Annotated in this window: 56 protein-coding genes, 4 pseudogenes and 1 riboswitch; of the genes and pseudogenes, 39 read left to right on the top strand and 21 right to left on the bottom strand. The window is 36.8% G+C overall.

The features are described 5' to 3' along the window. Positions 1-289 precede the first annotated feature (289 nt). The 5 genes from CRI88_RS21825 to CRI88_RS21805 all read left to right on the top strand — a co-directional run bounded on the left by CRI88_RS21825 (position 290) and on the right by CRI88_RS21805 (position 6,951). Positions 290-1,288 carry an ABC transporter substrate-binding protein gene (locus CRI88_RS21825; protein ID WP_170829870.1) on the top strand — a complete coding sequence of 333 codons (999 nt, stop codon included), beginning with the start codon at positions 290-292 and terminating at the stop codon, positions 1,286-1,288. Positions 1,289-1,425: 137 nt separating this feature from the next. Further along, positions 1,426-3,087 carry an AraC family transcriptional regulator gene (locus tag CRI88_RS21820; protein ID WP_051891779.1) on the top strand — a complete coding sequence of 554 codons (1,662 nt, stop codon included), beginning with the start codon at positions 1,426-1,428 and terminating at the stop codon, positions 3,085-3,087. Positions 3,088-3,297: 210 nt separating this feature from the next. Further along, positions 3,298-3,990 carry a stalk domain-containing protein gene (locus CRI88_RS21815; protein ID WP_089933677.1) on the top strand — a complete coding sequence of 231 codons (693 nt, stop codon included), beginning with the start codon at positions 3,298-3,300 and terminating at the stop codon, positions 3,988-3,990. 232 nt (positions 3,991-4,222) lie between these two features. After that, positions 4,223-5,584 carry a TraB/GumN family protein gene (locus CRI88_RS21810; protein WP_082673780.1) on the top strand — a complete coding sequence of 454 codons (1,362 nt, stop codon included), beginning with the start codon at positions 4,223-4,225 and terminating at the stop codon, positions 5,582-5,584. 155 nt (positions 5,585-5,739) lie between these two features. Beyond that, the gene (locus CRI88_RS21805) at positions 5,740-6,951 is read left to right on the top strand and encodes an MFS transporter (protein ID WP_089933680.1); all 1,212 of its coding nucleotides are present in this window, start codon (positions 5,740-5,742) and stop codon (positions 6,949-6,951) included. A gap of 101 nt (positions 6,952-7,052) precedes the next feature. Here the strand turns inward: CRI88_RS21805 and CRI88_RS21800 are convergent, their stop codons facing one another. After that, positions 7,053-7,970, bottom strand: a complete 918-nt coding sequence (locus CRI88_RS21800; RefSeq protein WP_036128823.1) for an alpha/beta hydrolase — start codon at positions 7,968-7,970, stop codon at positions 7,053-7,055. A 164-nt stretch (positions 7,971-8,134) separates the two neighbouring features. On the opposite strand from CRI88_RS21800, the gene CRI88_RS21795 reads away from it, so the two are divergent. From CRI88_RS21795 to CRI88_RS21760, 8 genes are all read left to right on the top strand, one after another. Then, on the top strand, positions 8,135-8,680 hold the full coding sequence (locus tag CRI88_RS21795; protein ID WP_036128821.1) for a TetR/AcrR family transcriptional regulator: 546 nt from the start codon (positions 8,135-8,137) through the stop codon (positions 8,678-8,680). A gap of 178 nt (positions 8,681-8,858) precedes the next feature. Beyond that, positions 8,859-9,392, top strand: a complete 534-nt coding sequence (locus CRI88_RS21790) for an RNA polymerase sigma factor (protein ID WP_036128819.1) — start codon at positions 8,859-8,861, stop codon at positions 9,390-9,392. Continuing rightward, complete coding sequence (locus CRI88_RS21785) at positions 9,379-11,022, top strand: DUF4179 domain-containing protein (protein WP_058845231.1); 1,644 nt, start codon at positions 9,379-9,381, stop codon at positions 11,020-11,022. Before CRI88_RS21790 ends, CRI88_RS21785 begins: the two co-directional genes overlap by 14 nt. A 163-nt stretch (positions 11,023-11,185) precedes the next feature. Then, the gene (locus tag CRI88_RS21780) at positions 11,186-11,467 is read left to right on the top strand and encodes a transporter suffix domain-containing protein (RefSeq protein WP_036128815.1); all 282 of its coding nucleotides are present in this window, start codon (positions 11,186-11,188) and stop codon (positions 11,465-11,467) included. Next, complete coding sequence (locus CRI88_RS21775) at positions 11,457-11,888, top strand: MarR family winged helix-turn-helix transcriptional regulator (RefSeq protein WP_036128813.1); 432 nt, start codon at positions 11,457-11,459, stop codon at positions 11,886-11,888. Before CRI88_RS21780 ends, CRI88_RS21775 begins: the two co-directional genes overlap by 11 nt. 299 nt (positions 11,889-12,187) lie before the next feature. After that, positions 12,188-12,565 (top strand): GntR family transcriptional regulator, encoded by a 378-nt coding sequence (locus CRI88_RS21770; RefSeq protein WP_036128812.1) that lies wholly within the window; start codon positions 12,188-12,190, stop codon positions 12,563-12,565. Beyond that, positions 12,565-13,422, top strand: a complete 858-nt coding sequence (locus tag CRI88_RS21765; protein WP_058845232.1) for an ABC transporter ATP-binding protein — start codon at positions 12,565-12,567, stop codon at positions 13,420-13,422. Before CRI88_RS21770 ends, CRI88_RS21765 begins: the two co-directional genes overlap by 1 nt. A gap of 4 nt (positions 13,423-13,426) precedes the next feature. Beyond that, positions 13,427-14,041: an ABC-2 transporter permease gene (locus CRI88_RS21760; protein ID WP_036128808.1), complete on the top strand. Its 615-nt coding sequence runs from the start codon at positions 13,427-13,429 to the stop codon at positions 14,039-14,041. A gap of 46 nt (positions 14,042-14,087) precedes the next feature. On the opposite strand, the gene CRI88_RS21755 is transcribed toward CRI88_RS21760, so the two are convergent. Together CRI88_RS21755 and CRI88_RS21750 are read right to left on the bottom strand one after the other, a co-directional pair. Then, positions 14,088-15,710 carry a hypothetical protein gene (locus CRI88_RS21755; RefSeq protein ID WP_058845233.1) on the bottom strand — a complete coding sequence of 541 codons (1,623 nt, stop codon included), beginning with the start codon at positions 15,708-15,710 and terminating at the stop codon, positions 14,088-14,090. Next, entirely contained in the window at positions 15,707-16,489 is a 783-nt protein-coding gene (locus tag CRI88_RS21750) for an ABC transporter ATP-binding protein (protein WP_058845234.1), read from the bottom strand. The genes CRI88_RS21755 and CRI88_RS21750 overlap by 4 nt, the downstream gene beginning before the upstream one ends. A gap of 298 nt (positions 16,490-16,787) precedes the next feature. On the opposite strand from CRI88_RS21750, the gene CRI88_RS21745 reads away from it, so the two are divergent. Both CRI88_RS21745 and CRI88_RS21740 read left to right on the top strand, forming a co-directional pair. Then, entirely contained in the window at positions 16,788-18,236 is a 1,449-nt protein-coding gene (locus tag CRI88_RS21745; protein WP_036128802.1) for an aminotransferase-like domain-containing protein, read from the top strand. Positions 18,237-18,240: 4 nt separating this feature from the next. Further along, on the top strand, positions 18,241-19,149 hold the full coding sequence (locus CRI88_RS21740) for a D-alanine--D-alanine ligase (RefSeq protein ID WP_058845235.1): 909 nt from the start codon (positions 18,241-18,243) through the stop codon (positions 19,147-19,149). Between the two features lie 50 nt (positions 19,150-19,199). On the opposite strand, the gene CRI88_RS21735 is transcribed toward CRI88_RS21740, so the two are convergent. Continuing rightward, positions 19,200-20,039 carry a YitT family protein gene (locus CRI88_RS21735; protein WP_036128798.1) on the bottom strand — a complete coding sequence of 280 codons (840 nt, stop codon included), beginning with the start codon at positions 20,037-20,039 and terminating at the stop codon, positions 19,200-19,202. 537 nt (positions 20,040-20,576) lie between these two features. Here CRI88_RS21735 and CRI88_RS21730 point away from each other — a divergent pair. The 7 genes and pseudogenes from CRI88_RS21730 to CRI88_RS21700 all read left to right on the top strand — a co-directional run bounded on the left by CRI88_RS21730 (position 20,577) and on the right by CRI88_RS21700 (position 27,401). Then, on the top strand, positions 20,577-22,025 hold the full coding sequence (locus tag CRI88_RS21730) for an Msr family ABC-F type ribosomal protection protein (RefSeq protein WP_058845236.1): 1,449 nt from the start codon (positions 20,577-20,579) through the stop codon (positions 22,023-22,025). Positions 22,026-22,289: 264 nt separating this feature from the next. Continuing rightward, positions 22,290-22,607, top strand: coding sequence for a hypothetical protein (locus CRI88_RS21725; RefSeq protein ID WP_101967021.1), 318 nt, complete (start codon positions 22,290-22,292; stop codon positions 22,605-22,607). 204 nt (positions 22,608-22,811) lie between these two features. Then, entirely contained in the window at positions 22,812-23,504 is a 693-nt protein-coding gene (locus tag CRI88_RS21720) for a response regulator transcription factor (RefSeq protein ID WP_036128792.1), read from the top strand. Then, on the top strand, positions 23,497-24,645 hold the full coding sequence (locus CRI88_RS21715; protein ID WP_058845238.1) for a sensor histidine kinase: 1,149 nt from the start codon (positions 23,497-23,499) through the stop codon (positions 24,643-24,645). Before CRI88_RS21720 ends, CRI88_RS21715 begins: the two co-directional genes overlap by 8 nt. 120 nt (positions 24,646-24,765) lie before the next feature. Next, positions 24,766-25,209 carry an SRPBCC family protein gene (locus CRI88_RS21710; protein WP_080717176.1) on the top strand — a complete coding sequence of 148 codons (444 nt, stop codon included), beginning with the start codon at positions 24,766-24,768 and terminating at the stop codon, positions 25,207-25,209. Positions 25,210-25,747: 538 nt separating this feature from the next. Beyond that, a pseudogene (locus CRI88_RS21705) lies at positions 25,748-26,266 on the top strand (DUF4303 domain-containing protein). A gap of 13 nt (positions 26,267-26,279) precedes the next feature. Next, positions 26,280-27,401: a serine hydrolase gene (locus CRI88_RS21700; protein WP_036128786.1), complete on the top strand. Its 1,122-nt coding sequence runs from the start codon at positions 26,280-26,282 to the stop codon at positions 27,399-27,401. 31 nt (positions 27,402-27,432) lie between these two features. Here CRI88_RS21700 and CRI88_RS21695 read toward each other — a convergent pair whose 3' ends face one another. Beyond that, complete coding sequence (locus CRI88_RS21695) at positions 27,433-27,891, bottom strand: SMI1/KNR4 family protein (RefSeq protein WP_036128784.1); 459 nt, start codon at positions 27,889-27,891, stop codon at positions 27,433-27,435. Between the two features lie 121 nt (positions 27,892-28,012). Between CRI88_RS21695 and CRI88_RS21690 the strand changes: the two genes are divergently transcribed. After that, the gene (locus CRI88_RS21690) at positions 28,013-28,540 is read left to right on the top strand and encodes a cupin domain-containing protein (RefSeq protein ID WP_036128783.1); all 528 of its coding nucleotides are present in this window, start codon (positions 28,013-28,015) and stop codon (positions 28,538-28,540) included. A gap of 102 nt (positions 28,541-28,642) precedes the next feature. Continuing rightward, the gene (locus CRI88_RS21685; protein ID WP_036128781.1) at positions 28,643-29,062 is read left to right on the top strand and encodes an Rrf2 family transcriptional regulator; all 420 of its coding nucleotides are present in this window, start codon (positions 28,643-28,645) and stop codon (positions 29,060-29,062) included. A gap of 88 nt (positions 29,063-29,150) precedes the next feature. Here the strand turns inward: CRI88_RS21685 and CRI88_RS21680 are convergent, their stop codons facing one another. Beyond that, on the bottom strand, positions 29,151-29,555 hold the full coding sequence (locus CRI88_RS21680) for a carboxymuconolactone decarboxylase family protein (RefSeq protein ID WP_036128779.1): 405 nt from the start codon (positions 29,553-29,555) through the stop codon (positions 29,151-29,153). A gap of 106 nt (positions 29,556-29,661) precedes the next feature. On the opposite strand from CRI88_RS21680, the gene CRI88_RS21675 reads away from it, so the two are divergent. From CRI88_RS21675 to CRI88_RS21655, 6 genes are all read left to right on the top strand, one after another. Next, positions 29,662-30,081 carry an Lrp/AsnC family transcriptional regulator gene (locus CRI88_RS21675; protein ID WP_036128778.1) on the top strand — a complete coding sequence of 140 codons (420 nt, stop codon included), beginning with the start codon at positions 29,662-29,664 and terminating at the stop codon, positions 30,079-30,081. 14 nt (positions 30,082-30,095) lie between these two features. Continuing rightward, complete coding sequence (locus CRI88_RS23105) at positions 30,096-30,317, top strand: hypothetical protein (RefSeq protein ID WP_230593986.1); 222 nt, start codon at positions 30,096-30,098, stop codon at positions 30,315-30,317. Then, the gene (locus tag CRI88_RS23100) at positions 30,308-30,559 is read left to right on the top strand and encodes a GNAT family N-acetyltransferase (RefSeq protein ID WP_230593984.1); all 252 of its coding nucleotides are present in this window, start codon (positions 30,308-30,310) and stop codon (positions 30,557-30,559) included. The genes CRI88_RS23105 and CRI88_RS23100 overlap by 10 nt, the downstream gene beginning before the upstream one ends. Positions 30,560-30,581: 22 nt before the next feature. Beyond that, a complete protein-coding gene (locus CRI88_RS21665; RefSeq protein WP_058845239.1) occupies positions 30,582-30,926 on the top strand; it encodes a YunG family protein in 345 nt (114 codons plus the stop codon). Positions 30,927-31,064: 138 nt separating this feature from the next. Beyond that, complete coding sequence (locus CRI88_RS21660; RefSeq protein WP_036128773.1) at positions 31,065-31,658, top strand: NADPH-dependent FMN reductase; 594 nt, start codon at positions 31,065-31,067, stop codon at positions 31,656-31,658. Between the two features lie 73 nt (positions 31,659-31,731). Next, positions 31,732-32,670, top strand: coding sequence for a ring-cleaving dioxygenase (locus CRI88_RS21655; protein ID WP_036128771.1), 939 nt, complete (start codon positions 31,732-31,734; stop codon positions 32,668-32,670). 162 nt (positions 32,671-32,832) lie between these two features. Here the strand turns inward: CRI88_RS21655 and CRI88_RS21650 are convergent, their stop codons facing one another. Continuing rightward, complete coding sequence (locus CRI88_RS21650) at positions 32,833-33,765, bottom strand: aldo/keto reductase (protein ID WP_036128769.1); 933 nt, start codon at positions 33,763-33,765, stop codon at positions 32,833-32,835. Between the two features lie 142 nt (positions 33,766-33,907). Further along, positions 33,908-34,660, bottom strand: a complete 753-nt coding sequence (locus CRI88_RS21645; RefSeq protein ID WP_058845241.1) for an IclR family transcriptional regulator — start codon at positions 34,658-34,660, stop codon at positions 33,908-33,910. 258 nt (positions 34,661-34,918) lie between these two features. Here CRI88_RS21645 and CRI88_RS21640 point away from each other — a divergent pair, with 258 nt between their 5' ends. Next, complete coding sequence (locus tag CRI88_RS21640) at positions 34,919-36,352, top strand: alpha/beta hydrolase family protein (RefSeq protein ID WP_058845242.1); 1,434 nt, start codon at positions 34,919-34,921, stop codon at positions 36,350-36,352. Between the two features lie 37 nt (positions 36,353-36,389). Here the strand turns inward: CRI88_RS21640 and CRI88_RS21635 are convergent, their stop codons facing one another. The 4 genes from CRI88_RS21635 to CRI88_RS21620 form a co-directional block, all read right to left on the bottom strand. Next, positions 36,390-37,352 (bottom strand): MerR family transcriptional regulator, encoded by a 963-nt coding sequence (locus tag CRI88_RS21635; protein WP_244504868.1) that lies wholly within the window; start codon positions 37,350-37,352, stop codon positions 36,390-36,392. Positions 37,353-37,696: 344 nt separating this feature from the next. After that, the gene (locus CRI88_RS21630) at positions 37,697-38,638 is read right to left on the bottom strand and encodes an alpha/beta hydrolase (RefSeq protein WP_058845244.1); all 942 of its coding nucleotides are present in this window, start codon (positions 38,636-38,638) and stop codon (positions 37,697-37,699) included. Positions 38,639-38,667: 29 nt separating this feature from the next. Further along, a complete protein-coding gene (locus CRI88_RS21625; protein WP_058845245.1) occupies positions 38,668-39,741 on the bottom strand; it encodes an LLM class flavin-dependent oxidoreductase in 1,074 nt (357 codons plus the stop codon). 22 nt (positions 39,742-39,763) lie between these two features. Further along, positions 39,764-40,924: an MFS transporter gene (locus tag CRI88_RS21620; RefSeq protein WP_231745151.1), complete on the bottom strand. Its 1,161-nt coding sequence runs from the start codon at positions 40,922-40,924 to the stop codon at positions 39,764-39,766. Between the two features lie 295 nt (positions 40,925-41,219). Between CRI88_RS21620 and CRI88_RS21615 the strand changes: the two genes are divergently transcribed. Continuing rightward, the gene (locus CRI88_RS21615; RefSeq protein ID WP_036128759.1) at positions 41,220-41,801 is read left to right on the top strand and encodes a TetR/AcrR family transcriptional regulator; all 582 of its coding nucleotides are present in this window, start codon (positions 41,220-41,222) and stop codon (positions 41,799-41,801) included. A 114-nt stretch (positions 41,802-41,915) separates the two neighbouring features. On the opposite strand, the gene CRI88_RS21610 is transcribed toward CRI88_RS21615, so the two are convergent. Beyond that, positions 41,916-42,305 (bottom strand): RidA family protein, encoded by a 390-nt coding sequence (locus CRI88_RS21610; RefSeq protein ID WP_058845248.1) that lies wholly within the window; start codon positions 42,303-42,305, stop codon positions 41,916-41,918. Between the two features lie 442 nt (positions 42,306-42,747). Here CRI88_RS21610 and CRI88_RS21605 point away from each other — a divergent pair, with 442 nt between their 5' ends. Further along, entirely contained in the window at positions 42,748-43,791 is a 1,044-nt protein-coding gene (locus CRI88_RS21605; RefSeq protein WP_058845249.1) for an AI-2E family transporter, read from the top strand. Between the two features lie 73 nt (positions 43,792-43,864). Continuing rightward, positions 43,865-44,389: pseudogene (locus tag CRI88_RS23250) on the top strand (GNAT family N-acetyltransferase). 30 nt (positions 44,390-44,419) lie between these two features. Here CRI88_RS23250 and CRI88_RS21595 read toward each other — a convergent pair. Both CRI88_RS21595 and CRI88_RS21590 read right to left on the bottom strand, forming a co-directional pair. Continuing rightward, a complete protein-coding gene (locus tag CRI88_RS21595) occupies positions 44,420-45,763 on the bottom strand; it encodes an MATE family efflux transporter (RefSeq protein ID WP_058845250.1) in 1,344 nt (447 codons plus the stop codon). Then, the gene (locus CRI88_RS21590) at positions 45,750-46,217 is read right to left on the bottom strand and encodes a GNAT family N-acetyltransferase (protein WP_036128746.1); all 468 of its coding nucleotides are present in this window, start codon (positions 46,215-46,217) and stop codon (positions 45,750-45,752) included. Before CRI88_RS21590 ends, CRI88_RS21595 begins: the two co-directional genes overlap by 14 nt. Positions 46,218-46,303: 86 nt before the next feature. On the opposite strand from CRI88_RS21590, the gene CRI88_RS21585 reads away from it, so the two are divergent. The 3 genes and pseudogenes from CRI88_RS21585 to CRI88_RS21575 all read left to right on the top strand — a co-directional run bounded on the left by CRI88_RS21585 (position 46,304) and on the right by CRI88_RS21575 (position 49,796). Then, a complete protein-coding gene (locus CRI88_RS21585; protein WP_036128745.1) occupies positions 46,304-47,134 on the top strand; it encodes a MerR family transcriptional regulator in 831 nt (276 codons plus the stop codon). A 184-nt stretch (positions 47,135-47,318) separates the two neighbouring features. Then, a complete protein-coding gene (locus CRI88_RS21580; RefSeq protein WP_058845251.1) occupies positions 47,319-48,620 on the top strand; it encodes an SMI1/KNR4 family protein in 1,302 nt (433 codons plus the stop codon). 1 nt (position 48,621) lies between these two features. Then, positions 48,622-49,796: pseudogene (locus CRI88_RS21575) on the top strand (DUF4272 domain-containing protein). A gap of 49 nt (positions 49,797-49,845) precedes the next feature. Here the strand turns inward: CRI88_RS21575 and CRI88_RS21570 are convergent. The 3 genes from CRI88_RS21570 to CRI88_RS21560 form a co-directional block, all read right to left on the bottom strand. Then, complete coding sequence (locus CRI88_RS21570; RefSeq protein ID WP_058845252.1) at positions 49,846-51,264, bottom strand: erythromycin esterase family protein; 1,419 nt, start codon at positions 51,262-51,264, stop codon at positions 49,846-49,848. A 247-nt stretch (positions 51,265-51,511) separates the two neighbouring features. Continuing rightward, positions 51,512-51,865, bottom strand: a complete 354-nt coding sequence (locus CRI88_RS21565; protein WP_036128737.1) for a hypothetical protein — start codon at positions 51,863-51,865, stop codon at positions 51,512-51,514. Positions 51,866-51,887: 22 nt separating this feature from the next. Further along, a complete protein-coding gene (locus tag CRI88_RS21560) occupies positions 51,888-52,571 on the bottom strand; it encodes a DUF2225 domain-containing protein (RefSeq protein WP_036128736.1) in 684 nt (227 codons plus the stop codon). A gap of 336 nt (positions 52,572-52,907) precedes the next feature. Here CRI88_RS21560 and CRI88_RS23155 point away from each other — a divergent pair. Both CRI88_RS23155 and CRI88_RS21550 read left to right on the top strand, forming a co-directional pair. Beyond that, positions 52,908-53,658: pseudogene (locus tag CRI88_RS23155) on the top strand (Cof-type HAD-IIB family hydrolase). A gap of 100 nt (positions 53,659-53,758) precedes the next feature. Continuing rightward, positions 53,759-54,355, top strand: coding sequence for a DedA family protein (locus tag CRI88_RS21550; protein ID WP_036128732.1), 597 nt, complete (start codon positions 53,759-53,761; stop codon positions 54,353-54,355). 42 nt (positions 54,356-54,397) lie between these two features. Here CRI88_RS21550 and CRI88_RS21545 read toward each other — a convergent pair whose 3' ends face one another. The 3 genes from CRI88_RS21545 to CRI88_RS21535 all read right to left on the bottom strand — a co-directional run bounded on the left by CRI88_RS21545 (position 54,398) and on the right by CRI88_RS21535 (position 57,516). Continuing rightward, positions 54,398-55,135, bottom strand: coding sequence for a cyclase family protein (locus CRI88_RS21545; RefSeq protein WP_036128730.1), 738 nt, complete (start codon positions 55,133-55,135; stop codon positions 54,398-54,400). An 88-nt stretch (positions 55,136-55,223) separates the two neighbouring features. Continuing rightward, positions 55,224-55,330: riboswitch (SAM riboswitch) on the bottom strand. Between the two features lie 95 nt (positions 55,331-55,425). Continuing rightward, positions 55,426-55,824, bottom strand: coding sequence for a YuzC family spore coat inner layer protein (locus CRI88_RS21540; RefSeq protein ID WP_036128728.1), 399 nt, complete (start codon positions 55,822-55,824; stop codon positions 55,426-55,428). Positions 55,825-55,947: 123 nt separating this feature from the next. After that, complete coding sequence (locus CRI88_RS21535; protein ID WP_036128726.1) at positions 55,948-57,516, bottom strand: helix-turn-helix domain-containing protein; 1,569 nt, start codon at positions 57,514-57,516, stop codon at positions 55,948-55,950. Between the last annotated feature and the right edge of the window lie 155 nt (positions 57,517-57,671).

The following is a 57,671-nucleotide window of genomic DNA, read 5'->3' as shown; positions in this document are numbered from 1 at the left end:
ATTGAATAATCTTATTGCTGTTTGCGCATTAGTATCTAACTTTATTGAAACTCTTCTGGGTTATTGTCATTAAACACGGCTGTGTAGAGATAATTAAATAAATGTAAAACTTCTTTCTGTTACTTAATAAGTGAAATAAGAGAACGTGCTTATTTGGGAGAAGCTATTGACATTTATCCAAATAAATCATTGCGTTTTTTCCATTGTTTACCCTTTTCATACAAACTATAATAGTGCTGTAAATGATAATCATTTTCAATTAAAGATAAAAAGGAAAGGGGTAATAAATGTGAAAAAGCTTCTACGAAAGCAATTTATACTATGGGGAGGGAGTTTCCTTCTGTTACTGTTGATGCTATCGGCATGCAGTAATTCTAATGACAGTGCGTCTGATGCGCAGGGTAAGGAAAATGGGAAAACAGCTCAATCTGATGTGCAAGCAGAGGAAAGTGAGACAACGGTTCAATATACAACGATTACAGGCGAACAAGTTGAAATACCCGCAGATCCAAAACGAGTAGTTTATATTGGTCAGACGACGGGTGATTTCTTGGCGATGGATATTCCCCTTGTTGGTAATAATCTTCCTCAAGATCCTGCAAGTTACTATGGAGATAAACTTGAAGGCATCGTTGATATTGGAAATCCTGCTAACTTAGAGACGATTCTGACTTTAAAACCTGATCTGATTATTAATGGTTATTACAAGTCCGATCCAAATCTTAACGAGGAATTGTCAAAAATCGCAACGACTATTCCCTTTAACCCAGCTCTTCCTTATACAGAACGTGTAAAGGAGATGGGCAATATCTCGGGTAAACAGGAAGAAGTGGGTAAAATGATTGCTAAGTTTGAAACGCAATCTAAAGAAATGTTTGATAAGCTTCAATTAGCAAAAGGGGAGACCGCAACGGTATTCTACCAGTTAGGTAAAATACTTTATGTTATGGGCGATCGTAACTTTGGCGCCATTATATATGGAGAAAACGGTTTTGCCGTCCCACCAGCTGTACAGAAGAATATTATTGATGTAGAAGGGGTATCTTTCCTTGAGGTTTCCGAAGAGGTGCTTCCAGAGTTTGCTGGTGATCATTTGTTTGTCATTGTACAAGAGGATGGTGAAAGTGAAGCAGAGGCGGATCGACTACTACAAAGCCCAATATGGGGAACTTTACCTGCAGTCAAAAAGGGAAATGTTTATGTTGTTCCTAATGAATGGAATACAGATAATTTATTAGCTTTGGAGCAATTGTATAAAAAGTTACCAGAATGGATGCACAAACAGTAAAAATTGTATTTACCTAATCAATTTTTTAAACTGTTTGTATTTTAAAATAGTACATACTCGAACAATAGTTGATAGAGGGTCATTATATGTTACAATAACGATAATGAGAATCATTTTCAATGGTTGGAGAGTTGCTTATGAATCTAGCACCCCTATATATTAGGCTACAACATTATGAACGATTTCAAGTTGATCAAATAATGCTAGCTAGTAGCTACAATGAGGGAATAAAGGATAATGAAATAAATGTATGCGCATTATTAATAGCACTGAGTCATGGCATACGGCTGTATGTAGACAAAATGGCTATTGATCTACGACAAGGAAGCTGCGTTCTAATTTTACCTACACAAAGCTACACTGTAGAATCAAGTAACAAAGAGGCACAGCTGGCACACTTTACCTTTGAAACTTTTAAAGTGGAAGGGATGACGTTGAATCAGGTTGCCCATCCACCCCTACTTTGTGGTTATCCCTATAATCTGTTATTTTCTCAAGTCAAGCAAGTATTAGGAAATGAAGCATGGATAAATAATCAGTTTTGTTCCTCTCTATCCACATCAGGAATGGCGATGATGCAAGGTAGACTTCAGCAGATACTAGCTATGATGGTCCAGTTAGATGAGCAAGCTAACGAGTTGTTGAATGAAGAAAAGATACAATTGGTTCAAAAAACTGTACAGTACATAGAACAGCACTATGATGAGGACTTGACAGTAGAACAACTGGCTAACATGGCTGGAATGGTGAGATGGCAATATAGTCAAAAGTTTAAAACGTTGACTGGCAAAAAGCCGACTGATTATGTGGCTCATTTACGTATAAATCAGGCAAAAGAACTTCTACGTAATACGACCGATCCATTGAGCAAAATAGCTCGACAAATTGGTTTTAAAGATGAATACTATTTCAGTCGGTGCTTTCATAAATTAACTGGAAACACCCCACGTGAATATGCAAACATTCATCTTCATACGCCAGAAAGAACAGTTATTGATTCACTGGGTAGAAGGGTTCTTGTTCCTACAAGTGCAACACGTATTGTGACTGATGGAAAATTTACACTTGGGGAATTACTCGTTCTAGGCATACCCCCTATAGGAGCAGCCATCTCCATCATGAGAGATAACGTGGTTTATCACAATAAATTGCGAAATATTCATAGTATCGGGGATTGGGCAGATCCAGATAAAATAGCACAGCTGCAGCCAGAGTTCATATTGCTTAGCTATTATCCGCAAGACTTGCAGGAACTGGATGCGCTTGCTCCAACTGTTGTACTGGACAAGAAGTTTAGATTGTTTGAGCGGTTACGATATATCGCTAAACTAGTTGAGCGGAGTAAAGCGGCGGAGAAGTGGATTACTACATATGAGGACAAAGTAAGAATGGTACGTAGGCAATTAGTGGATGCTTATGTTGCTGGAGAGACGGCTACGGTTTATCTCAAGCTTGGTGTAAAATTTTACGTTATGTGTCAGACCGGATTGGCTGCTAGCTTGTATGAATCACTTGGCTTCCGTCCAACTCCCAAAGTAATGCACCTAATTGAGCAAGGGCAAGCATGGATAGAAATCCAGCAGCATCAAATAAATCACTATGCTGGAGAACGTAATTTTATCTTGGCTTCTCCTCAAGAACTACAAACGATTACTCAATGTCCACAGATCGTCACTTTAGCCAAGTTAACTCCTGGTAAGACTCATTTCGTAGATTTTACATGGAATCATTGTGACCCTATCACACGTGAACGGTTGTTAGATGTGCTACCATCTATTTTCAAAAAGAACATTATTTGATAAGCAGAAGAAATAAAATTGCTGTAAAACTCGATCCATTAGCTATGGTTCGAGTTTTTTCCATTAATATTCAAATAGCGTACAAATAAACTAGTACAGAGAAAATAATACTACTAGAAAAAAGTTTGTTTAAAAATATCCTGGTATAAAATTTATATGAAATTTCTGGTATAATTACATATATCTATATTAATTTTAAGGAGTGATTTTGTGAAGAAGTTATTGATAATAACAAGTTATTTAGGATTTTTTATATTAGGAGGTTTGACGTTTACGTACTTCTCAACTACGGAAGCGGCAAGCGACTTGAAAAAGATCAGCGTGTATCAGGATCCAATCAATTACTATGTCAATAAGGTTGAAAAAGTGCCGCAAAAAGGTCAATCTGGATTTAATTATCAAGGTACAATATATGTTCCAATGCGCTTTGTTGCGGAATCTTTAGGTGAAAAGGTAACATGGGACGGAAAAACAAAATCCGTTTATATTGGTGAGGTTCCCCAATTCACCTCTTTGAAAGATATAAAACCTATTGGGCGTGATGAGGACCCATTGTTCCATAATCCAAGTTCTATCGTAATTCATACGGGTGAAAAGTTTGAGCGTTCTTATCAACTTGGTGGTTACCATGGGGGCGGTGCTGTTCAAGACCATACAGCGGAATACTTAGCCAATGGAAATTACAAAGGATTCGAAACCAATTTGGCACCAATTAAAAAGTTAGCAGCTAACTCTTTCGGAGTAGGTTTCTTGAAAATTTACGCAGATGGTAAATTGATTTATGATAGTGGAGCAATCAAAGACAAGGTAAAGGTTCATGTTAATTTAGATGGAGCTTCAAAAGTGAAATTTGAACTTGAAGGTAGTGGTTTAGGTATATTAGATCCTAAATTTATTCAATAAACTATACACAAGTAAGACGATGACATAAATAGCTGTCATCGTCTTATTTATTTGCGTGAACGGCATTAACTACGTCGCATTACGTAGCTTATAGATAACTATTTCGACATAACTTTAATGGTAATACAATTTTGTTAATTTTTTCACATTTAAGTATAATATAGTTGTTATTTATATGGTATAATTTCAAGCGGTGTTGATACATAAAATAGGAGATAGGAGAGAAAAGAGTATGATGAAAAAGATGATGAAACGAACAAGTGCAGTATTGCTTGGTGCTTCGTTAATGCTGACAACGGTTGTACCTGTGATTCATGCTGAAGAGCAATTACAGCCTCAAGTTCCATCGATTAGTCCGTGGGCTATTGAAACATTAAATGAGGGAGAAAAATATGGTATTTTCCCTATGGAATGGTATTACGATGGTTTCCTTGAAGAAATTTCGGTGGATAAAGTAAATGAATTACTAGCTTTGACAGAAAAGAAAATTGCTACTCTAGGTTTAGCTGAAAATAAACAATACAAGCCAGTGAGTGTAAAGAACGATAATACACGTGGTGATATTGTGAAGCGCATGTACAATATCGTAGCACGCTATGATTTACCTGTTGGCAAAGATGCCATTCAATTTATGAAAGAACAAAATATATTACAAGGTTCTCCAAACGGACTGCATTTAGAAAAAAAAGCAACAACACAGCAGGCTGTTATACTAGCTGTTCGTTTCATTAAAAGTACATATGCCCTTGCAGAACAAGGATCGAAGGGGGTGGCCTGGGTTGTAGAGGATGAGGATACGACTGTGTACTTATTAGGATCCATCCATCTAGGCACACCAGACTTATATCCTTTCGATAAAAAATTAGTAACAGCGTTCAATGAATCGGATGCGCTATTAGTTGAGGCAAATATTTTGGATACAAAAGCACTTGAATATTATTCAGAAAAGGCACTGTATACAGAAGGTAAAACATTGAAAGATGCTGTGGCACCAGAAACATATGCAAAGCTTGAGCAAGTTGCAAAGCTTTACGATCTTCCGATGGATCAGCTGACAATGCAAAAGCCTTGGATGCTATCTAGTGCGTTATCAATGCTGGCAATGGACGATTCCTTTGGATTGACGCCACAAGAGATGACGATGCATGGTATTGATGTATACTTCTTATTGAATGCACAGTTGCAACAAAAGCCAGTCATTGAATTAGAAGGAGTAAAAGCACAAGTTGATATGTTTGATGCATTATCACCAGAAGCACAGGAGCAGTCATTAGTCGCAGTGTTGGATAGTATCATCAGTCCTTCTGATGAAAATCAATCAAAAATTCTTAAAGAGTGGTTTACAAGCTGGAATAAAGGGAATGTTGAGGAGTTCGCAAAAAGCTTCCAAGCAATGGAAGGTACATCATCAGAATTCAATAAAATGCTATTTGGTTTACGTGATGAACAAATGGCAAAGAAAATCATGAATGTACTTGAAGAAAAAGAAGGTAAGTACTTTGTTGTAGTTGGTTCTGGTCACTTCCTAGTCGATAAAAATATTCGCTATCACTTGGAGAAAAGCGGATACAATGTAAAACCATTTTATCAATAAAGAAAAACTAAAAAGGCAACCCAAAGCTATGGACCTAGCTAAGGGTTGCTATTTTTAGTTGCACCAAAATCCCTCAATAGATATGATTGTCTAAAAGAGTACTTTTATGTAAAAAATGACCAAAAATCTATTTTTGAGAGCTAGAAGGGAGACCTATGCGCATTATTAGGAAATATCGTCTCATTCTGTTTGGCTTTGGTTTTTCATATTTAGGAAATTGGGTAAATCTTGTTGCGCTCAATTTATTAGTTTGGCATTTGACAGAGTCACCTACTGCCATGGCTAGTATATTTATTGTAGGGCCAATCGCTCGTATTTTAACCAGCTTTTTTGCAGGCTCTATTATTGATCGATCCAATAAACAAAAATTAATGATCTATAGTGACATCATTCGCGGGATACTGATTTTATTGTTACCATTTACGTCTTCTATTTGGCTTATTTATGGCGTATTATTTTTATCTAATATAGCGAGTAGCTTTTTTGGACCAAGTAGTACCTATTATATTGCAAAATATGTGCCAGACAAAGATAAACAATCCTTTAATGCCATTCTAGGAATGTTTAGCTCAGGTTCATTTTTAATTGGGCCTGCACTGGCTGGGTTTATCATTGCTTTATCAGATGTATCCGTAGCAATTTGGTTTAATGCTTTAACGTTCTTTGTATGTGCATTGGCCATTTTCAAGCTTCCAGTAGTAGACGGTCGTCAGGACATGCACCGACAACGGCTTACCTGGCAGATGCTAAAAGAGGATTATGGTATTGTCTATGCCTATATTAAAAAGGAGCGAGCCTTTGCCAAAGTTTTTCTCTATTTTCAAGGTGCTTTAATGATTGCTTTTGCATTAGATTCACAGGAAGCTACATTTATTAAACAGAACTTACAAGCCTCAGATAGTCTATATGGTGTAATGGTTAGTATTGCAGGGATTGGGGCGATTATCGGTGGAGCAATGGCTGCTCGGTATGCTAAAAGGTTTTCAACTAGACAATATATTATTTATGGTCTGCTTTTGACAACGATTTGCTACACCTTATTTTATTTATCACCGAATGTAGCAATGGGGACCATTAGTTTTATTGCCTTAGGGATATGTATGTCATTTTGTAATGCGGGATACAGTACATTTTATCAATTGAGTGTGCCATCAGCCATTATGGGTCGCTTCGGCAGTGTTTCCACAATGGGCGTAAATATGCTACAGATTGTCTTTACGTTAGCTTTAGGCATATTAGCGGACTGGCTTTCGCTACAGTTAGTATGTATTGTATTTGGTATCTTAGCTATTTTTATTTCTCTACTTTTATATGTATTTATGCATTCAAAGTCTGCCTATGAGGGTTTGAAGGAAGAGATTGTTTAGAATGTAATCCCTGCGTTTTAATGATAGATGAACCGAACATTGAATAGGAGCACTTTTGATAGTACTTACTATAGAGAGTTCGGTTCAACTAATAGCTTTAGTTAAAGATACTCATTATAGAATGTGGCTAATTTTTCAACAGCAATTTGAACAGGTTCTGGTTGATCGTATAAATCATAGTGACTTGCCCCTTCAACGACAAGTAAATCTTTATTCTGTGAAGCTGCTCTTTTATATAGCTCATGACCATCTTTATATGACCCGAATGCCCCTTGTACACTACCAATAATAATTTGTAACGGCTGAGTTAGTAATTCCTCAACTAAATGAAAAGCATCAAAACCAATGACAGATCCCATACTTGTAAAGTTTAACTTATTCGGAGAGTTTGGACTTTGACCTCTTGGGGTTGTGTAATAATCAACTGCTTCTATAATATCAATATCAGTAATCCCAGCTTGCTCTAGCGCTGCTTGGTTTTTAGGAATCCAATTTGTTATCATGGACTCGGCGCCCCGAGCTTCAGCAGTACGCTGTTGACCGATTGCCTCTAACGCTTTAATAGGATCACTTTCACGATTTAATCGACCAATATTTGCACCAACGACTGTACCAACCGCTTTAATGCGGCGTTCTGTCATTGCTGCATTCACTGCATAACCTCCTCCAGCACAAACCCCTAAGACACCAATACGGTTTTTATCTACATACGCAAGTGTAGTCAAGTAATCTACCGCACAACGAATATCTTCAACACGTGCAGCTGGTTCTTCTATATATCGAGGCTCTCCTTCACTTTCTCCTTGATAGGAGGCATCAAATGCAATTGTGACATAGCCTAACTCTGCTAGCTTCTCAGCATAGAGACCTGCTGTTTGATCTTTACAGCTACTACCTGGATGTACACAAACGATGGCAGGGTTTGATTCCTTTTCGTTAGCTTTCCCCGGTAAGTATAAAATACCAGCAAGCTTTATTCCCCTTGCATTGAATCTTACATTATTCTTTGTAACTGTCATATGAAGACCACCTTTATACGTTTTATATACACTTGTGAGTTTTATTACACTCGTGTATATTTATAATAATAAAGACAGGTAGTCACAACAATGACCATATTCAAGCAATTGTGTGTTATGACACATAAAATGAAAACTGTGTATTAAAACGTGGAGGTTTTAACGTGGAAAAAATGGATAGAAGAAAAACGAAATCTCAACAGGCGATACAATCCTCATTTTTAGCAATGTTGATAAATGAAGGTTTTGATGATATTACTGTAAAAAATATAAGTGAAAAAGCGGACATCGGAAGAAAAACATTTTATCTTCATTACACAGATAAATATGATTTATTAGACAAAATTGTTGAGGATCATTTAGCATGTCTGAGAGAAATATGTGATCAGAAGAAAGAGAAGGGATTTATAGAAGGAACCGTTATATGGTTTACCTACTTTCAGCAGCACAAGCTTTTTTTTGCATCGTTATTTAGAAGTGAAAGTACACTCTCATTTCGAAAAAAATTATTAGTCTTTATTATGGGAGAAATCGATAAGAAATTAGATGTAAATGCTCCTTCAAATCAGGGGATTGATAAACATATTATCTTAAAGTTTTTAGGAACAGCTGTCTTAGGTGTTTTAGAGTCTTATGTTTTAGAAGAGGTCGATGGTGATATCGAATTAGTAGCAAAACAAGTAGGAAGATTAGTGAAAAGAAATTTATAAATGCCTGTTTCACTGTTCAAAAAAGAAACAATGCAAGTAGATAAACCCTGCTCTTTCATTAGAGCAGGGTTATCGTGTTGGATCTTTAAAGTGAAGTAACGGCTTTTTCCAAAAAGATGAACCTTTTCTAGTAGTCATTTGTTTATAAAGTAGAACAATCAGAAAGGAGTGCCTTAGATTGACAGAACGTGAATTATTCGATGCATACAACAAAGATGTCTACCGTACCTGCTATTACATGCTACGGAACACCCAAGATGCAGAGGACCTCTGCCATGACGTATTTGTCACCGTTTTTCGTCAAGATTGGAGGGATGTTGAGCATACGCGTGCTTGGATTTTACGAATTGCAATGAATCAATGCTTAAATATGCTTAAAAGAAAACAGGCACAGTTAAAAAAACAAAGTCAGATTCTATTGCTTCATGAGCAAACTACAGAATCAGTTAAATCTGTAGACACCATTGTATTGGAAAAGGTAGCGGAGGAAGAATGGGAGGGGCTATTTAAGCAATTACCTGAAAAATTAATGGCTGTCGTCACCCTTCGCTATATCGGTGAGCTATCGTTAGCTGAAATTGCTGAAGCTCTAGGGATTCCAGTGGGTACAGTGAAATCGAGACTTCATAAGGCATTGAAAATAATGCGCAAAAAGTTGGAACAAAATCAAAACCTATCGTTGAAGGGAGAGAAACAATTTGGAACGCATTGAAAAGAAGCTTAACAATGAAATGAAGGCAGACCATAACATGTCGTATCCTGACTTTGATCAAATGTGGAATAGTATCCAGCAGGATAAGTTAAAGATTGCAGATGAACCCATCGAACTTCGACCTCGTAAAAGAAAAAGATTTGTTTTGGTTGCGGGACTAGCTGTCGCTTTAATGGCTACACCCGTCTATGCAGCACTGAATTATGATTGGTCCAATATTCTTTCTTATAGAGCTGGTATTCAGTCTGCATTAGAACAAGGCTTAGGGCAGACGATTGAACAATCTGTTACGAAGGAAGGGTTCACGCTAACTGTACATACAGCGTTTATCGATGATAACAGAACATTTCTGCTATATAGTTTGAAACCTGAAGCATCTTGGGATGGAAAGAATGTGAGCTTTGATCAAATTGGACTTCAAGATTCTAATGGCGATTTTATTAAAGGGAATTACTCACATCGATGGAATGAAGATCTTGGTCTTTTCCAAGGGTATTTTGAGACAGACTGGGTAGCAGATGATCAGAAATCGGACATTAAATTTTTAATGAAGAACATTCATTCCATAGGTGATGAAGAACTGCCTATTCCTTACAACCCTAATGACTCTCATACGCAGAATTTCGCTATTCAAAAGGATGGAATCGGCAATGTAATTCTACAAACCTTTGAACAATCAGAAGGGAAAGTAATGCTTCAGTCAGCGGTTAAATTTACAGATTCTGAAATGAAGAACAAATGGGTACGTATCAAGGCTATTGATGATAAAAATCAGCCTATTAAAGAAGAGGAAACACCTGTATTTGGAACTCCTGGTGCAACAGGTGAATACTTTAGTCAGCAAATTTTCACATCACACAACTTACGAGCGAAAGGTACAAAGTTCCAACTAACTTATGAACATACATTAAATATTGCAAAGGATAGTTGGAATATAGAGATGAAGTTATCCAAAGAAGAATTGAAGAAGGGGTCATTTAAAAAAGTAGTCAATATTCCTTTAGAAAATGCATCTGAGGGGATAAAAATTCATGAAATGAAAGTTACTCCAACACAAGTACGTTTAATACTGACACATAAGGAGAAATATGCATATATTCCTTACATTGATTATCAGCTGGATATTGGAGGAGTATTTTTGGATGGAGGGAGATGGGATATAGAAAAAGATCCGTATAAAACAGAGCTTCGTTTTGAATTGACGGGAGTGGATGTGTCCTCGTTGTCGAATCAATCTGTGACATTGGTAGCTAAACATCGTGTTGATGTAAAAGACGGTGATCAACAACCGATTCGGTTAACTGACATATCAGAGAAACCTCAAAGTAAGACATCTACGATTGGAGAGTATTCAATAACGTGGACTTACTATAAGAAAGATAGCAACCTCTACGTTGAATCCTTTAGCACTGATCCTACATTTGGTGGTGTCTCTCAAACCTATTATCTAGATCATAAAGATCGTAACTATGGAATGCCTCTGATTGCTAAAATACTTGGTAATGGGAATAATAAGCACGTGGATGAGTATAAGAACTTCAAGGATAAAGAGCTCGATATTTATATTTGGAAATATACTACGAATGATCCAGATGCAGAGCTACGTGTGCCGCTTACATCTGGGAAATAATAAATACTTAAAGTATGATAGTCTAACCCCATCTATTTGGCTCATCAGTATTCAAATAGATAGGGGTTTTTATTTTCTTGTAAAGATAAAACGGCTTTACATAAAAATAAATTTATCATATAGTTTAGTTAACTTAAATAAATTATTGTACAGGAGAAGACATATGACCTCTAATGAAAAAACACAAAAATCCTTTGCTTATAAGCTTGGAATAGGCATTATTATTTTTTCCCTTTCACTGTGGTTAATCCCAATCATTACACCATTCACACCGATACCTACAAAAGTAAAAGCAGGTATAATACCAGGAAGTATTATAGTTGCTGAAATCATGTTTTGGCTGGGTGCTTTACTTGTTGGGAAAGAAGTAGCGAACAAATTTAAAAGCTATCTAAATCCTAAAAAATGGCGTGAAAAAGGTGATACTCAAAAAAATGAAGACTAACAATGTAGCGGAGCAAATTAATCAAACGATAGAAGATATTTGGATCATCCTTGAGAAAATGGAAAGGGCCTATACTAAATTCTCCTTAAATAATCAGCAATATGTTCTTTTAACATTAGTGATTCGACATCCATCCTGCTCACCTTCGGAACTAGCTGAAAAAATGGCAATTACGAAAAGTGCAGTGAGTCAGCAGTTAGCAAAGCTTGAAAAGGATGGCTACATTACAAAAAAGCAGCATGTTGAAGATAAGCGAGCATTTTCTATAGAATTAGGTGAAAAGGGATTACTTTATCAACAAGAAGTGGAAGCATTTAACCAACAGATTACTGAAAAATACCATGCCTATTTATCATCTGACGAGCTAGCCGAAATGTTAGACACTCTTGAAAAATTAAACATAATACTGCATAAATTTTAGTGAAATGTTACATTTTAACACCCGTGTTTATAGTAACCCTTAATATTAAAGGGGGAATAAACATGACCATTAGTCTTCATGAAATCTTTTTAGCAGATGAGAAGACGAGGAAGAAATGAAAGCATTTATATTTTAAGTTTTAGGGCATATAGTCATTCATTAGGCTATATGCTTTTTTGGTGTTTGCAGGTAACTATCTTCTCAGGTTAACTAAAAGGAAATTTTTACTTGCAAATAACTGTAAATGTGTATATATTGTATATAAAGTATATATACAATATTTCAAAAGAGGTATTTGCATGCAAATTATTATTTCTAACAGTTCAAAAGAGCCTATTTATGAACAAATATATGCACAAATCAAAAAACGAATCTTAACGGGTGAATTACAAGAGGGCCAACCATTACCCTCCATGCGTCAACTAGCAAAAGATTTGGAAATTAGTGTCATCACAACAAAGCGTGCTTATGAAGAACTTGAAAAAAACGGCTTTATTTACTCTATTGTTGGGAAAGGCTCGTTCATCTCTGAACAAAATACAGAAATGATGAAGGAAAGAAAAATGAAGGCCATTGAGGAAAAGTTGTTGGTGGCGATTCAAAATGCGAAGGAAATGAATATTAGCTTAATAGAGTTAAAGGAAATGCTTACTTTATTGTATACGGAGGATGAGTGATGGAAAATGTTATTGAATTACAGCATATACAAAAATCCTTTAATGGGTTTGAAATAAAGGATCTTTCGATCAAAGTTAAAAAGGGTTTTGTGACAGGGTTTATTGGTGGAAATGGGGCAGGAAAATCGACGACGATTAAAATGATTATGAATTTAATGCAGCAGGATAGCGGGACTATCTCTATTTTTGGTAAGCCCTATAAGGGAAACGAAAAGGAAATAAAAGAACGCATCGGTTTTGTCTATGATGACAATATTTTTTATGAAAATATTACGCTAAAGGATATGAAAAGGATCATTAAACCAGCTTATAAAAACTGGGATGAAAAAACATTTCAACATTATATTAATCAGTTTGAACTGCCATTGAACAAAAATATGAAGACATTCTCAAAGGGGATGAAGATGAAGGCATCATTAGCCATGGCTTTAGCTCATCATGCTGAATTAATCATTATGGATGAGCCAACATCAGGTCTTGATCCTATATTTCGTAGAGAGCTTCTAAATATTTTACATGAGTTAATGCAAGATGAACACAAAACTATATTTTTCTCTACACATATTACAACAGATTTAGATCGTATTGCAGATTATATTACCTTTATTCATAATGGCGAGCATATCTTCACGAAGGAGTTTTATAAAATTGAAGAGGATTACGCTATCGTCAAGGGAACGCTTGAGCTATTAGATCGTGAAACAGAGCAGGAGTTCTTGGCCATTCGCAAAACAAACAGAGGTTTTGAAGCACTGACAGCTCATAAACATAGAGTGGCCACAATATTTGGAGATGCCGTTGTCGTCGAAAAACCTACGCTTGAAGACATTATGTATTATACAAAAAAGGGGAGATAAGGATATGGTGAACCTTATTCTGAAGGATATTTTAATTCAAAAAAACATGCTTATCATCTACATAGCTACTATTATACTTTACTTATTGGTCAGTGTTTCTCCAGTATTTATCGTATTTGTTTATAGTATTGTTTTTATTATGAATGCATTTTCCAGTGATGAAAAAGATAATGCTAATATTTTACTGAATTCATTACCCTATACAAGGAAGGAAATTGTTAGTTCAAAATATATTGGGGCATTCATTTTTACAGGGTTATTTATGTGCTATACGTATCTGCTCGACTTTCTTTTGAACGGGCAAGAAGTATTAGTACTGTGGAAAGAAATACTACTAATTATGGGATTAGTCATGATTGCGATGTCATTTATTCTGCCGATATCCTATCAATTTAAAACAAAGCACTTAGCTATTGTTAGTGTAACTTTATTTGGAATTTATATGGTGATGGTAAATTATTTTGTTCCGGACTTTAATAATCAAGTAAGAGCCCTTGTACAAAAATTTATGGCGGTACAGGAACTACAACTATATCTCATTGCAACAGTCATCATTATTATCTTATATACGGGGTCATGGTTACTGTCTATACGTATTTATGAGCGAAAGGCTTTTTAATGAAAAAACGGCTGAATCCTATTAAGGGACTCAAGCCGTTTTGTAGTTATTTTTCCGATTTAAAAACCAGCTTCCATATCACGATATTGATGAGGAGAAGCACAATGAAATATACAGTAGAGCCGAATGGTACCTGACTAGCAATTAAATAATGTAGACCTGCCAGCATACCTAAAGGGATGAATAACAACATAGTTTTCCAGCCTTGAGCATCTCCAACTTCATCATATGGTTTAGTAAAAGGTATTTTATTGCTCATCGTGACGAAACAAATAATAGTATACAACCAGCTTGTTACTAAAACTACTAGTAAATCTGGGATAATTCGAATGCCGTAAATATAGCTAAAGATTACACTTAGTACTAAAAATAACGGAATATACAATTTGATTAAAAATGCCTTCAAGCTACCTTTTTGTAAGTCTGTATAATCTTTAAGCGGGAGTGTTTTATAAATCCACGCCGCTTTATATTTAGCAGAGTGACCAAGAAAAAGCACAGCAGAAGGAATAATGAGCATACTAAAGTAAATATTTAAGTAACTCATACTAAGAGCATAATCAACTTCTTCGGACCTATTAAACGTAAACATGAAAATAAAAGGAATAATAAATGAAAAACCTAAAGACGGATAGACCTTTAGCTTAAACTCTCGCTCCTGCTTCATCATAAGAGTGGCAAAGCGATAGAAAGCTCGTTCTTCATGTGTGCTACACACGAGTGTTAATAGAAGGGACTTAAGTCGGTTGTTCTTCTCTTTTTTTGATTTACTTGTACTAAGTAGCTTTTGAAGATTGCGTTCAAAGGTTGGAATGAGCTTGATGTAGATTCCTATTGAGATTATAGGAATAATCAGTGCTAAAATACTGTAGATGACTGTTAATAAGGATGTATCACCATGTAGTATTAATTCATATGGAGCGGCAAACCACATCGGTACAAGGAAGAGGCTCCACCAATGAAATGTTACGGTCATATTTAAATCGACGAATTCAAAGGATCGAATAAGAACCTGATAGCCAATCATCAGCATGAGTGACAAAGCAATTTGTACATAGTTAATCATATCCTTCAGTTTTTCGCCATCAAAGAAGCGTAAAATAGCAATATACAAAATGGCTGTGAATGCCACAATCAGTAAATTCATGAGTAGAATCTCAAGACCCGTTAAAATAAAAAATACAATTCCTTGAGTAAAAAGGCTGACTATCAGTGGGATAGCTGTTAAGGCAAGTGTTAAATAAGATAAGTAAATAAAAATATGCATAAATTTAGCTGCATTGATTGTTTTAGCTGAAATAGGCTTGGTTGAAAGTATGCTTTTATCCCGTACATCTAAAAGTACAGAAGAAAAATCAGAAATCAGGGATGTCATAATTAAAAATATGATCATGGCATAGGCAATACTCAGTTGAAAAAGAAAGTTTTCACCAAATCCCATAAGTGGGATGAGTACAAGTCCAAATAAAACATAAATCCACAATGATTTAATATAGCCGTATTTTTGGTTCTCTTTCTTTTTATTCTGATTAAATATTGTTGGTACTTTACGTTCATCCATCGTTAATTTAATATGAAGAATTTTTCTCATCACGTCATAATCAATGCCCATTTTTACAAAGAGCAGTCGGAATTTATCAAGCAATTGTAGCGTTTTGAAATCTGTCATGATTGAACTCCTCGGACGATGGACACAAATTTCTCTCCGATTTCCTGATGCTCATGAAATCCAGTTAACTGGTTAAAAATTCTTTCTAATGTTCCTTCGGTATTATCTGCTTGTAGTTGGGCAAATGTTCCGTCTGCTGCAATTTTTCCTTCATACAGAAGAATGATACGGCTACTGATTTTTTCAACCACATCCATAATATGAGATGAGTAAAATATGGTTTTTCCGTTGGCAGCCAGCTGCGTTAAAATTTCTTTAAAAATCATGACACTGTTTGCATCTAAGCCATTGATAGGTTCGTCTAAAAATAGTAGGTCTGGATTATGTATAAGGCTTGCAATGATGAGTAGTTTTTGGCGCATACCCTTTGAATAGGAGGAAATTCTAGAATGGTATGCTTCACCAACCCCGAATAATTCCATTAGTGATTTGGATTTGTCAGCCGCCTCTTCTAGCTCTAAACCATAAAGCTGTCCAATAAAGGTTAAATACTCATAGCCTGTTAAATTGTCATAAACATCAGCGATTTCGGGAACGTAGCCAATTTTTCGTTTATAATCAATATGATCTTGCCCTATGCTTTTTCCAAAGAGCTTAATTTCTCCGCCATAATCACCTTCTAGCCCTAGAATAAGTTTTACAGTCGTACTTTTACCAGCGCCATTAGGACCAATGTAACCGATGATTTCCCCTCTAGCTGCATGAAGGTCAATCCCCCTCAAGATTTCTTTGTTTCCATAACTCTTCGTTAAATTCGTAATCGTTAAAATTTCATCCATTTCATAGCTCCTTTCTAATTTTTGAAAAATTACCCATAAATACACTATAGCATAATAAACAGGAGGTTATTCCTCTTGTTAAAATGAAAACAGTTCGTTTCTAGCTTTGTCTAACTGTATATGATAAATTTTAAACTCCTATATTTCATGCTACATAGCGTAGGGTTTTCTTGATATACACACCATACTATTGAAATATGATAGAAAGAGGAGCAACCACTCTAACTGGAAATTACATAATAGGTGGACCTTTTAGGTTGGCAAGGGTTATGAAAAAATGAAGCAAGGGGGTTAGGAAGTGTTTAGTGATTTTAAGCTTATGGATGAACGTCCGGTTTATGTGCAATTGAAGGATTATGTTCAAGATATGATTGTCAAAGGGCATCTGTTAGAACATCAAAAGCTTCCATCTACCCGTGAACTTAGTAAGCTATTATCAATCAGTAGAAATACGGTCTTGAACGCATATGCCGAATTAGAGCTAGATGGCATCATCTATGCAAAGAAGGGAATAGGGCATTTTGTAGGGAAGGTCACGCCATTGAAAACAGCGTCTATTGAAATGGACTGGAAGCAAAGGCTGAATGCAACCACTTTATTAGCAGATGAAATTGATTTATTACGACAAGATATACAGTGGCAAAAAGGAATGATCTCCTTCACTAGTATTGCCCCGGAAGAAAAGCTTTTTGATGTTGAAAATTTCAAAAGGGCGTTTCTTACAAGAATGTCGATTGAAGGAGATGTTGTCTTAAACTATGGCTATGCAAAGGGCTATAAGCCTTTAATTGACTATCTTCTCAGTTATATGGAATTGAAGGGTGTAGACATTTCTAATAAAGATATTGTCATTACAAATGGTTTTACAGAGGGGCTAGATATTTTATTGTCCTCTTTAGCTAAAAAATCAGGGCGTGTACTATGTGAAAATCCTACACACCACGCAGCATTAAAGCTTTTCCGTTTGCATGGGTTAGAGATACATGGCATTGATATGAAAGATGATGGTATTGATATGGACCAGGTGGAAAAAGCCTTAGCAGCAAAAGAATTTGATTTTGCCTATCTCATTCCGTCTTATCATAATCCTACTGGAATTGTTACTTCCTCAGAAAAACGGAATGCTATTTTTCAGCTTTTTGCAAAATATCAAATTCCCGTCGTAGAGGATGGCTTTAATGAGGAATTAAGGTATTTAAGCGCTCATTTGGCGCCGCTGATCGCTTTTAGTGGTAAAGGTAATAACATTGTCTATATTGGCAGCTTTTCTAAAATACTTTTCCCAGGCTTACGTGTTGGCTGGATTTTAGCAGATAAGGCGTTAATCGACTGCTTAGAAAGCATGAAAAGAGCTCGAACGATTCATACGTCAACACTCGATCAGGCGGTATTATATCAATATTTGCAGGATGGCTATTTTGAAAAATATTTAAAGAAGGCAAGGTCTGTCTATAAAAAAAAATATGAGCTTGCTCGTCAAGCCTGTATGCAATTCATTCCGTTTAGTAGAATCACAGGAGATGGTGGGCTCCATCTTTTTATAGAGCTAGAAGAGGGAATTGATGCACGTCTGCTACTGGAGAAGTGCTATGACAAGGGCGTAGTGTTTTACCCAGGAGATGTATTTTTCACAAATGGGAAAGGCAGTAATACATTTCGTTTAGGTTTTTCTCGTTTAGCAGATGACGATATTGTTCGTGGTATTCAAATCATAGGTGATACATTGAAAAATGATATGAGGGGTTGAGAAAATGAAGGTTGGCGTAATTATGGGAGGTACTTCCTCTGAAAAGGAGGTTTCCATTATGACAGGTAAAGAAATGGCCGCTCAATTAGATACGCAAAAATATGAGGTTGTTGCCATTACTTTAGATGACAACAAAGAGGTAATTGATAAGGTGCGTGGCATTGATGTCGCTTTGTTAGCACTGCATGGAAAGTTTGGGGAGGATGGTACGATTCAAGGGGTACTAGAAACATTGGGTATTCCTTATACAGGAAGTGGTCTTCTAGCAAGTAGCTTGTGCATGGATAAAAATATGGCTAAAAAAATATTGCGATATGAAGGTGTCGCAACACCAGATTGGATACATCTCATCAAAGGAGAGGAGCTGCCCTTACAGGATATAGAACTTATTGGTTATCCGCTTGTAGTGAAACCAAATGCTGGTGGCTCTAGTGTAGGTGTTCAAATTGTCCATAATCAGAGTGCCTTATTGACTGCTGTAGCAGAGGTATTTAGGTGGGATAACGAAATCATTATTGAGCAGTACTTGATTGGTGACGAAATTACATGCCCAATCCTCAATGAGAAGCTTTTGCCAGTCCTTTCAATCAAACATACGGCAGTATTTTTTGACTACCAGGCGAAATATGATGATGCTTCTACAATAGAGGAGCCTGTGGAACTCCCACTTGCGATTCATGATCGTGTGGCAAAAGCTGCGATGCTAAGCTACAAGACTTTAAGATGCAGTGTTTATGCTAGAGTAGATATGTTAATTAAGGATGGCGTCCCTTATGTGTTAGAGGTTAATACATTGCCTGGGATGACGCAAAATAGCCTTCTACCAAAAAGTGCACTGGCTGCTGGCATCAGTTATCCAGCACTATTGGACAGTATTATTGAAAGCTCCTTACAGATCGATAGAAATAGGTAAATAGAAAAAACACCTTTTTGTTGTAACTTACAAAAGGTGTTTTGACTGTCTTAAGATTTTGCTAGTTCAATAAAGCCTTCTCCAAAAACGTCCCTTACATCATGAATGGCAATAAAGGCATCTTTATCGACTTCTTTGACGATTTTTTTGAGCTTCACAACTTCTTGTTTACTAATGACGATATACAGAATTTCTTTTTGTTCCTTTGTATAATAGCCATGACCTGAAAGAACAGTAACTCCACGGTTCATATAAGCAGTCACCTGTCCAGCAATGTCTTCTGGTTTCTTTGAGATAATAGTAACAGCTTTTTTAGGGTTAACGCCCTCAATCACAAATTCCATCACCTTTGTACCAACATAGAGCATAATAATCGTTAGCATTAATGCCTCTGCACCGATGATAAAATAAGATGAAAAAGCAACAATTAAATCAAAGAATAAAAGTCCATAGCTAATACTCCAGCCAAGGTATTTGTTGGTAATCCTAGCTAAAATCGTAGAACCCGCTGTTGTACCACCAACTCTAATAATTAAGCCGATACCAACCCCGGCAAATACGCCACCAAAAATCGTATTTACGATAATCTCATCTGAGGAAATAGACCAAGATTCTGTTAAATGTAAGAATAAAGAATGGAAAGAGACCGCAATGATAGTATAGATTGTTGTTTGTCTATTTAGGAATTTATAGCCAACCATTAGTAAAGCTGCATTCATGATAAAGCTGACAATACTCGGAGACCATCCGAAAAGATAATAGGCAATAATTGTTAAGCCAGTTACGCCGCCTTCACCCAAATCATTCGGAATGACAAATAAGTTAACTGCAAGGGCAAAGAGCAGTGATCCAAGCATAATCATTAAAATATCCATTACGTATTTTTTCATTCACATAACACCACCATATCAATTTAGATTTTTTCTTAAATCCATACTATATCAGGTTTTCACCAAATGATATACTTTTTGTAATGTTCATTTATGATATATCGACCTTTTTTTGTATGTCTTTAGTCTGGGAGACCTTGACTAATTGGGAAAAATATTTATAATAATCATAACACTTTTAAGGAGGATTAAAAAAATGGGCTATTCAATGAGACTACGTTTTACCGTTTTGAACCAATAACTGAATAGGGTCAATAACTCTGTTTGTGAAACCAGAGTATACGGGATAGTCTGTCCTTTTTTAATCATCTTTCATAACACAACAAAGGGAGCTCACGCCTTTATTTAGTGAGACAACTTTCCTAATATATCTCAGTTACTTAGATCACAGGCACATTGTCTGTGTTTTTTATTTACCCAATAAGGGGGAAGGTAGAATGCATATGCTATTATTCTTTTGATACGGGCTTTAACTAAAAGCTCGTATCGATACCATAGCTATCGATACGAAATGATTTATTTTCGGGAGGTAGCAATATGGAGAAAATTTGCTTTGAATTAGAGCATGTAATCGTAAATTATTTAGATAAAGAAATTTTAAACATTGAAAAATTAGCTATTCACCAATTCGATCGGATCGGCATCGTTGGGAAAAATGGTGCTGGAAAAAGTACATTAATGAAGTTACTTGCTAGCAAAATTCAGCCGACGAGTGGGATGTTAAAGAGTCATGTTCATTTTGGATATTTTGAACAAATGGAAGCACCAACGTTCGTAGAGGTAGAGGCACAGTTATTAGGAAAATTAGCTGTTCCTCCATATTCTGAAGGACTAAGTGGTGGGGAGCAAACGAGATTGAAGTTAGCACAATTACTTTCTTCTTATGAGGAAGCACTGCTCATTGATGAACCAACAACACATTTAGATCAAGAGGGTATTTCGTTTTTACTGGATGAATTGCGTTATTATTATGGAGCGCTTGTACTAATTAGCCATGATCGTGCTGTACTAGATGAATTGGTCACAACGATCTGGGAGGTTGATGGGGGCAGAATAAATATTTATTCTGGAAATTATAGTAATTATGCTCAGCAAAAGCAGGTAGAGCGAGATCAACAAAGTCAGGCGCATGACTTATACTTGAAGGAAAGAAGTCGTCTTGAACAAGCTGTTGATAAAAAAATGAGAAAAGCTGAAAAAATTACCCAAGCAGGGAGCATGTCAAAAAGAGAAGCTCATGCAAAACCGAATCGTATGTTTATGACAAAGTCCAAAGGTACGAGTCAAAAAAGCGTACAACGTGCAGCCAAAGCGATAGAACATCGCATAGAGAAGCTTCAGAAAGTAGATGCGGTACAGGTAGAGAGAAAAATAGTTTTTCGACAATCGAAAGCTTTGGAACTACACAATAAATTTCCGATTATGGCAGAGCAATTCACTTTACACGTACCAGGGAAACTACTATTGAATAAAGTGAACTTCCAAATACCATTAGGTAAAAAGATTGCGCTTGCAGGTAGTAACGGTTGTGGAAAAAGTACATTACTACAACATATTGCAAACTATGGGGATGGGTTAACCATTTCCCCTAAGGCCAAAATAGGCTATTTTCATCAGATGAGCTACCAATTTAAAAGTGAGGAAACGGTCCTCCAATTTTTAAAAAATCGCTCTGATTACGATGAGGGTTTTCTACGAAGTGTTCTAAATTCCATGCAGTTTGTAGGAAATGATATACAAAAAAGTGTGAAGTTATTAAGCGGTGGTGAAGCGATACGACTCCAGCTTTGTTATCTGTTTTTGGGGAACTTTAATATACTGTTACTGGATGAGCCAACCAACTTCTTAGATATTCAAGCATTAGAGGCGCTAGAGCAATTTATAATGGCTTATGAGGGAACAATCATCTTCGTGACACATGATAAGAATTTTATCGCAAATGTAGCAGATTTACAGTTTACTATAGAAAGTAATAAAATATTTTAAATGGGAAGGTGCGATTCTATCAGTAGGAGAATCGCACCTTTTTTTATTGAATTTATATTCATAAGAAGAGTATATAAAACGTCAATACACTATAAAAAGGAATGATGATCGATATTCAAAACAAATGTGTCAGCGAAATTTTGAACATTATAGGAATGTAAAAGAAATCATCGATTATTATAAAATCTAACCTTCCTCTAACCTAGCAATCAATATACTTGGTCTGTAACCATTGTTACAAATCATTTTCTTGGAGGGATATTTATGAAATTAAGAGCATTAGGGGTAGGAACACTAGCATTAGGTTTATTAACAGGTGGTTTTTCATTTTCTGCATTAGCTTCTTCAAATGATGAGAATGAAAAAGGGGCACAATCAATCAAGGCTGATGTGAAGATACTTAAGCCTGGAGAGAAAAAGGAGGTTCCTAAAGGCTTGTTAATGAAAAAAACAAAAGTAGATGAAAAAGAATCAGTAAAAGTGAGCGTAAAAACCTTTGAACCTGGTGAAATGCCAACTATTCCTGAGGGTGCTGTGATGATGACAACTACAATAGTTGATGGCGGGGAAAAGGAAAAGTAATGAAAGGAAGCTTGTTTTGATCTTTCAAAACAAGCTTCTTACTATGTAAAGGTAAAAGAGACAAGTGTTAGTTGACTTAAATTATTTTAAAAGCTCATTCAAGTAGGCTATTCTAGTACAAAGGGGTAGGACTTGTTTGTTAGCAAAATTTATGAAACTAACGGGTCGTTAAAAAAGTCTGATTTTTAAAGGTGGATAGAACGAATGAAACTTTTATTGGTCGAAGATGAGGCTGTCTTATCCAGGATCATCTCTAAAGGGTTAAAGAAATCTGGCTATGCCGTTGATACAGCTTTTGATGGTAAGGAAGCATTAGAATTATTCGAAATCAATGAATATGACCTTATTATATTGGACTTAAACCTACCCAAAATGGATGGCATAGAGGTGTTAGAGCAGATTCGAGTTCAGAGCGAGGATGTGAAAATACTTATCCTTTCAGCACGTTCAGCTATTCATGATAAAATATTGGGTCTTGATTGTGGAGCCAATGATTATTTAATAAAGCCCTTTGATTTTCAAGAGTTGGATGCGCGTATACGCAACTTATTAAGGCGGTCTTTTAGTCAAAAAAGCGCCATTATATCTTTTGAAAATATAACACTTGATAGCTCAAAGAAAATAGTTTTAGTGGATGGTGAGATGATACATGTTACCAAAAAGGAATATGCTATTCTAGAATATCTCATGCTACATCAAAATAAAGTCATTAGCTCAGAGGAGTTGATAGAGCATGTATGGGACAGTGAAACGGATTTATTTTCAAATTCACTCAAGTTCCATATCCATTCATTACGAAAAAAAATGGCAGATGTTTTGGGGGAAATAGAAGTGATTCAGACAATCCGAGGACAAGGTTATATCATTGCAGAAAATGATAGAGGTTCATATGAATAACTTAACATTAAGAATGAGGCTGACCCTTTTAACTGGCTGTATTTTTGTAGTGGTTACAATTTTGTTAACGTTCCTATCCATTTATAGTGCCGAGGAAAAAATTGTTCAACCTATTACGACAACGATACTCAATCAAGAAAATAGGCTTCACAAAGAAATCATAGATGAGGCGACAGTAGAAACCAAGATGAATCATGATATCGTTGCTCAAATAAAGATTACGGATGTAAGAGAAGCGAAAAAGAAATTTATCAATCAGAGTGTCATATGGATGTTAATTATTATTGTAGCAGGGATAGCTACCATTTATGTAGTGGCTGGTCGAGCTTTAAAGCCAGTTCATGATCTTAGTCAAAAAATCGGAAATATAAGCGAACATAATTTAGCTCAACGTATCGAACATATTTCTACAAAAGATGAAATAGGGGATCTTACAGCTTCATTTAATCACATGCTAGATCGACTAGAAAAATCGTTTCTGTACCAAAAGAGCTTTGCCGCAAATGCAGCACATGAATTGAAAACACCACTAACAACCATGAAGGCAGGTATCCAGGTTTTAAAACTGGAAAAATCACCAACAGTAGAAGATTATAAGGAAAATTTAGAGGTGACAGAGCAAGGCACACAAAGGCTCATCCAGGTTGTGAACGATCTGTTAACATTAGCTTATGAGCAAACGGAACATTTTTCTGATGATATTGAGCTCAAAGCAATGTTAGACACGATTACACAAGAATTACAGCCTTTATGTATAGAAAAAAATATCGCTATTTCTGTAGATATTGACGTGAAAACGATAACGGGAAATCAAACATTACTCTATAGAGTTTTTTCTAATATGATTGAAAATGCGATTAAGTACAACCACAAGAATGGAATGGTTGAAGTTCGTGGACAGGTTAAGAATGGAGCTACTCATATTACAATTACAGATTCAGGAATTGGGATACCAAATGATCAGCTACACTATATTTTTGAGCCGTTTTACCGTGTCGATCACTCCCGAGCCCGTGAGTTGGGTGGCTCTGGGTTAGGTTTATCTATTGTCAGAACCATCGTTGAAAAGCATCATGGGAAAGTAAACGTCCAAAGTACATTAAATGTCGGTACAACATTTGAGATCATTTTACCAATATAAAAGTGTGATTTTACCATTAGGGGAATCACACTTTTTTAGTTAATTTTTATTATTAGAGAGGTAAAAGGGAAAATTTGGCGAAGAATGTGTAGATAAATATTACAAAAAGGATGATGATCGATGATGAATACGGATGTGACGACGAAATTAAAAATCAGGCAGCCAGTCCATAAAGTTTTTGAAGCCATTATTTCTCCTACTGAAATTGGGCATTATTGGTTCTCTGATAGCTCTGAAAGATGGGGAGCGGGTAAAAGGATTACGCTTAGATATGATGAGTATCATGCTGAGGGTGTAATCACTGTGCTGGAAATGGAGGCTAATGAAAAAATTATGTTTGTATGGGGTGAAGAGCATGGTGAAGTGACGATGGTTACCATCACTCTTGAAGAATTACAAGGCGAAACCATTATTACTGTAGTAGAGTCAGGGTTTAATGCCCATGACCCAGAGATTATGGCAAAAATGATGGGGCAAAAAGAGGGTTGGGTTTATATGTTAACATGCCTCAAAGGATATTTAGAAAATGGCATTAGCAGTTTAAGAGCTTCGTTAATTCATTAGTGTATGTAGCTTACAATGCAATGACCTTAAACTTTATTAAATGCTGCTACCACTATAGGAGAGATGAGTCTTGGGAGTGGAGTTGCAGGAAAACTAGTGGGAGCATCTTATTCAAAAACCTATAGATACTTCTGAACAGAATTGGTAGGTGATTTTTTGGATAAGAAAATGTTTTCAAGTTGTATAATTGTTATCGCTGTTATTTCGTTATTTAGTCCAACAATTATTTCTACTTTAATGCGACAACAAAGTACAATACTTAATACTCATTATTACATTCAATACATTGCTAATTTGGTTAGTTTCCATCTAAGTTTATTCTTTTTGGCTTCATTAGCATTAGTCTTATTTCTCAAGAAGGGTCGATGACTAAATTGAAACATTTAAAACCACCTAAATGAAGATTAGAGATGGTTTTTTGTGTCTTACTATCAAATTGAAAAAGGTGCTATCCGTCGATAACACGTTCTATATACCTAAAGCAAGTTAAAGGAGATATTCATAGTTATGATGCCTACCGGAGACTTTAGTAGAGGAAATTGTTAATGCTGCAAGAAAATCATTTCTGAATTTATTTAAAAATGGTGAGCGGGACTATTACTGTACGCTATATACAACTGGCGAAGGGCATGCTCCGAACGTTTCAGCTTGGTCGTGGGAAGCATTGGGGCGGGAAGCTACTAAATAGGCAAGAAATAGCAACAACTCTCAATCTGAAAAGGCTGCTCTTATCAAATGGTCTTATGCAGATTCTCCTTATTGTTGCTTCGGTGAAGAGTATTTTACAAATGTATGTCAGTACTTGAATGACCGACCTAATATCAATGTCCTTGGGGGTGAAAAATGGCAGCAAGAATTGACATTCCGGCTAACAGCAATGGAATTAGCCATGAAAAAGCTTGATGAGGAGGGACTATTTGCCTTGAATCAAACAAGAGACGCTATTTGTATACTCGTGGAAGTGATGCCCCCAGATGAAGTAAACATAGAAATAGCGTTGCAATTAAACCAGTCGTCTACAGCATTGCAGCAATGGTTGGTGGAAGCAGACGAGTGATGGAGGGATGAAAGTGAAAAAATTATATTGGATGATGGGTGGCATTTTAATTTGTGCAGGGTTAGTAATAGGTATTGTCTTTTGGAAGTTTCAAAAAGAGATTAAGAAGGACGACCCAGAATATATTGTTCAATTTATAAAGGAACATAGAGCTGATAAAAATGTTTCCGTAGCCATTCAACGCAATCAACAATATTGGGTGGAATTAAACACTAAGGAACAGCTGCCATTAGCAAGTACAGTTAAAATCATCGTCGCTATAGCCTATGCACAGCAAGCAGCAGAGGGTCGCATTAATCCTCAGCAACAGGTCGATCTAAAGGAGTTAGAGGTATTTTATATTCCTAAAACGGATGGAGGTGCACATGAAGCATGGTTAGCGCAGTTAAACCTTCAGGGTGTGGATCATGTACCTTTAAGTGAAGTCGCAAGTGGTATGATTGCTTATAGTTCCAATGCGAATACGGAATATTTAATGCATGTATTAGGTTTTCAAGCGATTAATGATGTGCTTACACAGCTACATGTAGAGGATCATGAACCATTATATCCAATCGTCAGTGCACTCCATATCCCGGTTCAAGTCTTGAAAGAAAAAAATTTAACGAAAAAAGAAACATTAGCGGCTTTGCAAGAAATGGATATGGCTGAATATCGTGAGCGTGCATCGTCTATTCACGCCAGTTGGATAGAGCAACCTTTGACTTACGAGGAGAAAGCAGAGGCACAAAAACTGCTCAATATGGATTTTCAAAAGATATGGTCTGACCGTTTAATAAGGGCCACTACAAACGATTACATCTCTATTTTAGAAAAATTGAATAATAAAAATTTCTTCAGTGCAGAGGTACATAAATACTTAGATCCCGTAATGGAACAGTTGATGCAGAATCCTAAAAATCAAGAATGGCTAACACATGCAGGTCAAAAGGGTGGATCGACTGCATTTGTCTTAACACTAGCAGCCTATGCGGAAGATAAAGAAGGGAATCAAACGGAAATTGCCCTTTTTGCTAACGACTTAAATACAATGGAACAAATTAAACTATCTAATAGTATGAATAGTTTTCAATTGAAATTTCTGACAGATGATAAGTTTCGCAAGCGTCTTAAAAGGGAGTTTTCTGAGTTGTGAGTTGCCTCTATAGATATGGCAACTCACACTATTAGCTCCGTTCATCCATTAATTTTTCGAGAAACTTTGAGAAAGTAGAAGCATATTCATAAATCATGTCATTCAATAAGTCAAAGCACATAACTGAAAACTCACCATGTTCATCTTTTGATGATGTATTAAAAAAATATAGTTCGTCTGCGTCTGGAACAAATAAATCTAACCTATTCGGATATTGTTTACACCAATCCTTGTCAGCCAAGTTAAGACGATGTATATAAAGAATATCTGTATGATCGATGTCTCTGTATGCTGGTTGACCGATTGTGAGAATAGATCCACCATTCAGTTGCCCATTGCCATAATTTTTTAACCACCAGCAATAGGATGGTGGTAAGCTGAACCCTAATTCAACTTCAGCTTCTACAATCCAATCATCTTCAACATCATGTCCAGGAAACCATTTAATCGCCGTAGTACTTGCTAGCATTTCTGCTAATCTAGCGTACATGGCAGCTACCTCCAATCTGTTTATAAATAGCACTCCATTAATAATTCAACGTGCAAACGGAGTACCTTCTTTCATTCAACTGCATAATATAGCGTTATCATGTATGAGAGGATTGAGTTACATGTACCACCCTTATTACGGTAATTATCTACTGTATAATTACGGTTATCAACCTGTTTATTGGGCCTATCCAAATCAGGAAGAACGAGTGCCAAGAAGTAATGTCCAGAATGATTTTGGATCAGGACCATTCGTTGTCAACATTGAAGAGACTACAAAGCACAACAAAAATTATCGAACAGTACTATGGACAGGGCCACACTTACAAGTAACTGTGATGAGCCTTAACGTTGGGGAAGATATTGGCTTAGAAGTACACCCTCACGTCGATCAATTTATTTGTATTGAGGAAGGGCATGGCGTTACACAGATGGGACCAAGTAAAGATTATTTAAACTTCCAAAGACACGTGTCTGAAGATATGGCCATTATGGTGCCAGCAGGGACATGGCATAATGTTACGAATATAGGCAATAAACCGCTAAAGCTTTACACAATTTATGCACCACCAAACCATCCATTTGGAACTGTTCATACGACAAAGGCTGATGCCATGGCTGAAGAAGAAGGCTATGGGCAGCGTGAATAAGAAATCATAAAGCGTGTTTTTCTGCAAAACATGCTTTTTTCTTGATATATGGTAGAATGTGTTTTAATTACAGATAGTAATAGTCCTGAATGGAGGTGATTAATGATGAAATATTCAAAAGCAACAAATTATGCGTTACATACGATGGTGTTTTTAACGCTCAATCCTAAAGGGAAATCAATGAGCGTAGAGTCTCTAGCAGAAATGCAGAAATTATCACCAACCTATCTTTCGAAAATATTAACAAAGCTTGTGAAGGCAGGTTTAATTGAGTCGAATCCAGGTGTCAACGGTGGTTACCGTATTTCTAAGCGTCCACAAGAAATTTCTTTCTTAGATGTGATTTATGCGATTGAAGGACAAACCTCATTATTTAGTTGTGCTTCAGACCATGAAGATGTCTTTCATCATCAAGGCTGTCTCATTGAACAAGTGATGGTGGATGCTGAGAATAATATGAAAGAGGAGCTTAGTAAGCAATTTATTATAGATATAGCTAATAAAATCGATTTAGATGGATAGCATGCATAAAGCGGTGGATACAGCACTAAATGTGATGGATAGAACGTTCAAATTGGTGGATAGGAACTAGGGAAGACCCCTAGTTCCGTTATTTTAATTGCATAAGAGCACCAAAATATTGCTGTGCTGTCGCGAAGCAAATAAATGCTAGTAGCTCGCTAATCTCGGCTGCTGTTAAATAATCCTTTAATACAGCTGTGACATTGGCCGCAGTGTGACCTTTTGAAGCTAAGAATGCTTCTGCAAAACCTGTACATACGGCTGTTTTCTCATCATAGTATTGTGGATCTGGTTTGCCTTTTGCCTTACAATACTGACAGCCATTTTTTTGAGCTAATGTTTTTCGAACCTCTTCTTTTAATGAAGCGGATAGATGCCCGTCTTTTTCGAGTACCTCCCCCAACTGTTGCCAGTGCAGCTGAATTCCCTCGTTATAGCCTAATAGTTGTTGAAATGGCGTTAAGCCCTTGTCGTGTAAATGAATAAGTGTCATCAAACATCCCTCCTTTCATTAGTGTAAAATATGAATAACGAAGTTAATATGCGAATTCGAAGGAAATTATAATCGTTTCCTTTTAAAAAGAAGGGGTATTGCCATAATGGATTTCATTAATGAAAGGATACTGAAAGAATTAAAGGAGGATAGTCGTATTTCTATGAGTGAATTAGGGAGACGAGTACATTTATCGGCACCAGCTGTTCGTGAAAGAGTACGGCAATTAGAGGAACAGGAAGTCATAAAAAAATATACTTTGGCTATTAATAAAAAGGCATTAGGCTATCCAGTTGAGGCTATCATTGAGGCGACAATAAAAAACAACCGCTATGCAGATTTTAAAGATCTTATTAAGACGTATACAACGATAGATTTTTGTTATCGAATATCAGGTGAGGCATGTTTTTTATTAAAAGGGCATTTTCAAACTTTTTCTGATGTTGAGCAGTTTATTGATGTATTACAGCCATATGCACATACAAAAACCAATTTTATTTTTTCTGATATATGTGAGGACATTTAAGAAAGGAGCTATTAATGGAATTCAAATTATTTGAAGAAGAAATTGATGATTTAGTACAGTTACTCACTCAAAATAAATGGTTGTATCACACGAATCCACTGGTAAAAGAAGAGTCCATTCGAGCTGCATATGTGGAGGGTTACTATAAGAACGATCGTGAAACACATTGGCTACTTGAGGAAGGGGAAAAAGTCGGGATTCTTTTTATTCATGTGGAAGTAAGGATATGGTGTTAAAGCACTTCATTGATCTATTTGGCGAAAAAGGTAAGATTCGTATTGAGGGCTATACTAGAGCCGATAATATGGGGATGCGAAAATGCTTTAGTAAGGCTGGCTTTGTGAACGAGGGCTATTTAAGAAATGCTTGGGAAAATGAGGACGGTACCGTGACAGATAGTATTGTCTATAGTGCTATTAAAGATGATTGGATTACAGGGAACTCAACACCAATAAAAATGGATGAAGTCCCATTTTAAAGTGTTTGAGAGGAGTTATAGCATGAAAAAAGACATTTTAAACGCTTTAAGAAAATTATGGTCAAGCCAATCAAGTTCTAAATGGAGCTTGGATAACCTTGCAAAAGGGCAATGTGGCGTTACTTCATTAGTGGTGCAGGATATTCTTGGCGGAGAAATTAGAAAGACATTTCTCAAGGAGGGCTGGCACTTTTATAATGTCATTAATGGCGTAAGAATGGATTTTACGGAGGAGCAATTTTCATACATAATCGACTATCAGGATATTGATTCAAATAGGACAGAGGCTTTTCATGATACCAATGATGGGCAATATAGCTATTTAAAATCACAGGTTTATAAGCTTTTAGGGAAGGTAGAGAGTTAATTTTCTCTGCCTTTTTAAATTTAAAAACAAAGTTGTTGACGTTGATAAAAATATCGTGTTATTATTATCTCGAATTCAAGATAAACAATTTCGAGATAAATGAATTCGAACCTTTAGCTTTCGTCAGGAGGTACAATTATGGGTTTTTTGAATAAATTATTTAGTTCAAAAAAAGAGGAGGAACAAACAATGGCAGAATTAAATATCGGTATTATTATTGGATCGACACGTGAGGGACGTGTAAGCCCTCAAGTAGCACAATGGGTAAAGGAAATTGCAGATCTACGTGGTGACGCAAACTATACAGTGATCGATATTGCTGATTATAAATTGCCATTATTAGGCGAACCAGGGCAAGATGCTTCGGGTGCACAGGCTTGGTCAGAAATTATTGCTAAACAAGATGGATTTGTGTTTATCGTACAAGAATATAATCACTCTATTACAGGGGCCTTAAAAAATGCACTAGACTATTTACGTGTTGAGTGGAATAACAAGGCAGCAGGAATCGTGTCATATGGTTCTGTAGGTGGAGCTCGTGCAGCAGAACATCTACGTGGCATTATGGGAGAGCTATTAATTGCAGATGTACGTGTTCACCCAGCATTATCCTTATTCACAGATTTTGAAAATGGAACAGACTTTAAACCAAAGGAAGTACAATCAGATTCAGTGAACCAAATGTTAGATCAATTAATCCCATGGTCTAAAGCTTTATATACAATTCGCTAAGCTTATCCAGTTTGAGGTAGGACGTAGTTGGGCACAGTAAAGGTGAGAAAAATAGTCGAAAGGGCTTGTTAACATGAAAAAACATACAGCAGGTATTCACCATATCACAGCCATCGTAGGGCATCCACAAGAGAATATTGATTTTTACGCAGGTGTGTTGGGCTTACGTTTAGTGAAGCAAACTGTAAACTTTGATGATCCTGGCACATATCATTTATATTTTGGCGATAAAGGTGGAAAACCAGGCACAATCATTACCTTCTTCCCTTGGGCAGATGCTTATCAAGGACGTATTGGTGATGGCCAAGTTGGCGTTACAACGTATGTTGTACCAGAAGGGGCACTTCCATTTTGGATTAATCGCTTAGCAAAATTCTCGATTCCCTTCCAAAAAGCTGAACGCTTTGGTGAGCAAGTCATTCAATTGGACGACCCACATGGTTTGCATATTGAACTAGTTGCACGTGCGGAAGGCGAGCTCAATGAATGGACATTTGGTGAGGTAACACCCGAGGTTGCTATTAAAGGTTTTGGTGGAGCTACACTATACTCAAGTCATCCTGAAGAAACGGCAAAAGTTTTAACAGAAGTGATGGGCCTTGAACAGGTAGCGACAGAGGGTGACTATACTCGTTATAAATCAAGTGCAGCTATTGGTAATACTGTAGATTTAAAAACAGTAGCAGGTGTACGTGGTCAAATGGGTGTAGGAACGGTTCACCATATTGCGTGGAGAGCTCAAGATAATACGGATCATTTAGAATGGCAAGAGTATGTGATGAACCATGGACAGCATGTAACGGAAGTCAAAGATCGTAATTATTTCAATGCGATTTATTTCCGTGACCCTGGCGAAATTCTATTTGAAATCGCTACAGATCCTCCTGGATTTGCTCATGACGAAACACCTGAGACAATGGGTAGCCAATTAATGTTGCCACTTCAGTACGAACAGCATCGTGAACAATTAGAAAGAACATTAATCCCGATTAAAGTGCGTAAATTGGATTAAGAAGAGGAGTCGCTTAATTTCCAATAATCCAAGAAAATGACAGGCTGTTAGCAGAATTGCACAGTCAAACTACGCTAAAATTGCGATAGAGCACAAAGCTAAAATATAATAAAAATGAGAAAAGAGCGAATTTGCAAAAATCCTCTCTTTTCTCATTTTTTATTATAAAATTCCTTCTATTTTCATTAAATCTTCATTTGTTAACAGGACATCCGTTGCTTCCACATTGATAGCTACTTGGCTTTTATGCTTTCCTCCTGGGATAACGGCATCAACACCGTCTTGGGCTAATAACCAAGCAAGAGCCAGATTTGGTAATGTTGTTTGTTTTTCTGCTGCTACTTCCTTTAACGCCTCTACTTTAACTAATGTTTGTTCAAACAGTTCACCGTGGAATAAAGGGTTTGAAACTCGCCAGTCCCCTGCGCCTAGTTTAAAATCTTTTGTATACTTGCCACCAAGTAGACCATATGAGAGTGGTCCATAAGGAATAAATGAAATATCATTTTTTATACAATATGGCAGTAAATCTTGTTCGGCTGAACGGTTTAACATATTATAAGGAGATTGTAAGACTGAAATATCATTATGCATATTTGCTTCGATTAATTGATCTAATGTTACGTTAGAAATTCCTATTGCTCCGATTTTACCTTCTTCTTTTAAGCGCGATAATTCTCCAATCGATTCAACAAGAGGTGTTTCGTTATCAGGGAAGTGCAAATAGTATAGATCTACATAATCCAATTGGAGGCGATTTAAGCTATTTTCAAAAGCTTGTCGTAGATATTTTGGATGATTATCTACTGTTACTGTACCATCTTCAAACCAACGTTTAGCTGCCTTTGTTGCCAAAACGAAATCTTCCCTACGATAGTTTTTCAAAACATCCCCAACGATTTCCTCTGAACGCCCTTTACCATAAATGTCTGCTGTATCAATAAAAGTTATTCCAAGATCTAGGGCTGTTGTCACTAGCTCCTTTCCATCTTGTTCATTTAAGCTTTCAAATAAATTATGACCACCAACAGCATTTGTTCCAAGACCAATTTCTGAAATACGGATATTAGTTTTCTTTAATGTATGGAATTTCATCTTCTTACCTCCTCGTTTTTCTATAACAAGAATAGGATAAAAACCTATTTTTACAAACATCTATACTAATAGTTTCATATATAGAAACAAAAGCATTTTTATTGCAAAGGAGCATAGCTTATTAATCTTCTAAGATACAAACCTATGTTAAAAGATAATCAATTTCCGCTGTTAATTTTTTACTTGCCTCGACTAATTTTTTTACAAAAGAACGAATGGCCGCTTTCTTTATTTGCTCCGTCGAACCGTGTAGGGCAATGGCACCTATTACTTCTTTATTGACATAGATAGGTACTGCAATACAACATTTACCTAGATTGGTTTCTTCATTATCAACAGCGTATCCTTGTGCTTTAATAACCTGTAAGTGAGGAATTAATAAACCATAATCATAGAAGGTTTTTGATGTAAGTGGATGAAGTCTTATACTATTTAACATGTCATGTTGCGTTTCTATGGGTAGGTGAGCTAAGACTACTTTTCCAAGTGCACTTGAATGCATGGGTGTTCGAGTATCGATTGCTTGAAAAAAAGGTTGTTCAAATGGCTCCCTGATGACATTTTTTATCACCATTTCACAATCTTCTAAAATACCAATATAAGTAGTTATTTCTTCTTGTCGGGCTAATTGATAGGGTGCTACAAGGGAAGTCCATTCAATATCTTGATGCCAATATAGATGTTCATCTCTAAAAATATGAGGATTTAATTGATAGTATTTATTATATTTATTAACATAATTCATTTTTTCCAAAGTATAAAGCATGCGAAAAACCGATGTCTTATTCAGTGATAACTCTTCCATAATTTCAGTCAATGTAAGAGCATGCTTTTGTCGTAATACATCCAATATCAAAAGGCCCTTTTTTAATGTCGATACTTCATAGGAATCCATTTCTGTCCTCTCCTAACTTCTAAAATAATTTAACCTGTACCTGTGAAATATTCATAGTTCTTTATTGATATTATAAAGACAATTTTTTATAACTGCTCAATTTTTATTTTAATAATATACAACCTTAAATTTGTAAAATGGTGGACAATTATAAAAAATGTCAGTGTTTTTTTGTATTGATTGTTGATTCTCCTCTTACTGGAGGTAATACACTTTGATTTGAATCAGCAAGATCAAAAAAACAAGGAGGTTTTTATTATGAGGTCTATTGAATTGTTTTATGTCATCTTTAATATTGTTTTACTAGGTTGGTTAGTTTTTGGTAGAAACAAGTCACAGCGAGGAATACTGATAGCTGGTGGTATGTCTATGCTATTTCTACTTGTCCATGGAATCATTGAAGGGATGCGGTGGCAAATGATACCGACTTATTTGATGACATTATTTTTTCTCGTTGTTGTTGTGATAAGGCACTTTTTTAACCCAAAAGTTCAAAAAGAACAACAATCAAGTATGCGCCGATTACGTGTTGTTCTGAATTCAACATTAGCTGTACTTTATTCTGCCATAGCAGTTAGTCTGCCTATCGTTCTTCCGGTATTTACCTTTGAAAAGCCAGCGGGTCCGTACCAAATTGGAACAGTCACCTACGATTGGGAAGATACTAAGAGGGAAGAGACTCTCACACCAGAGCTTGGCGACAAACGCGAATTAATGGTACAGATCTGGTATCCTGCTGATACGAATGCTAAAGGTAATACGGCTCCTTATATTTCCGATTCTGCTGTTTTTGCAGAGGGGTATAGTAAAATTCTAAATTTACCGAAGTTTTTATTCACAAATTTTGGTTATGTCAAGACACATGCTATTGAGAACGCTGAGATTTCTAATCAGGAAACAACCTATCCAGTACTCCTTTTCTCTCATGGCTTTAGTGGGCATAAAAATCAGAACACTTTTCAAATTGAGCAACTAGTCAGTCAAGGCTACATTGTGGTAGGTATAGATCATACTTATAGTAGCACTACTTCCGTTTTTTCTGATGGTCGTATAGCAAATTACGTCCCACAAAAAACGGAATCAATCGCATATTTAGATAAAGCAAATGAGGGTTGGGTTGAAGATGCTAAATTTGTGCTGGATCAAGTAGAGCAGTTGGCTCAAAACGATCCTGAAAACCGCTTTACAGGTCGAATGGATATGGAGAATATAGGTATGTTTGGCCATTCCTTTGGTGGGGCAACGAGCACCCAAATGCTAATGACAGATTCAAGAATAAAAGCAGCTCTTAATATGGACGGCGTTCTATATGGAAAACTCCGAGTTCCTGCAGATGGGCTGAAGAAGCCATTTATGATGATGAGTGCTGATGACTCAATCAGAGAAGCGAAGGAAACGGATGGTAAGGAGTTCATTGAGTTTGTAAACGAAACTCTACCACGGTATGAGTATGTAACTGTGGGTGGGAACTATTGGATGAAGATTAAAAATATGAAGCATATGGGCTTCTCTGATTTATATCTGTTTTCACCACTTTATGAACGGATGGAAGGGGTCGACATCCAAAAGGCTTACCGTTTGATTAACGACTATTCATTGGATTTCTTTAATCATTATTTAAAGCATCAGCCATTTAAACTATTAGAGCAAAATATTGGGGATTATCCAGAGTTTACGTTGCAGAAAGGTTGACTGCTAAAGAGAATAGTTGAGGGTGTTTAGCCCTCAATTATTCTCGTTCTGAGTTTTCCATATGTTCAAGTCGCCATTCTATTCCTTGAAATAGTAATTGATTAGCTTTTGAGAGTTGGTAGTATTGTGGGCTTAGAATGGCACATAACGTTTCACATCGTTCGAGTCGTTTGGTTTTGGTTCTTTGAATATATTTTACAAAGTAATGGAAGTAATCTTCTTTATTGTCCAAATGCTCTGAGTTCGTATACAGCCTAGCAGTATCATCGACAATGGCCTGTACAACCGGACTGCTGGCAGGCGATTTTTGTTTCAACGCCTTATTCAATCGATCATGGATGTTTTCGAGCTTTCTGACCAATGTTGTAGCATTGTATTTTGGCTGATGAACAATATTCATGTACAGAAATTCAGTATTTTTCAGGTCTTTTATAAACTGCGGATCATTTATGAGCTCCTGCAACTCATGCCAAGCAGCGGTTTGTTTGGCGGAGCCTTTCACCTGATTAATAATGTATTTGTCAAAATAATAAAAAAACGAATCTTTCCACTCTTTTGGAATGCCATTTAAGAATTGTATTTCTTGCACTTTTTTATCGATAAATTGTTTTTTATTTTCAGCTTTAATTGTTCGTGCATTCACTAAATCATGAATACACTGCAATGAATCCCCATTATGTTCCTTTGCTTGACGCAAAATTGATATCATATCCATAAGCGTATTAACCTGTGTTTCCATCGATTCAATCTGCCAATCAAGTATTCTAGTGACTGATAGCTCCTCAGATATCATTTTGCTTATATCATCAATTCCAAAATCCAAATAACGCAGGTTTGTAATCATTTCAAGACGCCATATATCTTTCACTGTGTATAATCGATGTCCACCATCAGTATAACTTGTAGGTTTTAGCAACCCAATTTCATCATAGTAACGAACTGTTTTTATAGTAGAACCTATTATTTTAGCTGTTTCACCTATAGTATATTTTTCTTCCAAATGATTACACCTCCTGATTGGATCACTTTATAGTAATTTTAACATCATAGTTCATTTGATGATAAAAAAAGTCATTATTTTATTTTACGATAAACTTGCCATAAATTGAGGAATTGGACTTGCATAGCTGTGAAGTTTTTATCAACAAAGTCATCATAACTAAATTGTTATAATTATAAAATGCGAAAATACCGTCAAAGCATTTTCGCATTTTAAATTTTCATATTCAAACATTCCAAGAGCAGCAACTTTCATTTAGAAAATTATGCTCCTGCCAATTATGATTGCAACTGAACTACTTAACGACTATGATAAGGGCTATTTCACATTCTCAGTAAGGTAGATTAAGGGTGAAGAGCACGAGCCATTGCATCTAAATAGTTCTGACTTGCACGCTGACTTACCTCGGCTTCAGGTACAAAGACTTCAAAGCAATGAAAGCTACCAGGGTAGAGATTTATTTCAACATCTACTCCTGCTTGGGCAAGACGTGTTACATAATCAAAGGTTTCATCTCGAAATAAATCAAGTTGACCTATACATGTATAGGTTGGTGGTAATCCTGCTAAATTATCTGCTCTTGAAGGAACCGCATACGGAGAAAGTTCGTTGGTGTCCTTTTCTTCTCCTAAGTACATACGCCAAGCGGTCAAATTATTTGATCTACTCCATGTTGCATGAGCATCGGTAATCTCATAGCTAGATGGCGTTTCATTTCGGTTATCAAGCATTGGATATAATGGCATTTGAAATATAATTGAAGGCCCTCCCTTATCGCGAGCCATTAATGCTAGTGCTGCTGTTAGCCCTCCGCCACCACTTGCACCAGCAATTGCCACTCGTTTAACATCAATGCCTAGTGATGGAGCCTCAGCTGTCATCCATACTAACCCTGCATAACAATCTTCAATCGCGGCTGGATAAGGATGCTCAGGAGCAAGTCGATAATCAACAGAAACGACAACGCAGTTAGCGGTCTGAACAAAACGTTCACATAGAAGATCATCCATATCGGGGTGTCCCATAACGAAACCACCACCATGAATCCAAAGCATAGCTGGAAGTTTATCGTTGCTCCGTTTAACGGGTTCATATATTTTAACTAGCATTTCACCTCCATCACCTCTAGGAATTGTACGATTAGTTGTAAATACAAGTTCTGACTCCTCTAATGGTGATTGGGCTAAGAGACGACGACTCCACTCTAAATCTTCGTCTAGGCGAAAGCCTGGAAATTGCGAGTAAGCCTGCCTTAATTCGGGTAAGATTCGGTCATTGATTGTCATATAAATTCTCCCTGTAAAGTAATGAATTTTTAAATAAATGGATGTCCTTCTACTGCCATTTTCGCCTCCCATTGGGCAATTTCTTCGCGCACACGAGGAGCCACTTCGGTTCCTAGAAGTTCTATCGCTTGCATGACTTGATCATGTGGCATTGTACTTAAAGGTACGTATAACATAAATCGTGTGATCCCTACATGTTTACGAAGATGAATGATTTTCTGAGCAACTGTCTCTGAATCACCGACATATAATGCCCCTTCAAAACTACGTGCAGCATCATAGCTAGAACGATCATAATACGACCAACCCCGTTCTTTGCCCAGTTTATTCATGCCCGCCTGTGTAGATGGGAAAAATGTATCTGCTGCCCACTCGTTATTCGGGCCAACGAAACCTATCGAATGGGAGCCTACCCGAAGCTTAGATAAATCATGACCTGCATGAGCAGCAGCTTTTTTATAAAGTTGTACGATTGGAGCAAACTGCATAGGACTGCCACCAATGATTGCTAGCATAAGGGGTAATCCTAAAATTCCTGCCCGAATGGCTGATTGTTGATTTCCTCCACTACCAACCCAAATGGGTAAAGACTTTTGAACAGGTCTTGGATACACACCTAAATTATTGATCGCTGGTCGATGCTTCCCTTCCCATACTACTTTTTCTGACTCGCGAATTTTGAGTAATAAGTCCAAATGTTCTTCAAACAGTTCATCATAATCATTTAAATTGTAGCCAAATAGGGGGAAAGATTCGATAAAGGATCCACGGCCAGCCATAATCTCCGCACGCCCATTTGATAGTCCGTCTAAAGTAGAAAAATCCTGAAAGACACGTACGGGATCGGCAGAAGAAAGAACTGTCACGGCACTTGTTAATCGAATTTTTTTCGTTTGTGGAGCGGCAGCTGATAACACCATTGCTGGGGAGGAAGCAGCATAATCTTCTCGATGGTGCTCGCCAACGCCAAACACATCCAATCCTACTTGATCTGCAAGAATGATTTCCTCCACTACTTCACGTAAACGCTGTGCATGACTAATTACCTCGCCACTATGAACATCTGGTTTTGTTTCTACGAAAGAAGTAATTCCTATTTCCATTTGTTATCTCTCCTAAGTTAAATCAATATTTTGTGAATCGTCTAGTCATTACCCAAAAAATAAGGGCAATTGTACTGATAGAAGCTCCAAGTAAGCAAACCCCTTCCCAGCCAAAGTGTGCATATGTCTGTGTAGAAGCGATTGAACCGCCAGCGCTGCCGATGGAGTAGAACACCATGTAACCAGCGGTAAGTCGACTTCGCGCTTCTGCACGCAATGGAAGAATCATCGTCTGATTAGTGACATGAATTGCCTGTACGGCCAAATCCAGCAAGATAATACCAACAACTAATGCAAATAACGACTTTTCTAGATAATTTATAAACAACCATGAAATGAGTAGTAGCACTAAAGCAATCCCTGTTGTTTTTTGTCCATAACCCCGGTCAGCAAATTTTCCTGCCTGTGCGGCAGCTAATGCACCAGCCACTCCAATAAGACCAAAAGCACCAATGACACTGTGTGACAGTGTTAACGGTGGGGCACTAAGTGGCAGAACAATTGGCGTCCATAAAATACTGAAATCAGCAAAAATTAGCATGGCTAAAACCGAGCGGATACGTAAAGTTCTTTCTTGAATGAACAACATAAATACGGATTTAATTAGCTGAAAGTAGGATAGGGCTTTTACTTCACGCTCCACTTTAGGTAACACTTTTAGAAATATACAGACCATTAAAAACATAAGAGTGGCAGAGACTAGATAAACGGACCGCCAGCCAGCCAGATCAGTTAAGAGACCAGCGAAGGTCCGAGCGAGCAGTATGCCAATGACGATTCCGCTCGTGACAATACCAACAACACGACCTCGTTCTGTAGGGGAAGCCATAGTAGCCGCAAATGCCACAAGTGTCTGCGTCACAACTGCAAGTAGACCTACCAAAGCCATACCTGTGAAAAGTACTGCGCTATAGGACGCAGTGCCTACTATAACCAAAGCCGTTATGGACAGTAGCATCTGTCCAATAATCAATCGGCGCTGATTGAGTAAATCTCCTAGAGGCACTAAGAGTAATAAACCTAAGCCATAAAAGATTTGCGTGATGGTAATAACAACACCAATAATCGAGTGATCAATAGTAAACTCATTTGACAATTGATCGAGCAGCGGCTGTGCAAAATAAATATTGGCTACAGACATTCCACAGGCTGTTGCGAATAATAATGTTATAGCTCGAGACATGGAAGACTGTTGATTTATAGTAGGCACATCGTTTTCTCGCTTCAGATCATTGTCCACACGGTATCCTCCATTCATAATTGAATTGTCATCATAACTTACCGTTCGGTATGAAATAATTATTGGTAAATATATCTTAGTTTTATTTGCTGTGTCAATGTATTTTTTGAATTTATTTTTATAAATAAAACGGAAATTGACAATATAAAGAGCAGGTTGTACAATTATTACATACTGTTTGGTATTTAAATTGTAGTGACCAGCTTATTAATCCTTACATAAAGGAGGTGGGTTTTTTATGGCAAGAACCCGTGAATTTGATGAAGAAAAAGTATTAGAGGCTGCCATGCAGTTATTTTGGGAGAAGGGATATGAAGCTACTTCTTTAAGTGATCTCACTGCTAGAATGGGCATTCAACGTCCTAGTATTTATTCAACCTTTGGTGACAAAAAAGAGCTTTTCGAAGCAGCACTTCGAAGATATACGACATCTCGTGCAGCTGATATACGAGCAAGACTCCAAAGCCATACGTCTGTAAAGCAGGCATTTGCTACTTTTTTTGAAGAAGTGATTGCAGCTGAATATACGAAAGATCTTAGTAACGGCTGTTTTTGTATCAATACAATGGTTGAATTAGCTCCTCATGACGAGAGATTTGAAATTTTAACGAGAGAGCATCAACTTTATTTAGCTGTTATTTTTCAGGAGACGATTGAGCGAGGAATCCAATCAGGCGAGTTAGATGCTGACACGGATGCGAAATCTTTAGCACAAGCACTACTTGTGGCACTAATCGGATTAACGGTCATGCTGAAATCACAGCCGCAACAAGCCTTTGTTGATAATGCAATTGCAACAACGCTCACATTACTTAAATAATACTTTACTATCTATGTAAAAGTAGATGAAACTGTACCCCTTTAGAAGGGTTAAAGGGGTACTAGAAAAATACATAATTACAGCACATCTTGATTATATATAACATAGTATGATTTATAATTTCTTACAAGCCCATGCGTCTATCTCAACCTTTAAGGCAGGAGTAGCGAGTGCAACCACATATATCAATGTTGTGCATGGAAGATGTCCCCCAAAAAAGTTATGGATGATTTGCTGTCGTTGACTTGCATCCATTTCTCCTACCAAATAGAAAACGATCTTCGTCAGATCTTGAACCTCCATATTGGCGCTTTCTAAATTTTTTTTTATATTTTCTAGTGCTACATTCAATTGTACTGCTGCATCTTCAGGGATAGTCCCATCTGCCATCATACCGATTTGACCTGATAGGGTTAACCACCTATGGGGGCCAGTGACTTCAATTTGATGTACATAAGGAGCAACAGGTGGGTGAATGTTCTCAGGATTCCTCGCAATTTTCATAGAATCAGTCCTTGTCTATTTTTAATTTGTTTCTGTAATCAAAATAGCATAATGTACCATCTGATAAAAGTTCTATGCAAATACCATTATAAAAGAACTTTCAAATTGGATATGCTGGTTTTATAGGGTTATAATAGATTCATAGAATTTAGGCTTATACGCTGATAAAGCTTTCAAAAAGGATAAAAGTATTGATTTTTTAATTTGACAAAACATACAATTCACTTCACCCACGCCTAAGGTTTTATACAGACACTTCTAAAGAAACATGAATTTCGTCTTATTTTGAAGGTAGATGGCTATACTCATTAAATGAGAGGGAAATTTTTACATAAGAATGATGCGTATTGTTGTAAATCAATTTTATACTGCTTATGTTTAGTTGATAGTGTAGCCCTAGGTAGCAGAGGCAGCGAGGCCGTTTTGTAGAAGGAGTGAATAAATGAGTAATTTCTTTCGGAGTAATGGATTTAAACGTATTATTCTTCTAGTTGGGATTGCAGTTGCATTGTATTTAATGCGTAGTATGATCAACTTAATTTTGCTGACGTTTATTATTACCTATTTGATGAATCAGCTTACTACGAAGACAACGAAAAGCATAAGAAAATATACACCGATGAATGAAAAGGCTGTTACAGTAACATTGTACCTTTTACTTGTCGCAGGTATTGTTGCGGTAATTTACAAGTATTTGCCGATTGTAACCCAGCAAATTACCCAGCTTTTCGATCTTATTGCCAGCTTTAATCTCGATCCAGATGACAATGAGATTGCCAGATATTTAGCGCCAACTTTTGAGAAAATCGAACTTGGAAAATATTTAGAGCAGGGTGTGGATTTAACTCTTAAAAATATTACGAATATTGGTAAAATCATTATGCAAATTCTGATTTCTCTAATATTGAGCTTGTTCATCTTGTTGGAAAAGAAACGCATTATTGAGTTTACAGCCAAGTTTAAGGATAGTAAAGTTGGACCACTTTATGATGAACTTCATTATTTTTCAAGAATTTTCATCCGCTCATTTGGTAAAGTAATTGAGGCTCAATTTATTATTGCTGCTGTCAACTGTGTGTTATCAGTGATTGCCCTTTCTATAATGGGCTTTCCACATCTGATTGCTCTTGGGATTATGCTCTTTATTTTAGGTTTAGTGCCAGTCGCAGGAGTTATTATTTCACTAATTCCACTAAGTATTATCGCATATAGTATCGGTGGCTTAATGTACATTGTCTATATTTTAGTCATTGTCATGGTATTACATGCCATTGAAGCTTATTTCTTAAATCCAAAGCTGATGTCCGCAAAGACAGATTTACCGATTTTCTATACGTTTATGGTCATCCTCTTCTCAGAGCATTTCCTTGGTGTATGGGGATTAATCATTGGTATTCCGCTGTTTATGTTCCTGCTCGATATTCTAGGTGTAACCTCCTCGGAAGAGCCTGTAAAGAAATCAGTACCAATACCCAATGAAAAGTAAATGGAATAGTTTTGACAAAGGAATCATCTACGTACAAGATGGTTCCTTATTTCATGTGAAAGAGGAGTCTATCATGATAAAAGGTCAAAGAGTCTATTTAAGAGCCATTCGTGAGGATGATATCGATCGTATTGCAAGGTGCTTTCAAAATGAAGAAATCATGTATATGACAGGAACGCGTAACATATTTACAAAAGAACACATTAAAGAGGCGATTCAACGTTTTAAAGAAGATGCCTCGCGCTATGATTTTGCTATTTGTTCAATTGACAACGATCAAGTAATTGGCGATTATCGAGATCGACTTAACTAATAAAAAAGCAATGTTTCGTATAGCCTTACATTGTATCGAGAAGTGCGGTAGAGGGATATGGCTCTGAAGCCGTACAACTTGCTCAAAAATTTATATTTGAGGAGCTAAACCTGAACCGCTTAGAATTACAGGTGTATTTCCATAATAGTAGAGCCATTAAATCCTATGAGAAGGTCGGTTTCAAATACAGAAGTTATTTTAAGACAGGCTTTGTTTATGAACAATGCATTTTCGGATGGGATTATTATGAGTATGTTGCGTGATGAATATTTGAATAAAAAGTAAGAAAGGGGCCATGATGAGGCCCCTTTCTATTTAAGCATTTTTTAGAGAGGAAATGGTTCTTGGATTTTTTTTAATATACAAGTAAATGAGCAATGCTGTAATGCCCTCTGCTACCGGGAAGGTCCACCAAATGGCCTGAGAGCCAAGTAGTTTGGGTAGTACGATGAGGGTAGGGATAAATAAAATAATACTGCGTAGTAACATAATGGTTGTGGCAATACGAATTTTTTCAATGGATTGAAAAAATTCTGCGAACACCATATTGATTCCTAAAAATACATAGCCAATGGCAAAGTGAACAAAGCCCTGTGCTGCCAAACTACGAATTTCAAAGGAGCTATCTCCAAATAATGCCATTAATTGAGAAGGGAAAAGCATTGCGATAAGTGCCGTCGTTAACCCTAAAATAAATGCAGTAGCTAGCCCTATTTTTAATAATGCTGTTAATCGTTCTAGTAATCTCGCCCCATGGTGATAGCTCACTAATGGTTGTAGTGCCATACCGATGCCAAGGAAAATCGTTAACAATACAGTATGGATATAGTTGACCATTGCATAGGCTGTTACGCCATTTGCCCCTAAGTAGTGCAAGAAGGTAACATTATACAAAATAACGATAACTGCTACGGAAGCTTCAACGATAAAGCTAGGTAGTCCAATAGCAAATATTTTTCTGAGATCTGATAGATTAAAAAATGAAGAGACAAACTTTAACTCAGATTGTGGACGGAAAAAATGAAGACAAAGTACAGACGTACCTATAATAGTGGCGATTGCTGTTGCTAAGGCACAGCCAGTCACACCATAATCTAGTACGAAGATAAAGATATAATTTAAGAGTATATTCAATACTGATGTTGTAATTAAGCCCAGCATAGCAAGCTTTGGGTTACCATCATTTCGAATAAAAATACTTAGTAGATTTTCTAGTGTGTAAAACACGCCAAACAGTAAAATAACATGTAGGTATTCCTGTACATAGGGATACGTATCATCGCTTGCCCCAAATATATAAGAAATATCTTTTAAATTGAATGCAAGGAATCCGATAATCGTTAGCACGACTAGTAACATCATTATAAATGCTAATGTAAAGAGCTGATGGGCTCGTTGCCTATTGCCCTCCCCAAGAGAAATTGAGAAAAGCGTAGCTCCTCCCATACCAATCCATAGAGAAATAGAAAGCAAAATAGAGAAAATGGGAACGGCTATATTAACCCCAGCTAACGCTGTAGGACCCACGCCATGACTAACGAAAATACCATCTACCAAAATATTGACGGACATCAAAAGCATACCGATCATTGCGGGGAATAAGTATGAAAGAAATAATGGTTTCAGTGGTCTTGTTTCAATAGGATTAATGGTTGTCATGTCCATGCACCTCCAACACCATTACTTTTTCCCCTTTGTCATCTAGTTCACCATTAAATATAAAACCAAATCGTTTATACAGCTGAATAGCTACTGCGTTATTGTCATAAACACTTAAATATATTTGTGAACAGTTGAACTTTACTGTTAAGTAATGAATAAGTTGCTGTAAAAAATGTTTACCTAAACCTTGCCCTTGGTATTGTTCATCAATTAGATAGCGATCGAGCCAAACGCGTTGACTGTAATCTTCATGAGGGAATAATCCATACATAGCGAAGCCTATAACGGTGTTATCTTTATACAGACCTAAAGGAGTAAAGCGTCGATCCATTTCTGCCTCTGTTAAGCATTGGTCTGTCGTTTCAATAAAATGTTGCTGATTGTCTGCGATGCGTAAAGCTAAAATTTCTTTCTTGTTGAAAGCTGTAATGTCACGAATCTCCGTGAACATAATGTCAAAACCTTTCTATTTTTATTGTGAATAGGTACAATTTAAAGTATATAGTTACTATATAGTCAAGGGAGGAAGCTCAAAAAATGCTTAATAAAAATGTAAAATATTTTACAACTGGGGAATTCGCTAAAATTTGTAAGGTTAATAAGCAAACACTCATTTATTACGATCAAATTGGATTATTATCTCCCATCATGAAGGATAGTAAAGATTATCGGTATTATTCACTTGCTCAATATGATTTTTTTAGTGTTATTGAGTTATTAAAAGCAGTTGGAATGTCCTTGAAGGATATTCAGCAGTATATGGCAGAGAAATCACCAGAGAATTTTTTAGAATTGATGCATCAACAAAAAGAAATTGTTGCGAAGAAACGTCGAGAGCTCGAAATGATTGAAAATATTATTGATGTCAAAATCAAAACGACTGAGGAAGCTCTACATCTACATTTTGATGACATCACGATTGAGTACTTTCCTGAAGATACATTATACCTAAGTAAAAATATCGAAGATTCTACTGAAGAGCAGTTTGTGAAGGCTGTATCGGATTTTATCGAGGAATTAGATCGCTCTCAATTAGATACAGGTTATCCAATCGGAGGGATTACGAGGAGAGAACAAGTATTAGCTGGCAATTACGATAATTACAGCTATTTATATATTGAGCAGCCTAATCCAAGAGAAGGTCATCCTTACTTTAAAGCAATAGAGGGGGAATTCGTTATTGGTTATCATGTTGGGCCCTCTGCGAAGCTTGGAGAGACCTATACACGTTTATTTAATGTCATGCATGAAAAAGGCTATGAGCTTGGTCAATACGTTTATGAGGAATACGTTTATGATGCTGTTATAAAAAATCGAGAAGAAGAGTATGTGACAAAAATTATGATGGAAGTAAAGAAAGTCAAATAATTCACTGTTACTTACTAAAAAAGACCGTATAGAGTTAAGTAATTTAGCATATTTGAAGGCTTATATATCAGTAAAATAATAGCATTTTTTATTGTGTTGGAAATGAACCTAATCAGTAGATGATTTTCTGACGATAAAAATAAGATGAAAGAAATCATTTTAGCCTATGTGGAGGTGAGCTGCAATGTGGATTGAGCGTTGGCAACATTTAATAAAGCGATTGAAGTGGCAAGGAGCTTATGTACATCCGATTGAAATACGAGCAGTCACTACTGAACATGATTTACAGCAGGTAGAGGCACGACTTGGCGTACAAATCCCTAATGAGTTCCGTCATCTCTTACTAAATTGCTCGCAGCAAGTAACTATTTATTGGTCTCTCCCTGACGAAGCTATCTTGCCTACAGAATTGCTGGATACGCCTTCTGGAGATTTTGGCTGGAGCTTAAATGATTTGGATTTCCCCTATTTTGGAGGGGATGATGAATTGCATGAACAGCAATACTTACAATTTTTTACGGCAGGTAACGGAGATGCCCTTCTCCTCAAGCTTGAGGATGAATCGATTTGGTATTGGAGTCATGAAGATGATGAATTTAATTTGCTTGCCTTAAGCTTTCCTGCGTATGTCGACAGTGCGACCACTCTAGGCTGTATTGGTGTAGACTGCGGACAGCATCGACAATTTTGTAGTGGGGAGGGATTGGATGTTAATCTGACTAGGTCACAAATATGGTTAACGTGGCTGGAACAATATTTAAGCTCTAATTTACAGCAGGCTAAATCAAGCTTAGAATCTTTACTTCATTATGTTTCCATGCATGGCGTAAGAGAAACAAGCATTCAAGAGGCTTTTTGGCAATTTGATAAGGTAAGGATATATGAGGCACTTCAACAAAGAGTTGAACAAGCACAGACTCCAGCACAACAAAAAGCTTGGGGTGAAGTTCTAGTAACGGTGTGTGCTGACGAGGCTGAAAGATGGGTAAAGGAACTTTGGCAAGGGAATGCTGAACTTCCAGCCTGGCTACGTGATTATTTAACGGCGCATTGTTTACCAGTAGACGAAGGGCTGGCCCTTATCCTACAGGATATTGAAAAAGATAACATGGATGCCTATACGGCATTACATCGATTACGCCATTTCCAGCACCCAAACATTATTACATGGATGAAGCCCTATGTTGCATTTCCGATCGATGGCTGGGACTCGCTTTTAGCAGTATCACAGCCAAGTGCAGGGACACTATTTGAGTGGTTAGATGGTAGTGAAGTAGAGAGACTGACAGCTATCCGAGCTGTTTGCTATATGATGCAGCAGGGAATCACACCAACAACAATGATAAATGAGGAAGAATGGCGCTCTTTGCTGGCTTATTGGATGGAACATGAGGTATTACGAAAAAATAAACAATTATTTAGCCAAGTACTGAATGGTTTGGAAAATTGGATACTGAAATGCTATATGTTACAAAGGAGAGAGTAGTTTGAATCATTTTACGATATTTGCTTCCAAAAATGATCTAGATGAATGCATGCTAAAATAGCCGACGTATTTGCCAAAGGCTTTGCTATTGAAAAACAAGATAGCGGATATTTATTGAAATCTAAAGGGCTTTTTAAAAAATGTAGATGCTCGATGAACATTTTAACTGAAGATATGAACCCTGATTATTTTGCAAAAAATATCCCTGGGATGATGGGCTATTACGATACTATTCCCTTTAAAGATGAACAGCTAAAAGAACGAGTAATGATTCAAATAGCTGTGCTCAATACAGTCATTGCAATCGAGATGGATAGGGCTATGACAGACGAGCATATGCAGCTATTTACAAGACTACTAACAAGGATAGGCGGTATTGGTTTTCTACCAGACGGTACTTTGCTGGATCAAAACGGTAGCGTGATTGTTTATCCTAACGGGGAATCAGGTCCATCTGACTTTAGACCCCATGCTTGTACAAGAAAAATAAATACGCATGAGGTAGCATCAGCACAGGGAGAAGTGCGAAAAAATAAAACGATCGCTTTTTTAACAGAACGAGAGATTCCTTACGCTGCTTCTCTTCCTCAGCTATCACCATTAGAAAATCTCCACTTTAAAAGTCAAGAGGATATCGCAAGAAGAGCAGTTGCCCTATTGATTGTTATTCAATTCGCCTGTGACGTAGCACAAAATGGCGATATTGAAGGGTCTAGGGAATTCTTTACCGATATGCTACATAAATATAAAGTACAACCATTCTTAACGGAGCAAGAAAGGCTCTTTCTGGGGGCGCAGCATCCTAGTACGCAAGAGGCTGTCAATATTTCATGGCAATATGAAGCCTATTGGACACTCATTTGGGCATTAGGTATGGTGGAAGAGTTAGATTTTCCGGAAGATGTTTGTGATTGTGAATATGCGATTCAAGCTGTTTCAAGCTGCGAAACGTTTGAACAGTTTTACCAACAAACAATTATGCGCAGTAAGGAAGAAATTTTAGACGAGGCTGATAAAATTTATAGATTGCATTGGGCTTGTGTAGATAGTCGAATTAATGGACAGACAGCTCCTTTAGCGTTAAATGAAAGTGTTGTGATGGAAAGGCGTAGAGGCTTATTTTGGATGATTGGGTATCAAGACGAGGAATGGGATACGATATCCATGGATACATAAAGTAATCGCAAACTAGGGAATCTAGTTTGCGATTATTTTATAAGAGAGGTTATTTTACATAATGCGGTTTACTTACTTTATCGATCAAGAGAATACCATCGTATTGATCGCGTGGAACAAAGCTTTCCTGCATAACGCCCCAGCTATAGCCTATGCGAGGCTCAAACATCCATGAGTTGCCTCGCTCATTTTGACGATTGCGCATATCGATGAATGTATATGGTTTATTTTTTGTAGACAGAATATCCTCAATAGATCCCTTGATAGGTGGTAATACAGCCATCGGTTCACCCATATTATTTGCTGTCTCGCCACTTCCCATGTATAGGCCTAGTACATAGCTATATTTCTTGTAGATGTCTGGTAAACGTTCGCCCATTAATTTGACTGGATAAGGGGAACCCATTACATCCGATTGTGCTTTACGAATATGGTCATTATGTGCCCACACGATAAACTTTTCTGTTGGATAAACCTTTTCAGCTAACCAAAGTAAGTTTTCACCCATTGCCTGATCTCGCCATTCCATTGTTTGTAAAAATGACTCTATATTATTTTGTTCAAGGTCAATATTGGCCTGAATAGTTAGTTCAACATATTCATTTGCTAAACGAATACGATCTGCTAAAGTACGCTCCATCAGTTTTACAATGTGGGGTTCATTTGGATATGCTGCTTGCAACTCTTTTTCTTTTAACTGTACTTGTGCCTTTACTTGTTTATACACATTGATAATTGTTGCCTTTTCTTTTTGATAGCCCTTTAAATCTTTTCCTGAGCTCCATTCAGCGAGTTGTTTCTCTGCTTCACTGAATTGTTGAGCTAATTGAGGATTGTGCAGCCAATCTCCATTCGTGAATGCCCCTTGTTGTTGAATATCAAAGCCCGTGAGAACAAGGGGTTGCTTTGTTGTATAAGTTGTTTTGGCGTATTCAAACAGAGGAAGGGTTTCTTTTGTCCACCATACACCGAAAATACCATCCTTCATTGTTTGTAGAGCCGCTTGTTTGTCAATTTTTCCTTGGGCGTTCATCACATTTCCCATGCCACTTTCAAAAGCGAGAACATTATAGCCCATTTCTTGATGTAAAAATTGTATTAAACGTGTTTTAGCTAGATTAAATTGTGCAACACCATGAGAGCTCTCTCCTAAAAAGACAATGCGCTTATCATGTAATAATGGCTTTAGCATCTCTAAATCCTCAAATTCACTAGATGGAATTTTTTGTCCATTAAATGTTTCAGGTTGAATGGAGGACAGGCTATAGGCATGATCGTTTACCCATTTTTTCCAATCTAATAACGTTTCATTAGAAGACCTAACCTGTTTGACTGTTGAATTAAGTTCAATATTGAGCTGTTCTTCATTTGCAGTGACAGCCGCAGAGACACTAGTTACTCCGTTTAGTGCCATTAAACTTGTCAGTGCAATACTTAATAAAACCTTACGTTTCCTATCTTTTTTCATTAATAATCAGCCCTTCTTCTTATATTGATACTTATTATAAGGAACGAAGTTTAAAGCTTAGGAAGAGTTTGTTTAAATTTTGTTTAAATTTGCCTATATTGGCAAAAAAACATCCCCGTTTGTAAAGTGGAGTTGCTCCATAGCGTTGGAAACAAAACTACCTTGCCAAGGGTTCTTTTTCTGCTAGTGAATCACCTTTTTTCAACAACATAAAACATCTCCATTTGTAAAGTGGAGATGTTTATCATTATTTATAGTGATAGGTGCTTGCTCTAACATGGTTACGTTGAATTTGATTGAACCATGCACGATCCTTTTCTTCTTGCTTTAATGTACCAACAATGGAGGAGGAGCAGCTCACACAAATTTTAGCTTGTGTAATTTGTCCACATCGTTCACAGGGCGCTCCTAAATTAGGGAAAATGGACTTTTTTAACTTTCCTGCTTTTACCCATTTGTAAAGGAGTTCAGGTGACACTCCTGTTAAAGCGACTATCTCATCGTTTGTTAAGTAGCGATTATTTTTTCTTAATAAAAAATGATGTAACTCTGAAAATATGTCCTCTTCTCTCACATCAATTCTTTTATGGAATAGCAACATAACTAGTCCTCTCCTCGTCAAATCAATTAATGATTTCATTAACTGTTATAGGTTGTTCGTCATATTTATAATTTTCCCAACGATTACGCGCAAGCTTTCGATATTTTGGTGATACATTTCGATCGGCAATTAAACGTGAGAATCCTTTTTTAGCTTCTACAATATCACCGAGTCGAAGGCTTAATTCAGCATGTAAAAACTGGATTCTTTCTCCACCCTCCTGATTGGATGCAAAGGATTTACTATAAAAGTCTCTAGCTGCAAAAAGGTAACGCTTTTCGGATTCCTCATCGGTTTTTAAACGATAAAGCCAAGCAATTTTCAAGGCGAAATTCGCCATTAAAAGGGATTCCTCCATGGAAGCACGTGATACCAAATAAGCAAGCTTAAAACTGACAATGGCATCATCGATTGTACGTTCCTGACAAATATCCATCGGCTTCTGGAGCTCTTTAATGTAAATTTCATCAATGAGTTGCATGAAAGGTCCATATGTCCGTGTCATAGACTTATGGTAGGCATAGCCGCAATGGGGACAAACAGCAACCTCATACAGCAAAGGATTTAAGCCATCATAAACAGGCATGAAATCTGTTTGCTCCTCGATGATTTTATATCGATTAGGGCGTACTTTATAAGTTGTAAAATGCTTTTTGCAAAATTTACAATCTACACTACTTTCATAGTAGTAAATGTTAAATGCCATAAGAATCAACTCCTTTGCAGGCTCTAAAATTTTGTTTCTTTTGCTCTATTTATACGTAAATGTTTATCGTTCAATGTATTTAAGTAGATATCTTTTATTTTAACAATTCTGTGTTCTTTGGTATACTCCTTTAGAATTATTAAAATAAAAATATTCATCTGTTTTATAGTTAATTGTCATTAAATCTATGCTTGTAATAGTATTTATCGGTGCTGTTAATGTAAGTTATAGAGTTTGCTGAAAGTTTGTCAAAATACTTTCATACTTTTCATTAAGTATAAGGAATGAATTAAATGTTTGTGATTCTAAAGTACTGTTTTATAAAGGCGGCTTAAGATGAATTATAATATCATATTTTTTGATGTGGATGGAACACTGATTAATTACGAAGATGGCTGTGTGGAAGAAAGCACAAAGCAGGCCATTCAACTTTTGCAGGAGAGAGGAATTCACCTTGTAGCGGCTACAGGAAGACCTTTATCGATGTGTCAGGAGATACAAGCGCTAGGGATTGAAACCTTTATTACAGCAAATGGGGCATATGTGAAACACAAGGATTTAATCATACATAATTCAAAATGTACAAGCTTTTGCACGTGAACAGCAGCATAGCCTCACATTTTTTACAGAGCAACTATCGATGAATGGCATTCAGCATCCAACTGCTTTCAATACGATGCAGGCAACTCTATCTTTACGAAATTTTCCGGTTGTGAATGAAAAAATTGTGGATGAAGAAGTTTTTCTCATGTGTCTATATGCAGATGAGGAGGCTGAAAAAAGATATGCTAGCCAATTTCCGCATATATTTTGGCAGCGATGGCATCCTTATATTGTGAATGTATTACAGCAGGATGTTGCCAAATCGATAGCTGTTAAAGCGGTACTAGACCATTTTAACATTGGTCCTGAGAATGCTATTGCTTTTGGAGATGGGGATAATGATATTGATATGTTAGAGCATGTAGGGCTAGGTATCGCTATGGGAAATGGTAGCGCAGCTCTAAAAGCAGTTGCGAATTTTGTTACAAAGAGTTCCACTGAAGGTGGTATTGACTTTGCTTTACGGCAGTTTCAAATGATATAAAGCTGCTGAAGGTCTTAAAGTCGATGCTTCAGGTTCTCTTAGATCTATTGAAGGAACTTGTTAATCAATGCGTTTTAATAAATGTTGGGTGGGATGTTATATGGCACATCATGTGCAATCTCTAATTGAACATTACGGGTATTTGGGTATTATCGTGATTCTAATTGGAGGCATTGTTGGGTTGCCACTACCTGATGAGGTCTTTCTAACATATGTTGGCTACAGTGTTTATATAGAAAGCCTTGAACACATTCCCGCTTTAGTAAGTGCAATGATTGGTGCAGTTGGCGGTATTACCTTAAGCTACTATATCGGCTATCGTTTTGGCTTACCATTATTGCAGAAATATGGACCCAAAATTCATATTACGGAGCAAAAAATTGATTTTACAAAACAACTGTTTACTAAAATTGGGCCAACTTTATTATTAATAGGCTATTTTATACCTGGTGTACGGCATCTGACAGCCTATATTGCGGCAATTAATAATTATCCATATAGAAAGTTTGCTTTTTTTGCCTATACAGGGGCATTTATCTGGACTTTCACATTTATAACGTTAGGGAGGATGCTTGGGGAGAAGTGGCGGTTTGTTGGTTATTATTTATCCCATTATAGTATTTATCTCATCCTATTGTTTGGCCTCGTAATGCTCATCGTTTACTATCTATTCAAAAAAAGAAATATACGAAAATAAAGGTCTGTATGATTCAACACATGAATCGTACAGACCTTTGTGTTATGGCAAAATAGCAAATGAGCGTACAGGGAATCCAGATGCCTTTTCAGGCTTAGGGACGATATTGAAGATAATTGCCCCCTTCGCAGGTAGCTTGTCCAAGTTAGTCATCAACTCAATTTGATAGATGTTTTGTTCAAGCACGAAGTATTCGCCATCTAGCTTACCATTTTTGTGAAAATCAGCGGCTGAATCAGTATCAAATGTTTCATGGCCAAGTGCACTTATTTGACGTTCCTTCAATAAAAATTGTAAAGCCTCTAAGCCCCAGCCTGGTATATGGTTATGTCCATCCATATCTTGGTTACTAAATGCCTCTTTATCTGGCCAGCGCTTACTCCAATCCGTACGTAGCGCTACAAAGGTACCTGCTTCAATTACTCCATGTTGTGCTTCAAAATCAAAAATATCTTGCACACTTAGCGAGAAGTCATGATTGCTAGCAGCTTCTCGTGATTTATCAATGACGACAAGAGGAAGAACTAGTTCTTTTAGTTCTAATTCTTCTAGATAGCGGGAGTCTCGCACAAAATGAATGGGTGGGTCGATATGTGTGCCATATTGTCCTGGGAACGTGAATTGTTGTGCGAAGAACCCGTCATCATGAGAGAATAATGTTTCAAATTTAGCATCTTCAAACATAAAAAAATGTGGGGAATTAGGGCCGAATGTATGTGTTAAATCAACCCATTGTTTTGATTTTAATAATTGTAATGCTTGTAAAAGTTGGTTTGACATTGATTTCACTGCTTTCTGTTAAAATTAGTAGAACATAAAAAAGAGTCCCCTTAGAAGAGGACTCCAGAATAAGCAACGGTAGTTCTTCTTCTCATCTTTCAGGCTTAAAATTTTGCCAATTGGAATTAGCACCATACTGTTGAGCTGGTTGCTGAGACTTCATCGGGCCAATCCCTCCGTCTCTCTCGATAAGAAAAGTGATATAAGAATTTTCAGAAATAATAATAAAAACACTTTAGCATAGAATTTTATAGTTTACAAGTTCGATAGAGATATAAGGGTAAATTTTTTTACCAACTTAAATTTATGGTTATGCCACAACAACCATTATCCATAAGACGTATTCTGAAATTGTCTGGTGTATAATTTGCATCAAATTTCATCGTAATGCCTGTTGATGTGATTAATTTATCAACCTCTGTTTTATTTGAAAGCTGTGCAGCATTCATTAGATCATGTGCAAATTGTTGAGAGCTATCAATTTTATCCGTAAGCAATTGAGCCTGTTGCATGATCGCCTTTATCCGTGTAGCTGACATTTTTAATTTATGTGTGTCGACAGGTGGAAAGGGGGTAGTGTTCGGCATTGCCAAATGTTGAGGAATAGGTCTAACGGCAAGCTGCTGGGCAAGTGGCGACGTTGGGTAATGATAAGGATGAACAAAGTACGGATAAGGATTGTAATACAATGTAATTCCTCCTATCCTATAGCTGATATCTTATCTTATGTAGCTAAACGTCTTTAGGTGTTATTTTGCAGTGCAATGTCTGTCCTAATCATTTAAAAAGGAAGCCAAAGTGAGCTTCCTCTTTTAGCCGAGAACATGTAAGACATCATCAATTTTTTTACTATGAGACAGAATACCGTAATTCATCCATGTTAAAAAATCCACTTCATATACACAGTTGGTTTTAACTGCAGCTAGATTTTTCCACATAGAAGTTTTTAAAATCGTACGCTCCTCGTTCTCGTAAATGGAATGTTGTTTATCAAAAGTAATAAATAAATGATCCGCATCTAATTGCAGCAATTGATCAAATGTCAGTGGTGCTTTACGTTGATTGTGCGGAATACTCCAGACAAGTGGATGTGGCATTAAACCGAGGTCACGATATAAAATTGGCCCCGTATAGCCACATTCAGGACCCGCATATAGAGTAATGCCAATAGCTGAAATGCGGAGAAATGCCACACTTTGCCCATAAACGGATTTACTAAGAATTCCTTTTGCTTGCTGTACCTTATCCTCATATTGTAGGATCACGTCTTGCATCAAGGCGGTTTTTCCTGTTAAATCAGCAATCTTAAACAAAGTAGACTGCCAGTTCTCTCCAGGATGTGAGATATGACAGATGGGAGCTACTTCATTTAAATGATGACAGGATTCCCATCGCTCTATACCTGCATCTAGCATAATTAATGTTGGTTTATAGTGAAGGAGTCGATCCATTTCTCCATTTTGTACATCGATATCAGGCACTTCTTGAAGACCTAAATAGTCTTGTTTTCCCCATTTTGGATGACTGAATTGAGCAATTGGTGTAATCCCAAGGGCGACAAAGAAGTCTTCTAAGAATGGTGCAAATACACGTAGATTGCTGCTTTGGTTTCTTCGATATTGTCCTGGAGAGATGCCGACATGTTCTTTAAAACGACGATTGAAATAATATTCATTATTAAATCCGATAGACTGACTAATTTCAAATACCCGATCATTTGTTGTCATTAATAATTGCTTGGCTTTTTCAATGCGAATGTTATTTAAATAGTGAAGAGGGATTTGCCCTGTAATCTCTTTGAACATACGGGTATAATTCCATCTTGGAACATCAGCTAGCTCTGCCAACTGCTCGACAGTCCACTCTTTTTCAAAATGTTTATGCAAATAGTTAATGGATTGCTCAACAGATTGACGATCATTTTTTTGCACCAGCTTGGGTATTGTTTGATGTAAGAGCAATAACATCAGCTCTTGAAAGTGTACATGCTGCTCAAAGATGGTGTGCTCATCCTCCGCTAGACGGTTCTGATAAATGGCTTCTAGCAGTCTACGACATTGCGAAAAGGGGAGGAGACGTTGCTCTTTGACACGCTTAAAAGGGCTAGTAGTCTGTTTATTGCTAAGATGGACAATGTTGAACTGTAATTGATAAAAACAAAGGTGCTCGTTTTGAATGCGTATATTAGCCGTGTTATTAGGAGGAATCGATATGCACTTTTCTTCACTAAGATGAATGGTGTTATGATCTATTTCTAGCTTTCCGCTGCCACTCATTACGATGAAAAGTGTATAGAAATCACTATTAAACTGCTGCTTGTTCGTTGATTGAATCACATAAGAAATAGTTTGTAACGTATAGACATGTGTTAAGTTACCCATTGATGATTCACCCCTTTATAATTGAATTTGGAGAACAACACAAAGAAAGCTCTCTGAAGAGCTTTCTTTCATGTTGTTGAAAAAAGATGATGTCAACGGCAGAAAAAGCAAATTTGCAAGGTGAAAGGTTGATTTCCGTTCCGCCAGCGCCCTTT

The sequence above is a fragment of the Lysinibacillus fusiformis genome, assembly GCF_002845985.1.
GTDB lineage: Bacteria > Bacillota > Bacilli > Bacillales_A > Planococcaceae > Lysinibacillus > Lysinibacillus fusiformis_D.
This window is presented reverse-complemented; position numbering and strand designations above follow the sequence as displayed.

Coding starts and splice junctions, on each gene's coding strand:
- CRI88_RS21820 (WP_051891779.1), top strand. CDS start 1,426: ATGAATCTAGCACCCCTATATATTAGGCTACAACATTATGAACGATTT.
- CRI88_RS21810 (WP_082673780.1), top strand. CDS start 4,223: ATGATGAAAAAGATGATGAAACGAACAAGTGCAGTATTGCTTGGTGCT.
- CRI88_RS21805 (WP_089933680.1), top strand. CDS start 5,740: ATGCGCATTATTAGGAAATATCGTCTCATTCTGTTTGGCTTTGGTTTT.
- CRI88_RS21800 (WP_036128823.1), bottom strand. CDS start 7,970: ATGACAGTTACAAAGAATAATGTAAGATTCAATGCAAGGGGAATAAAG.
- CRI88_RS21780 (WP_036128815.1), top strand. CDS start 11,186: ATGACCTCTAATGAAAAAACACAAAAATCCTTTGCTTATAAGCTTGGA.
- CRI88_RS21775 (WP_036128813.1), top strand. CDS start 11,457: ATGAAGACTAACAATGTAGCGGAGCAAATTAATCAAACGATAGAAGAT.
- CRI88_RS21770 (WP_036128812.1), top strand. CDS start 12,188: ATGCAAATTATTATTTCTAACAGTTCAAAAGAGCCTATTTATGAACAA.
- CRI88_RS21765 (WP_058845232.1), top strand. CDS start 12,565: ATGGAAAATGTTATTGAATTACAGCATATACAAAAATCCTTTAATGGG.
- CRI88_RS21760 (WP_036128808.1), top strand. CDS start 13,427: ATGGTGAACCTTATTCTGAAGGATATTTTAATTCAAAAAAACATGCTT.
- CRI88_RS21755 (WP_058845233.1), bottom strand. CDS start 15,710: ATGACAGATTTCAAAACGCTACAATTGCTTGATAAATTCCGACTGCTC.
- CRI88_RS21750 (WP_058845234.1), bottom strand. CDS start 16,489: ATGGATGAAATTTTAACGATTACGAATTTAACGAAGAGTTATGGAAAC.
- CRI88_RS21740 (WP_058845235.1), top strand. CDS start 18,241: ATGAAGGTTGGCGTAATTATGGGAGGTACTTCCTCTGAAAAGGAGGTT.
- CRI88_RS21735 (WP_036128798.1), bottom strand. CDS start 20,039: ATGAAAAAATACGTAATGGATATTTTAATGATTATGCTTGGATCACTG.
- CRI88_RS21730 (WP_058845236.1), top strand. CDS start 20,577: ATGGAGAAAATTTGCTTTGAATTAGAGCATGTAATCGTAAATTATTTA.
- CRI88_RS21725 (WP_101967021.1), top strand. CDS start 22,290: ATGAAATTAAGAGCATTAGGGGTAGGAACACTAGCATTAGGTTTATTA.
- CRI88_RS21720 (WP_036128792.1), top strand. CDS start 22,812: ATGAAACTTTTATTGGTCGAAGATGAGGCTGTCTTATCCAGGATCATC.
- CRI88_RS21715 (WP_058845238.1), top strand. CDS start 23,497: ATGAATAACTTAACATTAAGAATGAGGCTGACCCTTTTAACTGGCTGT.
- CRI88_RS21710 (WP_080717176.1), top strand. CDS start 24,766: ATGATGAATACGGATGTGACGACGAAATTAAAAATCAGGCAGCCAGTC.
- CRI88_RS21695 (WP_036128784.1), bottom strand. CDS start 27,891: ATGTACGCTAGATTAGCAGAAATGCTAGCAAGTACTACGGCGATTAAA.
- CRI88_RS21690 (WP_036128783.1), top strand. CDS start 28,013: ATGTACCACCCTTATTACGGTAATTATCTACTGTATAATTACGGTTAT.
- CRI88_RS21685 (WP_036128781.1), top strand. CDS start 28,643: ATGATGAAATATTCAAAAGCAACAAATTATGCGTTACATACGATGGTG.
- CRI88_RS21680 (WP_036128779.1), bottom strand. CDS start 29,555: ATGACACTTATTCATTTACACGACAAGGGCTTAACGCCATTTCAACAA.
- CRI88_RS21675 (WP_036128778.1), top strand. CDS start 29,662: ATGGATTTCATTAATGAAAGGATACTGAAAGAATTAAAGGAGGATAGT.
- CRI88_RS23105 (WP_230593986.1), top strand. CDS start 30,096: ATGGAATTCAAATTATTTGAAGAAGAAATTGATGATTTAGTACAGTTA.
- CRI88_RS23100 (WP_230593984.1), top strand. CDS start 30,308: ATGGTGTTAAAGCACTTCATTGATCTATTTGGCGAAAAAGGTAAGATT.
- CRI88_RS21665 (WP_058845239.1), top strand. CDS start 30,582: ATGAAAAAAGACATTTTAAACGCTTTAAGAAAATTATGGTCAAGCCAA.
- CRI88_RS21660 (WP_036128773.1), top strand. CDS start 31,065: ATGGGTTTTTTGAATAAATTATTTAGTTCAAAAAAAGAGGAGGAACAA.
- CRI88_RS21655 (WP_036128771.1), top strand. CDS start 31,732: ATGAAAAAACATACAGCAGGTATTCACCATATCACAGCCATCGTAGGG.
- CRI88_RS21650 (WP_036128769.1), bottom strand. CDS start 33,765: ATGAAATTCCATACATTAAAGAAAACTAATATCCGTATTTCAGAAATT.
- CRI88_RS21645 (WP_058845241.1), bottom strand. CDS start 34,660: ATGGATTCCTATGAAGTATCGACATTAAAAAAGGGCCTTTTGATATTG.
- CRI88_RS21640 (WP_058845242.1), top strand. CDS start 34,919: ATGAGGTCTATTGAATTGTTTTATGTCATCTTTAATATTGTTTTACTA.
- CRI88_RS21630 (WP_058845244.1), bottom strand. CDS start 38,638: ATGACAATCAATGACCGAATCTTACCCGAATTAAGGCAGGCTTACTCG.
- CRI88_RS21625 (WP_058845245.1), bottom strand. CDS start 39,741: ATGGAAATAGGAATTACTTCTTTCGTAGAAACAAAACCAGATGTTCAT.
- CRI88_RS21620 (WP_231745151.1), bottom strand. CDS start 40,924: ATGTCTCGAGCTATAACATTATTATTCGCAACAGCCTGTGGAATGTCT.
- CRI88_RS21615 (WP_036128759.1), top strand. CDS start 41,220: ATGGCAAGAACCCGTGAATTTGATGAAGAAAAAGTATTAGAGGCTGCC.
- CRI88_RS21610 (WP_058845248.1), bottom strand. CDS start 42,305: ATGAAAATTGCGAGGAATCCTGAGAACATTCACCCACCTGTTGCTCCT.
- CRI88_RS21605 (WP_058845249.1), top strand. CDS start 42,748: ATGAGTAATTTCTTTCGGAGTAATGGATTTAAACGTATTATTCTTCTA.
- CRI88_RS21595 (WP_058845250.1), bottom strand. CDS start 45,763: ATGACAACCATTAATCCTATTGAAACAAGACCACTGAAACCATTATTT.
- CRI88_RS21590 (WP_036128746.1), bottom strand. CDS start 46,217: ATGTTCACGGAGATTCGTGACATTACAGCTTTCAACAAGAAAGAAATT.
- CRI88_RS21585 (WP_036128745.1), top strand. CDS start 46,304: ATGCTTAATAAAAATGTAAAATATTTTACAACTGGGGAATTCGCTAAA.
- CRI88_RS21580 (WP_058845251.1), top strand. CDS start 47,319: ATGTGGATTGAGCGTTGGCAACATTTAATAAAGCGATTGAAGTGGCAA.
- CRI88_RS21570 (WP_058845252.1), bottom strand. CDS start 51,264: ATGAAAAAAGATAGGAAACGTAAGGTTTTATTAAGTATTGCACTGACA.
- CRI88_RS21565 (WP_036128737.1), bottom strand. CDS start 51,865: ATGTTGCTATTCCATAAAAGAATTGATGTGAGAGAAGAGGACATATTT.
- CRI88_RS21560 (WP_036128736.1), bottom strand. CDS start 52,571: ATGGCATTTAACATTTACTACTATGAAAGTAGTGTAGATTGTAAATTT.
- CRI88_RS21550 (WP_036128732.1), top strand. CDS start 53,759: ATGGCACATCATGTGCAATCTCTAATTGAACATTACGGGTATTTGGGT.
- CRI88_RS21545 (WP_036128730.1), bottom strand. CDS start 55,135: ATGTCAAACCAACTTTTACAAGCATTACAATTATTAAAATCAAAACAA.
- CRI88_RS21535 (WP_036128726.1), bottom strand. CDS start 57,516: ATGGGTAACTTAACACATGTCTATACGTTACAAACTATTTCTTATGTG.